Annotated in this window: 58 protein-coding genes and 1 pseudogene (2 of these 59 only partly in view); 27 read left to right on the top strand and 32 right to left on the bottom strand. The window is 35.1% G+C overall.

All coding sequences use genetic code 11. The features are described 5' to 3' along the window. A protein-coding gene (cyoE, locus tag SPD89_RS01410; RefSeq protein WP_336260158.1) for a heme o synthase crosses the window boundary here: on the bottom strand, positions 1-564 show its 5' portion. 366 nt of this gene lie to the left of the window's left edge; only the first 564 of its 930 coding nucleotides appear in the window; it begins with the start codon at positions 562-564; its stop codon lies beyond the left edge, outside the window. A 476-nt stretch (positions 565-1,040) separates the two neighbouring features. Here cyoE and SPD89_RS01415 point away from each other — a divergent pair, with 476 nt between their 5' ends. After that, positions 1,041-2,009, top strand: a complete 969-nt coding sequence (locus tag SPD89_RS01415) for a COX15/CtaA family protein (RefSeq protein WP_336260159.1) — start codon at positions 1,041-1,043, stop codon at positions 2,007-2,009. A 10-nt stretch (positions 2,010-2,019) separates the two neighbouring features. Here the strand turns inward: SPD89_RS01415 and SPD89_RS01420 are convergent, their stop codons facing one another. From SPD89_RS01420 to SPD89_RS01440, 5 genes and pseudogenes are all read right to left on the bottom strand, one after another. Continuing rightward, positions 2,020-2,715 carry an RluA family pseudouridine synthase gene (locus SPD89_RS01420; protein WP_336260160.1) on the bottom strand — a complete coding sequence of 232 codons (696 nt, stop codon included), beginning with the start codon at positions 2,713-2,715 and terminating at the stop codon, positions 2,020-2,022. 142 nt (positions 2,716-2,857) lie between these two features. Further along, a pseudogene (locus SPD89_RS01425) lies at positions 2,858-3,065 on the bottom strand (zinc ribbon domain-containing protein); the annotation flags it as partial. Positions 3,066-3,894: 829 nt separating this feature from the next. After that, a complete protein-coding gene (gene pyc, locus SPD89_RS01430) occupies positions 3,895-7,338 on the bottom strand; it encodes a pyruvate carboxylase (protein ID WP_336260161.1) in 3,444 nt (1,147 codons plus the stop codon). Further along, the gene (ftsW, locus tag SPD89_RS01435; protein ID WP_336260162.1) at positions 7,326-8,504 is read right to left on the bottom strand and encodes a putative lipid II flippase FtsW; all 1,179 of its coding nucleotides are present in this window, start codon (positions 8,502-8,504) and stop codon (positions 7,326-7,328) included. Before ftsW ends, pyc begins: the two co-directional genes overlap by 13 nt. Positions 8,505-8,926: 422 nt before the next feature. Continuing rightward, positions 8,927-9,220 carry a YlaN family protein gene (locus SPD89_RS01440; protein ID WP_336260163.1) on the bottom strand — a complete coding sequence of 98 codons (294 nt, stop codon included), beginning with the start codon at positions 9,218-9,220 and terminating at the stop codon, positions 8,927-8,929. Between the two features lie 254 nt (positions 9,221-9,474). Here SPD89_RS01440 and SPD89_RS01445 point away from each other — a divergent pair, with 254 nt between their 5' ends. From SPD89_RS01445 to SPD89_RS01455, 3 genes are all read left to right on the top strand, one after another. Beyond that, positions 9,475-9,963: a hypothetical protein gene (locus SPD89_RS01445; RefSeq protein WP_336260164.1), complete on the top strand. Its 489-nt coding sequence runs from the start codon at positions 9,475-9,477 to the stop codon at positions 9,961-9,963. 220 nt (positions 9,964-10,183) lie between these two features. Next, positions 10,184-11,062: a hypothetical protein gene (locus SPD89_RS01450; RefSeq protein WP_336260165.1), complete on the top strand. Its 879-nt coding sequence runs from the start codon at positions 10,184-10,186 to the stop codon at positions 11,060-11,062. Positions 11,063-11,111: 49 nt separating this feature from the next. Then, positions 11,112-11,693 carry a YhcN/YlaJ family sporulation lipoprotein gene (locus SPD89_RS01455; RefSeq protein ID WP_336260166.1) on the top strand — a complete coding sequence of 194 codons (582 nt, stop codon included), beginning with the start codon at positions 11,112-11,114 and terminating at the stop codon, positions 11,691-11,693. A 31-nt stretch (positions 11,694-11,724) separates the two neighbouring features. Here SPD89_RS01455 and SPD89_RS01460 read toward each other — a convergent pair whose 3' ends face one another. After that, a complete protein-coding gene (locus tag SPD89_RS01460; protein WP_336260167.1) occupies positions 11,725-11,994 on the bottom strand; it encodes a hypothetical protein in 270 nt (89 codons plus the stop codon). A 113-nt stretch (positions 11,995-12,107) separates the two neighbouring features. Here SPD89_RS01460 and SPD89_RS01465 point away from each other — a divergent pair, with 113 nt between their 5' ends. Next, positions 12,108-12,311 (top strand): YlaI family protein, encoded by a 204-nt coding sequence (locus SPD89_RS01465; RefSeq protein ID WP_336260168.1) that lies wholly within the window; start codon positions 12,108-12,110, stop codon positions 12,309-12,311. 35 nt (positions 12,312-12,346) lie between these two features. Here SPD89_RS01465 and SPD89_RS01470 read toward each other — a convergent pair whose 3' ends face one another. Further along, positions 12,347-12,640 (bottom strand): YlaH-like family protein, encoded by a 294-nt coding sequence (locus tag SPD89_RS01470; protein WP_336260169.1) that lies wholly within the window; start codon positions 12,638-12,640, stop codon positions 12,347-12,349. Positions 12,641-12,824: 184 nt separating this feature from the next. On the opposite strand from SPD89_RS01470, the gene SPD89_RS01475 reads away from it, so the two are divergent. After that, on the top strand, positions 12,825-12,998 hold the full coding sequence (locus tag SPD89_RS01475; RefSeq protein WP_336260170.1) for a DUF5325 family protein: 174 nt from the start codon (positions 12,825-12,827) through the stop codon (positions 12,996-12,998). Between the two features lies 1 nt (position 12,999). Here the strand turns inward: SPD89_RS01475 and SPD89_RS01480 are convergent, their stop codons facing one another. The 9 genes from SPD89_RS01480 to SPD89_RS01520 all read right to left on the bottom strand — a co-directional run bounded on the left by SPD89_RS01480 (position 13,000) and on the right by SPD89_RS01520 (position 22,000). Next, the gene (locus tag SPD89_RS01480) at positions 13,000-13,806 is read right to left on the bottom strand and encodes an inositol monophosphatase family protein (RefSeq protein ID WP_336260171.1); all 807 of its coding nucleotides are present in this window, start codon (positions 13,804-13,806) and stop codon (positions 13,000-13,002) included. Positions 13,807-13,993: 187 nt separating this feature from the next. Then, positions 13,994-14,188 carry a hypothetical protein gene (locus SPD89_RS01485; protein WP_336260172.1) on the bottom strand — a complete coding sequence of 65 codons (195 nt, stop codon included), beginning with the start codon at positions 14,186-14,188 and terminating at the stop codon, positions 13,994-13,996. A gap of 327 nt (positions 14,189-14,515) precedes the next feature. Beyond that, positions 14,516-15,475, bottom strand: a complete 960-nt coding sequence (locus tag SPD89_RS01490) for an NAD(P)H-dependent flavin oxidoreductase (RefSeq protein ID WP_336260173.1) — start codon at positions 15,473-15,475, stop codon at positions 14,516-14,518. Between the two features lie 130 nt (positions 15,476-15,605). Next, positions 15,606-15,734: a GapA-binding peptide SR1P gene (locus tag SPD89_RS01495; protein WP_442961018.1), complete on the bottom strand. Its 129-nt coding sequence runs from the start codon at positions 15,732-15,734 to the stop codon at positions 15,606-15,608. Between the two features lie 276 nt (positions 15,735-16,010). Continuing rightward, positions 16,011-17,417 carry a dihydrolipoyl dehydrogenase gene (lpdA, locus tag SPD89_RS01500; protein WP_336260175.1) on the bottom strand — a complete coding sequence of 469 codons (1,407 nt, stop codon included), beginning with the start codon at positions 17,415-17,417 and terminating at the stop codon, positions 16,011-16,013. A 3-nt stretch (positions 17,418-17,420) separates the two neighbouring features. Next, the gene (locus SPD89_RS01505; protein WP_336260176.1) at positions 17,421-18,713 is read right to left on the bottom strand and encodes a dihydrolipoamide acetyltransferase family protein; all 1,293 of its coding nucleotides are present in this window, start codon (positions 18,711-18,713) and stop codon (positions 17,421-17,423) included. A gap of 22 nt (positions 18,714-18,735) precedes the next feature. Beyond that, positions 18,736-19,713, bottom strand: a complete 978-nt coding sequence (locus tag SPD89_RS01510) for an alpha-ketoacid dehydrogenase subunit beta (RefSeq protein ID WP_336260177.1) — start codon at positions 19,711-19,713, stop codon at positions 18,736-18,738. A gap of 1 nt (position 19,714) precedes the next feature. Further along, positions 19,715-20,758 carry a pyruvate dehydrogenase (acetyl-transferring) E1 component subunit alpha gene (pdhA, locus tag SPD89_RS01515; RefSeq protein ID WP_336260231.1) on the bottom strand — a complete coding sequence of 348 codons (1,044 nt, stop codon included), beginning with the start codon at positions 20,756-20,758 and terminating at the stop codon, positions 19,715-19,717. Positions 20,759-21,355: 597 nt separating this feature from the next. Continuing rightward, positions 21,356-22,000 carry a YkyA family protein gene (locus SPD89_RS01520; protein WP_336260178.1) on the bottom strand — a complete coding sequence of 215 codons (645 nt, stop codon included), beginning with the start codon at positions 21,998-22,000 and terminating at the stop codon, positions 21,356-21,358. 223 nt (positions 22,001-22,223) lie between these two features. Between SPD89_RS01520 and def the strand changes: the two genes are divergently transcribed. The 3 genes from def to rnjA all read left to right on the top strand — a co-directional run bounded on the left by def (position 22,224) and on the right by rnjA (position 25,080). Continuing rightward, positions 22,224-22,772, top strand: coding sequence for a peptide deformylase (gene def / locus SPD89_RS01525; protein ID WP_336260179.1), 549 nt, complete (start codon positions 22,224-22,226; stop codon positions 22,770-22,772). Positions 22,773-23,202: 430 nt separating this feature from the next. Next, entirely contained in the window at positions 23,203-23,412 is a 210-nt protein-coding gene (locus tag SPD89_RS01530; protein WP_336260180.1) for a DNA-dependent RNA polymerase subunit epsilon, read from the top strand. Continuing rightward, a complete protein-coding gene (gene rnjA, locus SPD89_RS01535) occupies positions 23,413-25,080 on the top strand; it encodes a ribonuclease J1 (RefSeq protein ID WP_336260181.1) in 1,668 nt (555 codons plus the stop codon). A 978-nt stretch (positions 25,081-26,058) separates the two neighbouring features. Here the strand turns inward: rnjA and SPD89_RS01540 are convergent. Genes SPD89_RS01540 through cbpB form a run of 3 tightly spaced genes read right to left on the bottom strand, consistent with a single transcriptional unit; the run spans position 26,059 to position 28,723 of the window. Further along, on the bottom strand, positions 26,059-26,724 hold the full coding sequence (locus tag SPD89_RS01540; RefSeq protein ID WP_336260182.1) for a potassium channel family protein: 666 nt from the start codon (positions 26,722-26,724) through the stop codon (positions 26,059-26,061). A gap of 30 nt (positions 26,725-26,754) precedes the next feature. Further along, positions 26,755-28,254, bottom strand: a complete 1,500-nt coding sequence (locus tag SPD89_RS01545) for an MDR family MFS transporter (protein WP_336260183.1) — start codon at positions 28,252-28,254, stop codon at positions 26,755-26,757. Positions 28,255-28,282: 28 nt separating this feature from the next. Further along, positions 28,283-28,723, bottom strand: coding sequence for a cyclic-di-AMP-binding protein CbpB (gene cbpB, locus SPD89_RS01550; RefSeq protein ID WP_336260184.1), 441 nt, complete (start codon positions 28,721-28,723; stop codon positions 28,283-28,285). A gap of 237 nt (positions 28,724-28,960) precedes the next feature. Here cbpB and trhA point away from each other — a divergent pair, with 237 nt between their 5' ends. Then, positions 28,961-29,596 (top strand): PAQR family membrane homeostasis protein TrhA, encoded by a 636-nt coding sequence (gene trhA, locus SPD89_RS01555; protein ID WP_336260185.1) that lies wholly within the window; start codon positions 28,961-28,963, stop codon positions 29,594-29,596. A 40-nt stretch (positions 29,597-29,636) separates the two neighbouring features. Then, positions 29,637-30,092, top strand: a complete 456-nt coding sequence (locus tag SPD89_RS01560) for a YkyB family protein (RefSeq protein WP_336260186.1) — start codon at positions 29,637-29,639, stop codon at positions 30,090-30,092. 425 nt (positions 30,093-30,517) lie between these two features. Here SPD89_RS01560 and SPD89_RS01565 read toward each other — a convergent pair whose 3' ends face one another. Both SPD89_RS01565 and SPD89_RS01570 read right to left on the bottom strand, forming a co-directional pair. Next, positions 30,518-30,832: a hypothetical protein gene (locus SPD89_RS01565; RefSeq protein ID WP_336260187.1), complete on the bottom strand. Its 315-nt coding sequence runs from the start codon at positions 30,830-30,832 to the stop codon at positions 30,518-30,520. 729 nt (positions 30,833-31,561) lie between these two features. Further along, positions 31,562-31,726, bottom strand: coding sequence for an aspartyl-phosphate phosphatase Spo0E family protein (locus tag SPD89_RS01570; protein WP_336260188.1), 165 nt, complete (start codon positions 31,724-31,726; stop codon positions 31,562-31,564). Positions 31,727-31,936: 210 nt separating this feature from the next. On the opposite strand from SPD89_RS01570, the gene lepB reads away from it, so the two are divergent. Then, the gene (gene lepB / locus SPD89_RS01575; protein ID WP_336260189.1) at positions 31,937-32,461 is read left to right on the top strand and encodes a signal peptidase I; all 525 of its coding nucleotides are present in this window, start codon (positions 31,937-31,939) and stop codon (positions 32,459-32,461) included. A 1,548-nt stretch (positions 32,462-34,009) separates the two neighbouring features. Here lepB and SPD89_RS01580 read toward each other — a convergent pair. From SPD89_RS01580 to SPD89_RS01590, 3 genes are all read right to left on the bottom strand, one after another. After that, positions 34,010-35,374: a TrkH family potassium uptake protein gene (locus SPD89_RS01580; protein ID WP_336260190.1), complete on the bottom strand. Its 1,365-nt coding sequence runs from the start codon at positions 35,372-35,374 to the stop codon at positions 34,010-34,012. A 118-nt stretch (positions 35,375-35,492) separates the two neighbouring features. Further along, positions 35,493-36,194, bottom strand: a complete 702-nt coding sequence (locus SPD89_RS01585) for an MgtC/SapB family protein (protein WP_336260191.1) — start codon at positions 36,192-36,194, stop codon at positions 35,493-35,495. A gap of 369 nt (positions 36,195-36,563) precedes the next feature. After that, positions 36,564-36,971, bottom strand: a complete 408-nt coding sequence (locus tag SPD89_RS01590) for a YwpF family protein (protein ID WP_336260192.1) — start codon at positions 36,969-36,971, stop codon at positions 36,564-36,566. 174 nt (positions 36,972-37,145) lie between these two features. Between SPD89_RS01590 and SPD89_RS01595 the strand changes: the two genes are divergently transcribed. The 10 genes from SPD89_RS01595 to SPD89_RS01640 all read left to right on the top strand — a co-directional run bounded on the left by SPD89_RS01595 (position 37,146) and on the right by SPD89_RS01640 (position 44,754). After that, positions 37,146-37,349 (top strand): DUF1657 domain-containing protein, encoded by a 204-nt coding sequence (locus tag SPD89_RS01595; RefSeq protein ID WP_336260193.1) that lies wholly within the window; start codon positions 37,146-37,148, stop codon positions 37,347-37,349. Positions 37,350-37,380: 31 nt separating this feature from the next. Further along, positions 37,381-37,857 carry a YhcN/YlaJ family sporulation lipoprotein gene (locus tag SPD89_RS01600; protein WP_336260194.1) on the top strand — a complete coding sequence of 159 codons (477 nt, stop codon included), beginning with the start codon at positions 37,381-37,383 and terminating at the stop codon, positions 37,855-37,857. 18 nt (positions 37,858-37,875) lie between these two features. Beyond that, complete coding sequence (gene spoVAC / locus SPD89_RS01605; protein WP_336260195.1) at positions 37,876-38,349, top strand: stage V sporulation protein AC; 474 nt, start codon at positions 37,876-37,878, stop codon at positions 38,347-38,349. 24 nt (positions 38,350-38,373) lie between these two features. Continuing rightward, positions 38,374-39,390: a stage V sporulation protein AD gene (spoVAD, locus tag SPD89_RS01610; protein WP_336260196.1), complete on the top strand. Its 1,017-nt coding sequence runs from the start codon at positions 38,374-38,376 to the stop codon at positions 39,388-39,390. Then, a complete protein-coding gene (gene spoVAE, locus SPD89_RS01615) occupies positions 39,387-39,737 on the top strand; it encodes a stage V sporulation protein AE (protein ID WP_336260197.1) in 351 nt (116 codons plus the stop codon). Before spoVAD ends, spoVAE begins: the two co-directional genes overlap by 4 nt. 17 nt (positions 39,738-39,754) lie before the next feature. Next, positions 39,755-39,955, top strand: a complete 201-nt coding sequence (locus SPD89_RS01620; protein WP_336260198.1) for a DUF1657 domain-containing protein — start codon at positions 39,755-39,757, stop codon at positions 39,953-39,955. Between the two features lie 13 nt (positions 39,956-39,968). Further along, the gene (locus SPD89_RS01625) at positions 39,969-40,826 is read left to right on the top strand and encodes a DUF421 domain-containing protein (protein WP_336260199.1); all 858 of its coding nucleotides are present in this window, start codon (positions 39,969-39,971) and stop codon (positions 40,824-40,826) included. A gap of 188 nt (positions 40,827-41,014) precedes the next feature. Continuing rightward, on the top strand, positions 41,015-42,112 hold the full coding sequence (locus SPD89_RS01630; protein ID WP_336260200.1) for a GerAB/ArcD/ProY family transporter: 1,098 nt from the start codon (positions 41,015-41,017) through the stop codon (positions 42,110-42,112). Beyond that, positions 42,105-43,601, top strand: coding sequence for a spore germination protein (locus SPD89_RS01635; protein WP_336260201.1), 1,497 nt, complete (start codon positions 42,105-42,107; stop codon positions 43,599-43,601). The genes SPD89_RS01630 and SPD89_RS01635 overlap by 8 nt, the downstream gene beginning before the upstream one ends. 10 nt (positions 43,602-43,611) lie before the next feature. Next, positions 43,612-44,754 carry a Ger(x)C family spore germination protein gene (locus SPD89_RS01640; protein WP_336260232.1) on the top strand — a complete coding sequence of 381 codons (1,143 nt, stop codon included), beginning with the start codon at positions 43,612-43,614 and terminating at the stop codon, positions 44,752-44,754. 321 nt (positions 44,755-45,075) lie between these two features. Here the strand turns inward: SPD89_RS01640 and SPD89_RS01645 are convergent, their stop codons facing one another. Both SPD89_RS01645 and SPD89_RS01650 read right to left on the bottom strand, forming a co-directional pair. Next, the gene (locus SPD89_RS01645; protein ID WP_336260202.1) at positions 45,076-45,561 is read right to left on the bottom strand and encodes a hypothetical protein; all 486 of its coding nucleotides are present in this window, start codon (positions 45,559-45,561) and stop codon (positions 45,076-45,078) included. A gap of 10 nt (positions 45,562-45,571) precedes the next feature. Further along, positions 45,572-46,576, bottom strand: coding sequence for a DUF3231 family protein (locus SPD89_RS01650; RefSeq protein WP_336260203.1), 1,005 nt, complete (start codon positions 46,574-46,576; stop codon positions 45,572-45,574). A gap of 161 nt (positions 46,577-46,737) precedes the next feature. On the opposite strand from SPD89_RS01650, the gene SPD89_RS01655 reads away from it, so the two are divergent. The 4 genes from SPD89_RS01655 to SPD89_RS01670 are packed head-to-tail and all read left to right on the top strand — an operon-like array spanning position 46,738 to position 50,742. Next, the gene (locus SPD89_RS01655) at positions 46,738-48,306 is read left to right on the top strand and encodes a spore germination protein (RefSeq protein ID WP_442961019.1); all 1,569 of its coding nucleotides are present in this window, start codon (positions 46,738-46,740) and stop codon (positions 48,304-48,306) included. Further along, positions 48,306-49,418 carry a GerAB/ArcD/ProY family transporter gene (locus SPD89_RS01660; RefSeq protein ID WP_336260205.1) on the top strand — a complete coding sequence of 371 codons (1,113 nt, stop codon included), beginning with the start codon at positions 48,306-48,308 and terminating at the stop codon, positions 49,416-49,418. The genes SPD89_RS01655 and SPD89_RS01660 overlap by 1 nt, the downstream gene beginning before the upstream one ends. Beyond that, entirely contained in the window at positions 49,405-50,571 is a 1,167-nt protein-coding gene (locus tag SPD89_RS01665; protein ID WP_336260206.1) for a Ger(x)C family spore germination protein, read from the top strand. The genes SPD89_RS01660 and SPD89_RS01665 overlap by 14 nt, the downstream gene beginning before the upstream one ends. Before the next feature lie 15 nt (positions 50,572-50,586). Then, positions 50,587-50,742 (top strand): hypothetical protein, encoded by a 156-nt coding sequence (locus tag SPD89_RS01670; RefSeq protein WP_336260233.1) that lies wholly within the window; start codon positions 50,587-50,589, stop codon positions 50,740-50,742. A gap of 257 nt (positions 50,743-50,999) precedes the next feature. On the opposite strand, the gene SPD89_RS01675 is transcribed toward SPD89_RS01670, so the two are convergent. From SPD89_RS01675 to spxA, 5 genes are all read right to left on the bottom strand, one after another. After that, a complete protein-coding gene (locus tag SPD89_RS01675; RefSeq protein ID WP_336260207.1) occupies positions 51,000-51,980 on the bottom strand; it encodes a zinc-binding dehydrogenase in 981 nt (326 codons plus the stop codon). Positions 51,981-52,297: 317 nt separating this feature from the next. Beyond that, positions 52,298-54,112: an oligoendopeptidase F gene (pepF, locus tag SPD89_RS01680; protein WP_336260208.1), complete on the bottom strand. Its 1,815-nt coding sequence runs from the start codon at positions 54,110-54,112 to the stop codon at positions 52,298-52,300. A 58-nt stretch (positions 54,113-54,170) separates the two neighbouring features. After that, on the bottom strand, positions 54,171-55,325 hold the full coding sequence (locus SPD89_RS01685) for a competence protein CoiA (protein WP_336260209.1): 1,155 nt from the start codon (positions 55,323-55,325) through the stop codon (positions 54,171-54,173). A gap of 137 nt (positions 55,326-55,462) precedes the next feature. Beyond that, complete coding sequence (mecA, locus tag SPD89_RS01690) at positions 55,463-56,149, bottom strand: adaptor protein MecA (protein WP_336260210.1); 687 nt, start codon at positions 56,147-56,149, stop codon at positions 55,463-55,465. A gap of 362 nt (positions 56,150-56,511) precedes the next feature. After that, on the bottom strand, positions 56,512-56,907 hold the full coding sequence (gene spxA, locus SPD89_RS01695) for a transcriptional regulator SpxA (protein WP_336260211.1): 396 nt from the start codon (positions 56,905-56,907) through the stop codon (positions 56,512-56,514). 658 nt (positions 56,908-57,565) lie between these two features. Here spxA and trpS point away from each other — a divergent pair. Beyond that, positions 57,566-57,671, top strand: partial view of a tryptophan--tRNA ligase gene (trpS, locus tag SPD89_RS01700; RefSeq protein ID WP_336260212.1) — the 5' portion only. The gene runs 875 nt beyond the window's last position; 106 of the gene's 981 nt are visible here — the first part of the coding sequence; it begins with the start codon at positions 57,566-57,568; the stop codon falls past the right edge of the window.

Genomic DNA, 57,671 nt, shown 5'->3' on the forward strand with positions numbered 1-57,671 from the left:
GATATGAAATAATTCTGGGTTAACTGCAGACCAACCAATTAATGGTGGTACTGCTCCGGATACGCATCCAATTTCGGTGTTAAGGGTATATTTTCTTTTTGACCATATCGTATATAACACTACATATGTAAACCACCCAATAAATGCAACTATTGCTGCTGTAATGGTTGTAAAGTATAAAAGAATTAGTCCCAATAGTGTAGAAACAATTCCTAAAAACAATACACTATTTAATGATATTTTCCCTGTCACCGTTGGCCGATTTTTTGTACGGCTCATCACTGGATCTATATCAACGTCATACCAGTTATTCAATACACTCGCACCTATTAACACAAATATACTGCCAAACATCGTTAATAGGAATAATTTGATGTTTTCCATAAACGACGCATCCGCAAAATAAAGGGCAAGCCAATAACCTGCAAAAACTGTAAATAAATTGGAATTTACTATCCCTATTTTAATAACTGATTTAATATCTTTAAGGTTTAGTTTTCCTTTATTTAATACAGCGGTCTCGTTAATTGTTATAGAAGAAGGCGTAACTTCTCCATCAGTCATTTCTTGATAGCCTCCCTTCCCAATTGAAAATGAAAGAATATAAAAAGATAGTTATCTCCATATACTTTTCACTATACTTGCTTCCCCTATTTGACATATAATGAATTCATTGCAGAGTATCTCATTGTACACTTTCATCATTATAGATATAAAGAAAATTATATCAAGAAAAAAATCACGTACAAATCGATACTACATAATAACTTCTATCATTAGTTTTAGCAAATTTCATTTCATATTGCAAGGAATTCTAATGATCTGGTGCTAAAAACCACATTTTTAAATGAAAGTTTTACAAATTTGTGACAAGTATGTGTCATTCTAAAAAACACTGTTTAAATTAATTGATTTATTTATTGCACTACAGCTATGATTGATAACGTAGAGTTATTTATATTATTTATTATTTGGTATTGACTATAAAATAATTCGTTACATAACTATACCATTATACACAACAAAGTGAGGCTTATTTTATGATTAGATTAATTAAATGGCTATCGGTAGTATCTACGATCGGTATGATATTTATTTTATTAGGTGGTGCCTTAGTTACAAAAACAGAATCAGGAATGGGATGTGGTAGTAGTTGGCCACTATGTAATGGACAACTTTTTCCTTCTGAACTTACTCCTGAATTAATCATTGAATATAGCCACCGGTTAGTTTCTACAATTATAGGAGTGACAGTTCTTTTACTGGCAGTTTTATCTTGGTTAGTAATTGGACATATAAGGGAAGTTAAGTTTTTAGCATTTTTATCTCTATTCTTTCTTGTTTTGCAAGGACTTATTGGAGCGGCAGCAGTTATGTGGGGGCAATCTGATTTTGTTCTCGCTATTCATTTTGGCATATCGTTAATATCGTTTGCATCTGTTTTCTTATTAATGCTGTTAGTATTTGAAATTGATAAAAAGCTTGATGCGAATACACTCTTTATCAAAAAAAATCACCGAATTGAAATTTATTTATTGTCCATTTTTACTATCATTGTTGTCTATACAGGTGCCTTAGTAAGACATGTGAATGCAAATCTTGTTTGTGGTAGTTGGCCATTCTGTAATAACAGTCATCCGTTTGCCTTCTGGGATTACAACTTTCACCAATGGGTTCAAATGGGGCATCGTCTTTTAGCAGGTATTTTGTTCATCTGGACGATTCGTTTCTTCATTAAAGTATATAAAAATTATCGGACTAACCGCATTATGTATTGGGGATGGAGCATCACGCTTGCTCTTATTACTTTACAAGTCATATTAGGAGCACTTATCATATTTACTCAGTTAAATTTATGGGTAGCATTACTACACGCTTTATTTATTACTTGTTACTTTGGAAACTTGAGTTATTTCCTTCTACTCTCTTATCGAAGTGTACAGCAAGAAAGTAATATTCCAGTAAAAAATAAAGTTTCTTATAGTATAGAAGCTAAAAATGAGATTTAGTGAATCACTCCTAAATCTCATTTTTTATTATATGCTTATTCCAAATATTCCAAGGAAATTTCTTAGGCGGATTTGACTGTACCGTTATTCTCTCCTTTTTTACAGGATGTATAAAAGATAATTCATATGCCCATAATGCAATCTGCTGACCTACGTTATTGATTCGCTTACCATATAGTTGATCCCCAAACAACGGATTTCCTATCGCACTTAATTGAACTCTTATTTGATGAGATCTTCCGGTCACTAATCTAACTTCAATTAAGGACAGTTTATCTTTTTGTCCTAATACTCGATAATGTAAAAGTGCTTTTTTTGCATTTTCAGCGTTGGGATGTACTACTAATACTTCATTTTTCCTCCTATCTTTTTGTAAGTAATGTTCTAAAGTACCATTCCTGCTAGCTACTTTTCCACGAACAATCGCTAAATATTTCCTTTCCAGTTCTCGCTTTCTTAAAATGTCGGCCATTCTAGAAGCTGCTTTAGATGTTTTAGCTAATATAATTGCACCACCAACAGGTCTGTCTAACCGATGCACGAGACTTAAATAGACATTGCCAGGCTTATTATATCTCATTTTTAAATCTTGTTTTAAAATCGTTAATAAATCTTGATCCTTTGATCGATCTTCTTGTACAGGTACATTTATCGGCTTTTCCACGATTAATAAATGATTATCTTCATATAAAATAGGTATTTCCATAAATAAAACTCCTTTTGAACCTCTCGCAACTAAAGTCACGAGTTTCTTGGGAAAAGAGCATACTTGATTGATAGTGGCTTCACACTTCAAACAGCGGTTTCTCTTATTTACCTAGCTATCCCGTAGTCCCTACAGTTCTTTTTTAAGTGTAAGCTGATGCATGTAATCTTAGACCTTCGGTTAGAATGTTTTTACTTGCATTCATGTCACGGTCATGATGAGTACGACAAACAGGACACGTCCACTCCCTGATCTCGAGTGATTTTTTTTCTATCTTTATGCCCGCATTCAGAACAAATCTAACTCGAAGGAAATCCCCTATCTACCTCGATGATTTTACGACTATACCAAAGGTCAATGCCAATCACAGAATTCATTTTTGGCAGTTCATAGATTACCTCTTCGTATAAAATCGATACAAAGAATTTACCGCTCGCATTTTTTCAGCCATGCTTCAATCGAATCTCGATTCACCCTACGATTGAAATCACGGGTATTCTCGGCTACTTGGTAATACATTTCATGGATAAAGAGAATTATGGTCGGACATAACAAACAGTACAATTTAAAGACGAATGATTACAAGATCGACTGTACAAATAATGTTATTCTAACAATAGGATGCAAGATACGTAGGAAGGAAATTGTTGAGTAGTGAAAATTTGTAAATTAGTAACAGCTTCGTTGATTTCCGCCTCCGGGCAGTTCGCGCATCCTTAGGCACGGCTTCAGCCCTCCTCGGAAGAAAACCGCTTCCTGCGGGGTCTTTAGACACGTGCTTTTCCCGCAGGAGTCGACTGCCCTCCGGCTCCAATCAACCATTATAATAGTAGTATCAAACGGTGCAGAGTTGTTACTATGCACATCACAGCGAAGGAAATACACGGAGACTCCTACGGGAGGAAAGGCCTCGGTGAGACTACGCAGGAGCGAAGCGACGAGTAGGCTCATCAGCCGCCCGTGGAAAGCGGAGTGTATTTCCGTAGCGGTATTTACATCGCAACTTTGTTTGATATTTACAAAGAAAATACTCAAGTTACTGCACAGTTTATGGATAAAGTTTACAAATGCAGTTAAAAGATAAATCCGAACTAATACAAATTTCACTTGGAAAATTTTGTATTAAAGCTCGGATTTCACAATGTTTAAAAATTTTGTTAAAGTCTCATTTTAACTATTTTATTCAAACTCAATTAGTAAATCATTTACTGAAATTGCTGCACCATCATTTACGTTAATTCGTTTTATTACTCCTTTAAACGGAGCCTGAATAGTCGTTTCCATTTTCATCGCTTCTGTAATTAGTAAATAATCACCTTTTTCTACTTTATCTCCTTCAGTGCAGAGAATTTTTACAACAGTACCTGGCATTGTTGCACCAATTTCTTTCGGATTCTCCTTATTCGCTTTTGGTAATTCAACTACTTGCGAGGTAATACTTTTATCCTTAATTATAATTTCACGAGATTGACCATTTAACTCAAAATACATCACACGAGTACCATCAGAACGGGGTTCCGAGATCGAAACAAGTTTGATGAATAAAGTTTTCCCTTGTTCTATTTCTACTTCGATTTGTTCACCAAGACGCATGCCGTAAAAATATGTTGGCGTATCTAATACAGACACATCTGCATATGTGGTCGTAAAGTTATGGTAGCTCATAAATACGTCTGGATAAAGTGCATAAGCAACCACATCGAAACTTGTTACCTCTCTGCCAAGTTTATTATATAGTTCTTTTCGTAGTTTATCAAAATCTACTGGCTCCAGTAGCTGCCCTGGTCTGACTTCAATTTTTTCTCTTCCTTTTAAAATAATTTGTTGTAATTTGTCAGGGAAGCCACCATACGGTTGTCCAATATCCCCTTGGAAAAATTCGATAACGGATGCAGGGAAGTCCATAAATTCTCCACGCTCATATATATCTTCCACCGTTAAATTGTTTTGCACCATAAATAGCGCCATATCTCCAACAATTTTAGATGATGGAGTTACCTTTACGATATCACCGAATATATCGTTTACCGTTCGGAACATTTTCTTTACTTCATCCCAGCGCTCCTCTAAGCCAACAGCTTTTGCTTGTTGCTGTAAATTACTGTACTGACCGCCAGGCATTTCGTGAAAATACACTTCTGTATGAGGATATTTCATTCCACTTTCAAAATCTTGATAGTATTCACGAATTCCCTCCCAATACGTTGAGAGCTCTTCATAATGATCAATATTTACTTCTGGCTGGAGTTTTGTTCCTTCAAGCGCATGATATAAAGACTGAGCGCTAGGCTGTGAAGTAGAACCAGACATAGATCCGGCTGCTACATCAACTACATCGACTCCTGCTTCAATAGCACGTGAATACATATAAATACCATTTCCACTTGTATCATGTGTGTGTAAATGAATCGGAATATCTAAAGAATTTTTCAGTTCAGTTACTAATTGATATGCTGCTTCTGGTTTTAGTAAACCGGCCATATCCTTTATTCCTAAGATATGCGCTCCAGAAGCTTCCAAATCTTTTGCTAGGTTAGTATAATAAGTTAAATCATACTTACCGCGACCTTTATCGAGTATATTTCCTGTATAACAAATAGATGCTTCTGCAATTTTTCCACTATTTCTAACCGCTTCGATTGCCGGTTTAATTCCTTCTAGCCAGTTTAGACTATCGAAAATTCGGAAAACATCGATTCCCGCCTTTGCGCTTTCCTCCACAAATGAAAATATTACATTATCCGGATAGTTTTTATATCCAACTGCATTACTTGCTCGTAATAACATTTGGAATAAAATACTTGGCATTTTTTCTCTTAAATTTAATAGTCTTGTCCATGGATCTTCTCTTAAGAAACGATAGGCAACATCAAATGTCGCTCCACCCCACATTTCAACAGAGAATAATTCAGGTAATAGTCGGGCAGTTGGCTCGGCGATATTCTCCAAATCTTTTGTTCTTACTCTAGTCGCTAAAATTGATTGATGTGCATCTCTAAAAGTTGTATCCGTTAGCAATACTTTTTCTTGATCTTTTAACCAGTTTGCAATATATTCTGGACCATGTTCATCTAATAATTGTTTTGTTCCTGTTGGTATTTCTTCTAGATGGTTAACATGTGGAATATGTACGGAAGAAAAAATCGGCTTTTGTTTTTTGGGAACACCATCAACACCATTGATCGTCATTTCACCGATGTACGTTAATAATTTCGTTCCGCGGTCTTTTCGCTTTGGAAACACGAAAAGTTCTGGCGTGTCATCAATAAAGTTAGTATCATTTTTTCCTGTAACAAATTTTTCATGCAAAATAACATTTTTTAAAAATGGTATATTCGTTTTAATACCTCGAATACGAAATTCTTTTAAGTTTCTCACCATTTTTTGAGCAGCCTGTTCAAATGTTAATGCCCAAGTAGAAACTTTTACTAACAAGGAATCATAGTAAGGAGAAATTTCGGCTCCTTGATATCCATTACCTGCATCTAATCTAACTCCAAACCCACCACCTGATCGATAGACCATTATTCGACCTGTATCAGGCATAAAGTCATTTAATGGATCTTCTGTTGTTACACGGGATTGAATCGCATATCCGATTGTCTGAATATCCTGCTGTTTTGGTATTCCCACCACTTGATCATGAAGTGTACGTCCTTCTGCGATCTTTATTTGCGATTGGACAATATCAACACCAGTTATCATCTCTGTTATCGTATGTTCCACTTGGACACGTGGATTTACTTCGATAAAGTAAAATTCATCACCAGTAACTAAAAACTCAACCGTTCCAGCATTGATATAGCCAACATTTCTAGCTAATTGTACGGCAGCATCACAAATCCGGTCTCTTAATTCTGCGGACAATGATATACTTGGGGCAACCTCGACAACTTTTTGATGTCTTCTTTGTACGGAACAGTCTCTTTCGTATAAATGAACAATATTACCTTGTTCATCTCCTAGAACTTGTACTTCAATATGTTTTGGTTTTTCAATAAATTTTTCAACGTAAATTTCATCATTCCCAAACGCAGATTTTGCTTCAGAACGTGCACGGTCATAAGCTTCTGTTAACTCGCCTTTATGATGAACAATTCGCATTCCACGTCCTCCCCCACCAAGAGAGGCTTTAATTATAATAGGATAACCGGCTTCTTCTGCAAACTTTTCTACTTCAGAAATCGATGATACCGGACCTTCTGAACCCGGGATGATCGGAAGTCCAGCATTTATAGCTTGTGTTTTCGCTTTCACTTTATCCCCGAACATATCTAAATGTTCGCTTGTAGGACCAATAAAAATAATTCCTTCTTCTTCACATCGTCTTGCAAAATGAATATTCTCCGCTAAAAACCCATAACCCGGATGGATAGCGTCCACCCCAACATTTTTCGCTAGTTCAATAATCCCTTCAATATCTAAATAAGCTTCAATCGGACTTTTATCTTCACCGATTAAATATGATTCATCTGCTTTATAGCGATGTAGTGCACTTGAATCTTCTTTGGAATAAATAGCAACTGTACGTATATTAAGCTCAGTACAAGCTCTAAAAATTCGAATTGCAATTTCTCCCCTATTTGCTGCTAAAACTTTGTTAATTTTTCTTAAATTGGCCATGTACTTCCTCTCCTATGTTTATACGTATTTATTTCCTCTGTTTCAATTACTTTTGGTTCCTGTTCTTTTAAATGAACAGATCTTGCTATATTATTTAAGATCCCCATTGAGATCATTAAAACGAGTAACGAAGAGCCACCATAACTAATAAACGGTAACGTAACACCTGTAATAGGTAATATTCCACTGATTGCACCTAGATTGACGATCGCTTGAATACCAACCATAGATGAAATACCAATTGCCATTAAAGAACCAAAGCTATCGGTACATTTTTTAGCAATAAATAGCCCTCTTAGTGTAAGTACGGTGAATAATCCAATGACAATGACAATTCCAAAAACACCTAATTCTTCTGCGATTACTGCCATAATAAAGTCTGTATGTGCTCCCCATAGATATCCTAGTTTTTGAATACTTTGTCCTAACCCTTCACCGCTAAGACCTCCATTGCCTATAGCTAGATAAGACTGAATTAGGTGATACCCTTCAGTTTCGGGATTTAAAAAAGGTTGATACGCTCCAGTTATCCGAGATATTCTTGTTTCAGTAATCATTTTCGGTAAAGCTATAATAATACCGACTATGCTAATCGCTAGTAATAACGCAATATGCTTCAATCGTATACCTGCACTAATGATAACAATACTAGCAATTAGTAATATTATAGAAGCAGTTCCAATATCCGGTTGTATCACAATTAAACCAATCATTAAAAAAGTAAGTAACAACGGTGGAAAAACACCTTGCATAAAATCTTTTATATACATTTGTTTTTTCGAATAAACAGATGCTAAATAAACAATTAATGCCAATTTAACAAATTCAGATGGTTGAATATTAAACCCTAATATTTCAATAGATCTTGTCGCATTATTAATTGTTTCCCCAAATAAAAGTACACAAATTAATAAGATCCCACTAAAAATAATTATTAACTTTGTAAGCTTCTGATAATATTTGTAAGGAAAAAAACAACAAATAACAAATCCGATTAATGCAATGATGAACCATTGAATTTGCTTATAAAAATAATATGTACTTTCTAATCCTTCAACAACTGCCGAGACCATACTTGCACTGTAAATCATCATAATACCGAAACCGGCTAGAAGTAGTGGAACTATGATTAACGTAAAGTCATAGCCTTTTAGTTTCTCTTTCACTCATAACACCTCATGCATTTAAGACTGCTTGTACATCTTGTACATATTAAATTATATGGTAAGTTCTTAATAATTGCTAGAGCATTATATATTTTAAGTAATAACGTTACATGAAAATTAGATTAATTCAAAGGGTTTTTGGTTTTTTTCACAATTTGTTCACATTTTAATGGGAAATAGATTATTTATAGTGCGTGTTCAAAAGGAGGATGAAAAGGACCGAGCAGTTCGAGGTGGCGTAGCTCTCGGCAACGGAACGTATGTTAGTTAAATGCGTGAGTAGCGGAAAAGCAAGCCAACAAAGAAATGCGATGTGTCATTTTCACCGAACTTTTTGAACATCCTCTTATAGAGTAAAAAAAGGGGATTTTACATAAAAAAACTTTGCCAATTAAAAAGAGCAAAGTTTTAATAAGTAATTATTATTTATTAAACTCGATTGTATTTTTCGCAGATTCGTGGAGTATATTTAATTTCCGTTCCAAGTTATCAAGCAGTTGACGACCCTCATCTTCCGTAATTAAGGCTAAACGTACGGCAAAGTCTATTTCTCGTGACAGACCAAACATTTGTGTATCGAGAACTTCTTCATATAACGGACATTGTGGGGTCATTAAGTTATCTATTTGAACTTCGATAAGTCTTAGAATTTTATCGGCATCAGCTTTTAAAAGCGCATACGCCTTTTCACGCTGATCCATCGTTATTTGAGGCATTTATGTCTTCCCTCCGTATCACATTTTGACATGTAAATCTATAAATGTGGACATTACTCTCTAAAATAATAGTATCGTTATATGCGGCAAAATGCAAATAGTAAAACAAGTTTTTTATCCTTAATATATTATGGTTTAGTCTGAAAGATTATTTCAAGTATTTTTTGAATATCATTTTTTAATAGCTCCTTATTAGTGAAAAACCATGTTTATTTTGTTATTCTAAAGAAAGACATTACAAAAGAGGTGTAATTATGATAGTACAAATTAAGGGAAATGTTCAGTTTCCAATTACATTAGACCCAACTGTTTGGATTTTTGATGATCGAAAAATTATTTTAGAAGAAGCTTTCCAGGAACGAACTGAAACAGAGGAAGAAGATAAACTAAAAAAAGCTTCTGAATTATTTAATCAAGAAATATATTCGCAAACAAAAATCAAACCACCAGTAAATAAAAGTATTAATCGATACGAGAAAGAAAAAGCTTTAACAAATTCGTACGTAATGCCGATTAAAGATTTTATAAAAACAACCGAAATCAATGATGGAGCTGAGCGAGTAATTTTAAACACGAATGAAGATGATGTCATAATAGACGTTGAACAGCTTAAATCAGCATATTTCGTTTTCGCAATCGAAGGGAAACCTTTAAAAGAAGATGGACCTGTACACTTAATCTTTGCTGATGGCTCTAACAAAGATAACCCTATTAAAGGGATCCATCAAATTATTGTCGAATAACTTTATTTTATAAAGACTGAGACAAAAGTGTTTTAGTTAATTTGAAATCCGAACTAGATTAAAATTAAGTTCGGATTTTTTTTGGCTGTTTTTGTAAGCTTAATTGCCAATTTCCATAATTAGACCCACGATGTACTAAAAACCAACCGTTGGAATCGTACACTCTTCTTTCTACCCCGTTTTTTTGTCTTTACAATGGAACACTACGATTTCGCCAAAGATGTGCCGATCCCGACAAAGATGTGCCGATTTCAACCAAGGATGTGCCGATCCCGACAAAGATGTGCCGATTTCAACCAAGGATGTGCCGATTTCGCCAAAGATGTGCCGATTTCAACCAAGGATGTGCCGTTTCCACAAAAGATGTGCCGATTTCGCCAAAGATGTGCCGTTTCCACAAAAGATGTGCCGATCCCGACAAAGATGTGCCATTTCAACCAAAGATGTGCCGATTTCAACCAAGGATGTGCCGATTTCGCCAAAGATGTGCCGATTTCAACCAAGGATGTGCCGATTTCGCCAAAGATGTGCCGATTTCAACCAAGGATGTGCCGTTTCAACAAAAGATGTGCCGATTTCAACCAAGGATGTGCCGTTTCCGCCAAAGATGTGCCGTTTCAACCAAGGATGTGCCGATTTCGCCAAAGATGTGCCGATTTCAACCAAGGATGTGCCGTTTCCGCCAAAGATGTGCCGATTTCGCCAAAGATGTGCCGTTTCCGCCAAAGATGTGCCGATTTCAACCAAGGATGTGCCGTTTCAACAAAAGATGTGCCGATTCCGACAAAGATGTGCCGTTTTAACCAAAGATGTGCCGATTTCGCCAAAGATGTGCCGTTTCCACAAAAGATGTGCCGTTTCCACAAAAGATGTGCCGTTTCCACAAAAGATGTGCCGTTTCCGCCAAAGATGTGCCGATTTCAACCAAAGATGTGCCGATTTCAACCAAGGATGTGCCGTTTTAACCAAAGATGTTGCAGGAACGTTTGCTCATGTAGCTAAATGCATAATTCCGCTGCTCGAAACTACGCCGCTTCGAACCCTTTCTATCCTCATTAAATTAAGTAAAGAATTTTTTTGTATAAAAGGGGTTTTTTGACTAACAATATTATTAAAGATGTGCACTTTTAGGCAAAGGAGACTAAAAAATGAATCGTTATTTGTTTCCCATATTAATACTTACAGGGATTATCTTAGCAAGTTGTAATCAAAATAACGCTGTCCCTCCTAGAGAGCAAACAAATAATAAGATACAAGTGGAACAATCTAGTTACGAGGAAAATCTAAATCTTGACAATCAAGAGATCGCTTCCCGCTTAGCAACCATTGCAACGGAAGTACCTGATGTAAGAGATGCTGCAGCAATAATTGCAGGACCATATGCCGTTGTCGGAATCGATATTGATGAATCTGTAGAAAGGCAACGAGTAGGTTCAATTAAGTACTCTGTAAATGAAGCTTTGCAAAAGGATCCTTACGGGAAAACAGCAGTAGTTGTAGCAGATGCCGATATGACCGAGCGAATTCGTGAAATGGGTGATAAAATCCAACAAGGCTATCCAGTAAGAGGCGTTGTAGATGAAGTAGCCGAAATTGTTAGTCGCTATATGCCAAGTTTCCCTGTACCCGAAAATCGCCCTCAAGATGAAGATGAAAATAAACAAAAAGTCCCTGAAGATGAACGACAAAAAATTGAAGACATTCAAAGAGATCAATCTACTCCAGAATAAAAATAAGGTGCTAATAGTAAAGCACCTTATTTTAATCTGATATTTTTTTCGATAATTCTTCCATTTCATCCTCTGCTAGTTCATTAAAATACTGAACCCCGTATTGGGACCCTTCTGAAACCATTTTTGCATTCTCCAACTGTGTCCGATCTCTACTGTCTAATTGATCTGGCATCCCCGCTTGAATATAAGAATTCATAGTCGTTGTTTTAGCTAAATCTTCATTTTTATTTTTTATTAAATACCTTACACCAACTGTTGCTGCTGCACCAATTAGTGGAAGGATATACCTTTTTTTCATAATTAATCAGTCCTCTCAGTAAAAAATGGTTTTATGTAGTTATAGAATACCCTATCCCATTTTTTATAAACATTATGTTATAGTGGATTTATATAATAATTTAGAGGGTGAATATGGTGCATGTGCAATGCGCAATATGCGATAAAATTGAAAGTATTGAAGACAATTCATTGCTCGCAAAACGCTTAATCAATCGGAAAGCTCATTCCTATTTATGCAACACTTGCAATGAAAGAATTGCTCACAAAACAAAAAAACGCCATGGAACAGGGAAATTTAATCTGTACAATTCAAAAAAGAAAAATGGAAAAAAATAATTCAAAAAACATCTTACAAAATATGTAAGATGTTTTTATTGTCTCGCTTTGCGCTCTTTATGTAATCTATACCGATAAATTCCAAGTACAACCGATATTATAATAAGCGTTTCAGTCATCGGAAATTTTACTAAACTAAAAAATGTAATAATAATAACTCCAATTGCAAGTAAAGTATAAACAATTGCTGATTTTAATAAAGGTAATTCTCGTGCAAAGCCTAATTTATAAGCAATTACACTTAGAATAAGATTTAAAATATAGAAAAACCAAATAATATTATTCGTACCAAAATTATCGACGTAAAAATTAAAAATAACTGAGCCCATGTTTTCCCCCGCTAAAATTATCATTGTCAACTACTTACTATACTAAATCTTTAGCTTACATACCATCAATTATGTTTAGTTTTTAGATAAAATATTATATACTTGTCATTGAGTTTAGTTTGAGCGGACTTTTTCTAAATTCAAACTATAGTTGGATTTGTTACTAATCAAGAGGTGTTAAAAATTGAAAAAAATTAATTTTCCAATGCTATTACTTGCCATGCTAGTGGTACTAATGTTTTGTTTAGTTGGAGTTGCAATGGCCTATCAGAATTATCTTTTAATCATTCTATTTGTACTGCTTGGATTTGGTTTCATGGGATTCGGCATATACAAAAAAAGAAAAAGTGACTATTAGGTCACTTTTTTGCTTTCATTAAATAACTGATGAGAGTTTTTTGAATACTTGGGTTACAAGTTACAATAGAGGTTCTATCTAACATCCCTACCTCATCCCCCATAATATTCGTAGTCACACCACCAACCTCTTGTACAATTAATTTACCTGCAGCATAATCCCATGGTTCTAACCCCATTGTTATGTAAGCTTCTGCAGCTCCTTCAGCAACATAAGCAAATTCCAAAGCTGCTGATCCATATGTTCTTGTCCCACGGACATCTTTAATTAATTGCTGCATCACTTTTTCATCAACTAACTGATTTTCAGTTAACCAATAATGATTTAGACAGATAATGGAATCATGGATTGATTTGTTATTATCTAAATGGGGTAGTCGCTCATCATTCTTGTATGCCCCATTGTTTCGCATCGCACTAAACAAATTATTTCGCATCACATCATAAATAAAACCGATTTCTCCAACACCTTGTTCATAAATTCCGATAGAAATTGCAAAGTTCTGCTTTTGATGTATAAAATTCATCGTACCATCAATTGGATCGATTATCCAAACTGTACCAGAAGTATCCGCTAACTTATCACCATATCCTTCTTCACTTAATAATAAATGTTCCGGATAGTGTCGTTTTATTTTACTAGCAAAAAAAAATTCCACTTTACGATCCATTTCCGTAACTAAATCTTTGGGATTGGATTTTGTATTAATAATAAGTGGATCATTAATTTTGTGTCGAATAAAAGAACCAGCTTCAAGCATCCAAGATCTAACTCGATTAAACAAAATTTCTCGTGTAATAACATCCATGCATTAGGCCTCCGTTTATCGACATTAACAGGTTTGTATCTTTTCTTTAATCATTATGCTGTTAATGTACGATTCCGCAAGCTCAGTGTCACACTGATTTAGTATGTTAGAGCTTTTAATAGTAATTACAGACTATTATAACAAATTTTAAAGTAATAATCATTGTTTTCGCTAGAAGGAGGTTCTTTTATTTATTATTCAATAAAGTCTTCATTTTTTTTACTAAGTTTCCTAACTTCACTTTTGATTTCTTTATCTCTTCTTGGTTCTTCGCTTGTATGGCATCAAACAGTGTTACAAGTTCATAATCAATCTCCATACGAACTACAGACATCATTTGACGGTTCTCTTTTCTTCTAACCTGCTCGATTACATACTTCATAACACTCACATCCTTTGTAGATAGTATTATCTATATGATGTTTTTTACATTTTGTGTGTACTTCAAATAGCTATATATCGTATTTTTATTAATTTTATTCCCTTTCTTCTTATAATATTCATTCCCATAAAGAAGGAGTTATAAACTTGAAAAATACATTGGGTATGGTACAAATGTTAGTACGATTCCAGGACTGCCCGTCTTTAGCCGAGTCGAGTCTACGTTTATTCCCTACGCCAGACTGGTGTAGTTCGTTTTAAAATTACTTGTTTTTAGTTTTATCCCAAACTCATTTTATAAAAAAAACAATACTACTTGAGCGTTGCTTTACATTCCCCATTTTTTACGGATTGTCTCTGCCTCATTTATAATCGATTGAATGAGTTCTTCAACAGTAAGTATATCATTTATTCTCGCAGCACCTTGCCCTGCCCAACCAAAACCTTCCTCCTTTACTCCGTCATGGATATAACGTTTATTTGCTTTACCACTAATATAATCTTTTAATCCGTAATAACCAACTTGCTGCCTCTCTAATTCCAATATTTTATCTGGCCAGCTTCCTTTTAAAGCTCGAGCAGGAGCACCAAGTGTTCGCTTAATAACAACTGTTGCCTCTTCATCCGCATCCAAGATTTCTTGTTTATACGCTTCATGCGCATGGACACACTCTTTTGTTGCAATAAATCTTGTTCCCATTTCAATTCCATCTGCACCAAGAGCGAATGCAGCCATGAGACCTCTTCCGTCAACGATCCCACCAGAAGCTAATACGGGGATCGATACATGATCTACAACTTGAGGCGTTAATACTAGTGTCCCTGTGTCACTTCGACCGATATGGCCTCCACCTTCCTGTCCGACAACCATGACTGCATCCGCCCCTAGTTCTTCCGCTTTTTCTGCTTGCCTTCTTGCCGCTACAAGCACTAACGTTTTAATGTTGTTATCGCTTACTAAATCGAGTACACCTTTTGGATTTCCACCAGTTACAGAAATAGCTGGAACTTTTTCTTCCACTGCAACTTGAACCATTTCTTTATAAGGTCGTCTTCCTCCCCCTATAGCAAAGTTTACTCCAAAGGGTTGATCCGTCATCGTTCGAACACGCTTGATTTCTTTCCTTAGCTCATCGGGATCTGGTAAACTCATTGCCGTAATTTGACCAAGTCCACCAGCATTTGAAACAGCTGCCGCAAGATCTGCATAGGCTAAATGAGCCAAACCACCTTGAACAATTGGATATTTCACATTAAAAACTTGCGTAAAACTCGTCTCCCAATTCATATTATGTACTCCTCCAAAATGATTAATTTAATCTTTATCGTATAATAATCAAATCAATTTGGCTAACAATTCATTCTATATACAAAAAGAGCTATACGTTAATTCGTATAACTCTTTTTCATGAATAATTTTATTTAGATTTTTTCTTTTTATTATTACAATTTGGACATGTACTATATAATTTCGTCACTTTTTCTTCTTCATAATAATTAATAACTTCCTGACATTGTTGACAAATAATGATCCCCAAAGTAGCCAACTCCTCTTAAATATTTAATTTAGATGTTGAAGTTAATTATATTATAGTATGACATATTCGGGAAATCAAGCCTTAATTAGTATAACACATTATATAATTATGTTATTTAATCGAATCGTAACTTTTATGTAATAATAATGAAACAATTTTTCAGTGACGTATGGAACTGATAAAGAGATGTTGAATAACGATAAATATAGATGAAATATTATCAAGTATAAGTTCTTGAACAAAATAAAAAGAGCTGCCCTATAAAAAAAGCAACTCTTATATTTTTTATAGCATATGAATCGGTGTTCCTAATGCAACTTCAGCTGCTTCCATCGTAATTTCACCTAATGTAGGGTGTGCATGAACTGTTAGCGCAATGTCTTCAGCAGTCATTCCAGCCTCAATTGCTAAACCAATTTCAGCGATCATATCCGATGCATTAGCCCCTACTATTTGTCCACCGATTACAAGACCATCTTCTTCACGAGTAATTAATTTTAAGAAACCATCACTATCATTTAATGATAACGCACGACCATTAGCCGCAAATGGGAATTTAGATGCTTTTATTTTAATTCCCTCATCTTTTGCTTCTTGTTCCGTATATCCTACTGATGCCATTTCAGGATCTGAGAAAACTACTGCTGGCATGCTGATATAGTCAATTTCAGATTTTTTACCACTTATTGCCTCGGCAGCAACTTTTCCTTCATAAGATGCTTTATGTGCAAGTGGTAGACCTGCAACAATATCTCCAATTGCATAAATATTATCTACATTAGTACGACATTGTTTATCTATCTTAATAAGTCCACGATCATCAACTTCAATGCCTACTTGCTCTAGTCCAATTTCTTTTGTGTTCGGTTTGCGACCAACTGTAACAAGTACATAATCCGCTTCAACTGTCTTTTCTTTTCCGTCAGCTTCATATGTAACTTTTACACCGCTGTCAGATTCTTCAACACCTTTTGCCATCGCACTTGTTACAATTTCAACATCTTTTTTCTTAAGACGTTTTTTAACAACTGCTGTCATTTGTTTCTCAAATCCACCTAGGATCTCTTTTTCACCTTCAATAATCGTTACTTTAGTACCGAAATTAGCGTAGGCAGAACCTAATTCAGTTCCAATATATCCCCCACCAATGACAACTAAACTTTCTGGGATTTCTGTTAAATTTAAACCACCGGTCGAGTCAAGTACTCGATCTGAAAATGGAAAACTTGGGATTTCAATTGGTGTAGAACCAGTTGCAATAATACAGTTATTAAATGTATACGTTTGTGACTGCTTTTCATCCATTACTTTAACGTGATTGTTGTCAACAAAATATACTTCACCTTTTACGATATCGACTTTATTTCCTTTTAATAATGCTTCAACCCCAGATGTTAAACGATTTACGATGTTTCCTTTCCATTCTTGAACTTTAGAAAAGTCAACAGAAACATTTTCAGTTTTGATTCCGATGTCTTCGCTTCCTTTTGCAACCTCTGTTAGATGTCCAGCCTGAATTAGTGCTTTTGAAGGGATACATCCAACATTTAAACATGTACCACCTAAATCAGCTTTATCTACAATTGTTACTTTTTGGCCAAGTTGAGCAGCTCGAATTGCAGCAACATACCCTCCAGGTCCTGCTCCAACTACTAGCGTATCTACTTCAATTGGAAAATCTCCTACTACCATTCCTCACGCCTCCATCATGATTAATTGTGGATCATTTAAAAGTCTTTTGATTTGATTTAGTGCAAGCTGTCCAGTAGCACCATCGACAATCCGATGGTCAAAACTGAGAGATAATGCAAGCACCGGTGCTACAACCACTTCACCATTACGCACAACAGGTTTTTCAGCAATTCGACCGATTCCTAAAATGACCGCTTCTGGATAATTTAAAACTGGCGTAAACCACTGACCACCTGCTGATCCAATATTTGTAATCGTATTGGAAGCACCTTTCATCTCCTCAGCTGTTAGTTTACCACTCCGAGCCTTCTCTGCCAACTCATTTATTTCTTTAGAGATTTCAAATAAAGATTTTCTATCCGCATCTTTTACAACAGGCACAAGTAAACCCCTATCTGTGTCAGCGGCAATTCCAATATTATAATAATGTTTATAAACAATCTCTTCCGTTTCATCATCAACAGCTGCATTTAAGATTGGATATTTTTTCGACGCAGATATTAGTGCTTTCACTACATACGGTAAAAATGTCAGCTTAATATCTTGTTCAGCCGCCACCTCTTTAAATCGATTGCGATGTGCTACTAATTCTGTTACATCCACTTCATCCATTAATGTAACATGAGGAGCTTTCGTTTTTGAATTTACCATTGCTTTGGCAATTGCTTTTCTTATTCCACTCATTTTTTCCCGAGTTTCATAATAGTCACCTTGTCGTGTTGCAACTGGTTTTGAAGTTTCTGCACGTGTTTCTGTGCTTATTTCATCGGCTACTTCTTTTGAATCAACATCCATGTCGCCGGCTAAATATTTATCAATATCTTCTCTAAGGATCCGACCGTTCTTGCCACTTCCTGTTACTTCCTGAATGATTACATTATTTTCACGAGCATATTTTCGAACAGACGGCATCGCAATTACGCGCTTATTAGAAACCGTTTCTTCTGATTTTGCTACTTCTTGTTCTAGCTCGACGCTATCAGCCTTTTCTTGTTTTACTTCTTGATTTTCTACCGTTTGCTGCTCTTCAGTGGAATCTTGATCTTCTGACTCATAGCCTTCTGCTTCGATGCTGATCAGTGGATCGCCGACAACTGCGACTTCACCTTCTGCAACTTTTATTTTTAAAACTGTCCCCTCAACTGGAGACGGTATTTCAACTACCGCTTTATCGTTTTGAACTTCACATAAAGGGTCATCTTCCTTTATTTCGTCCCCTTCTTTTACAAACCATTTTAAAATTTCACCTTCATGAATACCCTCGCCAATATCTGGTAATTTAAATTCATATGCCATCCGATTTAACCTCCTATCTCGATTAAAAGTTCATTACTGCCTCAACTTTTTCCATAATATCTTTATGGTCTGGTAACCAAATTTCTTCCGCAGCCGCAAAAGAATAAACAGTGTCTGGGGCTGTGACTCGTAAAACAGGAGCTTCTAAATGTAAAATAGCACGCTCCTGAATTTCAGCAACAATATTAGCCGCTACTCCTGCTTGACGTTGTGCTTCCTGAACAACGACTGCACGGTTCGTTTTTTCAACTGACGCAATAATTGTTGGAATATCAATTGGGGAAACAGTACGTAAATCGATTACCTCAGCATTAATTCCTTTTTCCTCTAGTTCTGTTGCTGCTTTAAGGCAAGCGTGAACCATAGCACCATAGGCTATTAATGTGACATCTTTTCCTTCTCGTTTTACATTTGCTTTACCAATCTCAATAGTATATTCTTCCTCAGGTACTTCTTCTCTAAACGAACGATATAACTTCATATGCTCTAAGAAAATAACTGGATCATTATCACGGATTGCAGAAATCAATAATCCTTTTGCATCATAAGGAGTGGACGGTATTACTACCTTTAATCCAGGTTGCTGTGCAACTAGACCTTCTAATGAATCCGCATGTAGTTCAGGTGTTTGAACTCCACCACCAAATGGAGAACGAACTGTGATTGGAGAGGAAAAGGTATTTCCTGTACGATACCGCATACGAGCCATTTGTCCATTAATGGAGTCCATTACTTCATATAAAAATCCAAAAAACTGGATCTCTGGAACAGGTCGATATCCTTCTAATGCTAGTCCAATTGAAAGTCCACCAATTGCTGATTCGGCTAATGGCGTATCAAATACACGGTCTTTACCAAATTCTTTTTGCAGACCTTCTGTCGCTCGGAATACACCACCATTTTTTCCTACGTCTTCGCCGAAAATAAGCACATTCTCATCTTTTTTAAGTTCATTACGCATTGCATCTGTTATTGCTTGAATCATTGTCATTTGTGCCATTTTACTTCGACTCCTTTTCTCTATATTCCTTTAACTGTTCTTCAAGATTGTATGGTAACTCCTCATACATATTCTCGATCAACTCTGTCACTTTTTGTTTTGGATAAGCATCCGCCTGCTTTATCGCTTCTCTAATCTCTTCTTTTGCCCGTTCAATTACTCCATTTTCATCCTCTTCGGACCATAGACCTTTATTTTCTAAATACGTTCTGAAGCGGACAAGCGGGTCCCTCTTCTCCCACTCCGTATCCAAGTCTTTCGTACGATATCTAGTAGGATCATCCCCTGCCATTGTATGTGGTCCATAGCGATATGTTATCGTTTCAATTAAAGTTGGTCCATCACCATTAGTCGCTTTTTTTCGTGCATACTCTGTAGCTGCGTATACTGCTAACGGATCCATTCCATCTACTTGGTATCCTTCAATACCTGCAGCAACAGCTTTTTGTGCAAGTGTTTTTGCATTTGTTTGCAATTCTACAGGAACCGAAATCGCAAAGAAGTTATTTTGTACAAAGAAAATGGCTGGAGCCTGATATGCCCCTGCAAAGTTAATTCCTTCGTAAAAATCTCCTTGTGATGTTCCACCATCGCCAGTATACGTAACTGCAACGGATTTTTTACCTCTTAGCTTCATCCCTAAAGCGACACCGGTAGCTTGCACATATTGAGCCCCGATAATTATTTGTGGGCTTAATGCATTTACTCCCTCAGGCATTTGATTTCCATGATAATGGCCTTTGGAGAATAAGAACGCTTGATATAAAGGCAAACCATGCCATATTAATTGTGGTACATCCCGGTATCCCGGTAAAATAAAGTCTTCCTTCTCTAATGCAAACTGGCTAGCAATTTGTGACGCCTCTTGTCCAGCTGTAGGTGCATAAAACCCAAGTCTTCCTTGACGGTTTAAAGCGATTGAACGCTGATCCAACACTCTCGTATAGACCATTCTTGTCATTAACTCTTTTAATTCATCATCTGAAAGGTCTGGTACGTATTCTTCGTTAACAATCTCCCCGTGTTCGTCTAGTACTTGAAACATGTCAAATTTACTTTCTATCTCTTGTAAGTTATGTTTCAATATTCTCACCTCTTCCTTTCCTACATATATAATATTTTTTTCTTTACCATTTAAAGTAAAACTTTCATTTGTTTGAGCATTATTATGAAAGCCTTTTAATGATCTGTTATAATAAAACACCAAAACATAATAGTACAATTACAAGGTAATTATAGTGTAGCTCATTCACATGGAGAGGTCAATGTTTTTAATTGATTTAATTGGTTCTTTATTCTTTTTCTCTATTTTTATATTGAGTTATCTTAATTAAAAAACAATCTGTTATACTAAAAAGAGTAAACTGTACTAGTATAATAGAATGATTGTTTTTCTGTATTAGCACACAATTGTCACATTATATATATACCCATAAAAAAAGGAGTTAAATCAACATTTTAATTTAACTCCCTTGCTTCTTCTAGAGGATGTTCAAAAGGTCCGGTAAAAATGACACTGCGAATTTCGCACGAATGCTTGTTTCTCCGCTACTCATGTATCTAAATGCATACATTCCGCTGACGGGAACTGCGCCGAATCGAACTTCTTGGATCTTTTTATCCTCCTTTTGAACACGCACTTCTATTCTTTTTTTTGAAAGATATCATAATACTCTTGCTTTAATTCATTATAAAGAACTGTTTCCTTATTGAATGATTCATTTGCGTCTAAAACATCTTCATAACTATCATTCACATTTTCAATAATAGAATATACTCGATTTTGATTAAATTCTTCTTCTTTAAATAAAGTGTATAACTCTTTCGTTAATCGAATTGAATCTGTATAATTTTTGTACACTTCTTCATACGAATCATAGCGATTTATCATCGTGTCATACATTTTTCTAGTCAATTCTTGTTGCTCTTCATCCGTAATTTTTTCGATTAAAGGTTCTATATTTTCAAAAGTTGCCCTCGAATCTTCTAAACTTGCCTTTTCCATTTCTAAGTATTCCAATCGTTTATCTAAAAGGTCAATCGCTTGATCCGCAAGTGTTTGAACCTTTTCATGGTCATCAGAGCCCAATCCAATGATTTCTTTATAAAGCTCTTCATCTTCTTTTTCTAATTCAAAAACTTTTTCTTGACTAGCTTCAAATTCTTTTTCAATGTTAATTGTCTCTTCTAAATATGCATTAATTTCTTCAGTTACATCTTCTTCACCACAAGCACTGATAAATAAAAGCATTGTAAATATAAACATTGATTTTAATCGCTTGTCCAATTCTAGATCCCCCTTCTATCTAAAAATAACATTATGCAATAGTTATATCATACACTAAAGAAATATATTTACAGTAGCAATTGTATGAATGTAAAGGCCTAATTATGTTAAAATAGAAGCAAACTATGTTTTTTATTCATTTTTTCTTAACAAACTGCAATTGCGCAGATTAAAGTATTATTTTTAAAATAAACATTATTCGTATGGAATAGGAGTATTAAGTATGCTGTTAATGAAAGATATTGTTAGAGATGGGCATCCAGCGCTTCGAAAAAAATCAGAAGAAGTAAAATTACCACCAAGTGAAGAAGATATTAAAACATTAAATAAAATGATGGAGTTTATAAAAAATAGTCAAAACGATGAAATTGCCGAAAAATATAAATTACGTTCTGGAGTAGGTCTTGCTGCACCTCAAATTGGTGTTAACAAACAATTAATCGTCATTCATTTTACTTACAAAGAAAAACTATACAGTTATCAGCTTGTTAATCCAAAAGTTATTAGCCACTCCGTTGAAAAAGCATATTTAAATGGAGGGGAAGGTTGCTTATCGGTAGATGAAGCAATTGAGGGGTATGTCGTACGTCATGCACGAGTAACAGTGCGTGCCTTTGATAAGGAAGGAAAACAATTAAAATTAAGATTTAAAGGTTATCCTGCAATTGTCATTCAACATGAAATAGATCATTTGAATGGAATTATGTTCTATGACTATATAAATAAAAGAAATCCTTTTTATATCCCAGATAATGCCGTTGAAATTGATTAGTATAATATAATACCAACTTAACTCTTTTTCGGGTTCATCATTTCATTCTACTCTTTTTACGTATATTATGATTCCTTTCGTGAAAAAATAAGAAAAGAAAAAAACACAAATAAATATTTGCTAAAAATAATTGATATTTATTCCAATAAAAATGAAATCATATTATAATAAGATTAACAGGGATTGGATCGGCCTAAATTTTATCTTGCTTTTCTTCTTATGAAGGGAGATGTGTAGGTGATGTTGAAACGCCTAAAAGAAAAGCTAAAGAGAAAATGGAAAGAGTTTTTGAAACAAGGACGTGTACCGACAACTGATAATAATACTACTATTCAAGGACATCGTGAGAAATAAACATGAAGCGAAACTTTTTAAATTGAAGTAATTTTACGGAAAAATTAGATCGAATTAACGTTATAGGAGAGATAGAATGATTTTTAAGGTTTTATATCAAGAACACCCTGATACTGCGCCTGTACGTGAACGCACAAAAAGCCTTTACGTAGAAGCAAAATCAGAGCGTGAAGTACGTCAAAAATTATCCAATCGCAATATTAATATCGAGTTTATCCAAGAATTAGATGAAACACATTTACAATATGAAAAAAAATCCGAAGTTTTTGAAATTGAGAGTGTCTAAATGAAATTTGTAAAGAATGACCAAACTGCCGTTTTTGCACTCGGCGGACTAGGTGAAATCGGAAAAAATACGTATTGTGTACAATTCCAGGACGAGATTATTATAATTGATGCCGGCATCAAGTTCCCAGAAGATGAACTACTTGGCATTGATTATGTTATTCCTGATTATACGTACTTAGTGCAAAATCAAGACAAGATTAAAGGACTAATCATCACGCATGGGCATGAAGATCACATCGGTGGCATCCCCTATTTGTTGCGTGAAATAAATGTACCAATCTATGCTGGAAAACTTGCGATCGGACTTATAAGAAATAAGTTAGAAGAACATGGATTACTCAGAAATGCCAAATTAAATACAATTCAAGAAGAAGATATAATAAAATTCCGTAAAACTTCCGTTAGTTTCTTTCACGTTACACACAGTATTCCCGATTCTTTTGGTGTCGTTGTAAAAACACCATCTGGAAATATTGTTCAAACAGGTGACTTTAAATTCGACTTTACTCCTGTTGGAGAACCCGCTAATTTATCTAAAATGGCACAAATTGGTGAAGAAGGTGTACTATGTTTACTTTCAGATAGTACAAACAGTGAAGTCCCTGGATTTACGATGTCAGAACAAGTAGTACAAGAAAATATAAACGATATTTTTAGTAGAATTGATGAACGTCTCATTTTTGCGACTTTTGCTTCAAACATATACCGTTTGCAACAAGTTGTAGACGCTGCTGTAAAGCACAATAGAAAAGTCGCCGTTTTTGGTCGCAGCATGGAATCTGCAATTGAGATTGGTCGTGAATTAGGCTATATTGTTGCACCAAAAGATACTTTTATTGAGACAAATCAAATAAATCGTTTTCCTTCGAATGAAATTGCTATCCTTTGTACCGGTTCACAAGGAGAACCAATGGCAGCACTTTCTCGAATTGCAAATGGTACACATAGACAAATTTCAATTACACCTGGAGATACTGTCGTCTTTTCTTCCTCACCAATCCCTGGAAATAATGTGAGTGTAAGCAGAATCATTAACCAATTGATGCGAGCCGGTGCAGAAGTAATTCACGGTCCATTAAGTAATATTCATACTTCAGGACATGGCAGTCAAGATGAACAAAAATTAATGATCCGTCTAATGAAACCGAAGTTTTTCATGCCAATTCACGGTGAATACCGCATGCTCAAAGAACACTCAAAGCTTGCTATCGCTTGTGGAGTAGATGAAAAAAATACGTTTATTTTAGATAACGGAGACGTGTTAGCACTAAATAAAGATAACGCAAATATCGCTGGGAAAATTCCATCAGGTTCTGTTTATGTTGATGGTAGCGGAATTGGTGATATTGGAAACATCGTTCTTCGTGATCGCCGAATCCTATCTGAAGAAGGTTTGGTTATTGTTGTAGTAAGTATTAATATGAAAGAATTTGAAATAGCCGCAGGACCAGACATAATTTCTCGAGGTTTTGTCTATATGCGGGAATCAGAAGACTTGATAAACGAAGCACAAAAACTGGTATCAGATCATTTAAATAAAATCATGCGTCGAAAAACAAGCAAATGGTCTGAAATAAAAAATGAAATCATCGATACAATTGCACCACTTCTTTATGAAAAAACAAAACGTAGACCGATGATTTTACCAATTATTATGGAAGTGTAAAACAACAAAAACAGGTAAGGAAAGTGTTTATTTTCCTCACCTGTTTTCTTTTATATAAAACCTCGCTTTCATCCTTCCCGCCACAAAAGACCTACTGACACAACTTCCATAAACTGTGACGTTTGGCTCTGCTTATTAATAAATCGATACGGATCGACTCGACATCTTGGAAAAAGACTCGCCGTTTTCCATGACCCCCACCCAAAACGGTTACAATTAATATCGGAACATGCCTGTTTTTTATAACTCTTACCCAAAACGGGCACGATTCATACCGAAACATGACCGTTTCCCATGACCCCTACCCAAAACGGGCACGATTAAGATCGAAACATGACCGTTTCCCATGACTCTTACCCAAAACGGGCACGATTATTAACAAAACATGACCGTTTCCCACGACCCCTACCCAAAACGGGCACGATTCATACCGAAACATGACCGTTTTCCATGATCCCTACCCAAAACGGGCACGATTCATACCGAAACATGACCGTTTTCCACGACTCTTACCCAAAACGGGCACGATTCATACCGAAACATGACCGTTTTCCATGATCCCTACCCAAAACGGGCACGATTCATACCGAAACATGACCGTTTTCCATGACCCCTACCCAAAACGGGCACGATTCATACCGAAACATGACCGTTTTCCATGACCCCTACCCAAAACGGGCACGATTAAGATCGAAACTACCCATCTTGCAGATCGACTCGACATGTTGGAAAAAGACTCGACGTCTTGCGGATCGACTCGACATCTTAGATCTGGACTCTGCATGTTGTTCATCGACTCACATTCCGAAACGGAGGCAGAGTCACTTTTCCCCAACGGTAATAAATCGTTACGCCACAGTTTCCTTCAACTGCGATGCAAATAAGCAACAAATTTCTTGGTGAAATCCTTAATATTAATTTATTTTTTAACTGTTTTGACGATATAAGCATGATGTAGTTCACAAATATTATTCCGCTTTATTCATCCATAATAAGTTGTCTTTCAAATTTCGTTATATCTTTATCTGCTCCAATAACGATTAATATGTCATCTTCTTGAACGGTATAATCAGCACTTGGAGAAACATTCATTTGTTTTCCACGTCTGATCGCTACAACGTTACAGCCATATTTAGCACGAATATCCATTTCCTTTAACGTTTTGCCGATCATTTTTCTTCCAGCCATTACTTCTACCATACTATAATCTTCCGACAGTTCTAAATAATCTAAAATATTACTAGAGATTAAACTATGTGCCAATCTTCTCCCCATATCTCTTTCTGGATGAACCACTTGATGTGCACCTATTTTATTTAATATTTTTTCATGGTAATCATTTTGGGCCTTAACTGTAATCTTATTAATCCCTAAGTCCGCTAAAATGACAGTTGTTAAAATACTTGCTTGTATATTATCCCCTATGGCTACAATTACATGATCAATGTTTTTTATTCCGATCTCTTTTAATGCTTGTTCATCTGTTGAATCAGCGATAACTGCATGAGATGCAATATTTTTATATTCATTTATTTTATGCTCATTTATATCTATTGCGAGGACTTTCATTCCCTCAACACTTAATTCTTCACATATGCTACCACCAAATCTACCTAAACCAATTACAGCAAACTCTCGCTTCATGACTTACTCCTCCATTACAATGTAAGACTATTAACCGTTAGTTTGTCCATCATCTTCTTTTCTAGGAATTAAAAATATCAATAAACAAGTTAATATAGAGATAACGCCAATTCCAATATAGACAAATTGTAACCCAGATAAAAGGCCTTCTTGTAGTACTTGAACCACCTCATTAGATAACCGGCTCAGCTCTGATTTATCCAATAATTTATCTACTTCGTCTATCGTAATCGTTGAATCAAGGCCTGCCTCTTCTATTTTTCGATTAATTTGATTGTTTAATATTCCGCCAAGCAATGCTACTCCAAGTGCACTGCCAATGGAACGCATGAACATATTCATTGCGGTTGCAATCCCACGAATTTCCCAATTAACAGTAGATTGTATCGTTACAATAAATGCTGTACTCGTCATTCCCATACCTACACCTATTAAAAAGGATCCTATTCCAGCCCATACATAATGTTGAACAGCAGGCAATAAAATAAAAAATATTGTTCCAACTATGAGTGATGTCCCACCTATTAAAGAGGTGTTTCGATATCCTATTATTAATAATAAACGACCAGCTATCGTTGATGCAATCGGCCAACCTATTGACATTACCGTAAGTGCAAAGCCTGCAATAATAGCGGATTTTCCCATAACCCCCTGAATAAATGTCGGTAAGTAACTAGAGACACTAATCATTATCATGCCGGTTAATAATGAGGCCATATTAGCCAATTTAATGATACGATATGACCAGATAGAAGAAGGCATAATCGGATCCGAAATTCGTTTTTCATACATAATAAATAAAATAAGGCTGCCCGCTGTCACAACGAGGAGAACGAACATTTGAAGTGACATCCAGCTGATCGATATTCCTCCCTCAACCAATATGTACATTAGTGAGCTAATTCCAATGATCATTAATATGGATCCAATATAATCAATTGAATGTTTCTTTTTATTTATGTTTTCTTTTAAAAATAAAACAATCCCTATCATGGATAACAAACCTAGTGGAATATTCATCCAGAATACATAGCGCCAGTTTAAAAAGTCAACAAAAAAAGCACCTATTAAAGGGCCAAGTATCGCTGAAACTCCCCAAACTGCAGATAAATACCCTTGTATTTTTGCACGTTCTTTTTTCGTGTATATATCCCCTACAATTGTAGTCGCTATCGGCATTAATGCACCTGCCCCAACACCTTGTATAAAACGGCAAAAAATCAACATCGGCATGGAAGTACTAAAACCGGCGAGTGTTGAGCCGGTTAAAAAAACACATATACCAATCACATAAATTGGGCGCCTTCCAAATATATCTGCAAGTTTCCCAAAAAGTAAAACTGTAGCACTTGATGTTAATAAATAACTGGAGAATACCCAACTATACAAAGAAAAGTTACGTAAATCTGCTACGATACTTGGCATCGCTGTCGCTACGATCGTTGCTTCTATTGCTGATAAAAACATTCCTAACATGACAGAAATTAATATAAAGGGACGTTTTAAATTTTTATTAATCTGATTATCCAATTTTTCACCTTAATCAGCCATCCGGTTTTTAACGCCTGTAATAGTCTTTTTTTATTTCTTTTAAGATGGCTCTTCTCGTTAAAATTCCATCAAAGTATCCTTCTTCATCAACTACACAAACAAACGGAGCATCTATTACCGCTTTTAATCCATCTATGAAGCTGGCATTTTTTTGAATACTGATTAAATCGTCTTTCATTACCTCATGTACTTTAAGTTCAGATAACTTTTCAACTTCAAAACGATCGATTCCTAAAATTTGATCTAAAATAACAGTTTTACTGATTGAGCCAGCCAGTTTATAGGAAACATCTAAAACAGGTACTGCGAAGTAACCAGACTTTACTAATACAAGTAAAGCATGTTCTAGTGGATTATTTAATTGAACATGGGCAACCTTTTCAGATGGAATCATTAACTCTTTTACTGTTAAATTTTTCAATTGATTATCTTCTTGTGTCATACTCATAAAAAAGCAACTCCTCTTATTTTTAATTCATAAATTCATGTAAGCCTTACATGTGATGGAGTTAAAAAAATGAACAATATGATACTCACAATTAATGCTTCTATTATATTTTACCATATAAATTGAAGAAGTAACATGATGTATGAGCTCTATTGGAAAGAATAATGAAATTCTTTTCATCTGACTATTTTTTCTGTACAATACATATATATGCTTTTATCAGAAAGAAGGTTTTATATGGATACGCATCTTTTTACAAAGAAAGAAGAGATTGCACATGCAATAACCCATGGAATCGGTGCAGTGTTAAGTATAGCTGCCTTAGTTTTATTAATTATTTTCGCTTCGTTTAATGGAGATCCTGCCCTTATTGTATCTGTAACTATTTTTGGAGCATCGATGTTAGTTATGTATACATCCTCAACATTAGTGCATAGTCTCCCTATTGGAAAATGGAAGGATATTTTTCTAATTATTGATCATGCATCCATTTATGTTTTTATTGCTGGAACATACACACCATTTTTATTAGTAGTACTCAGCGGAAAAGTCGGATGGATTTTATTTGGGATTATATGGGGGATAGCTCTTACCGGGATAGTATTAAAAGTGTTCTTTGTGAAAAAATTCGTTATCTTATCAACGTTAGCTTATATTTTAATGGGATGGCTAATCACGACTGTTTGGAATCCACTAGTAGAAGGAATTCATGAGAACGGACTTATGCTTCTTGTAGCTGGAGGGATCGTTTACACAGTTGGTGCCGTATTTTACGTTTGGAAACGAGTTCCTTATCATCATGTCATTTGGCATTTATTTGTTCTTGCCGGATCTATCTGTCATTTTTTTACAGTTTTATTTTACGTCATCTAAATGTCTTCGATAAATATTAAATAGAAATGAGGGATTAAGGTTGAAAGAAAAACATAATATTACGGAAATTGCAAAAGCAATTTATACAATAAATCGCCATGCAAAAGCTGCACCCGAACCCCAGCATCTGTATATGATTAAAAAACAGGCGATAGAACAATTATTAAAAGAGAAAAAGGCTGAAAAACTTGGTCTTCACTTTTCCAACAATCCGAAGTATAGTAATCAACATTCAACACTGCTTGTGAAAGTTGCCAACTATTACTTTCATGTACCTCCAACAAAAGAAGACTTCAAGAATTTAACCCATCTCGGTTCATTAGATAATGACTTTCGTAATCCACGCACAAAAATGTCTTTATCTTATGCAAAAAAAGTAATTTATCAATATATAAACTGGCAACCGCCTAAAAACGTGAAGCGAAAGAAATTCTCCTCTTATTATACACCTTCATCACTTGGAAAAATGGAGTGGCCACCTACGAAGAAGTTTTAAATTACTTTAAATGCGTGTTCAAAAAGGAGGATAAAAAGGATCAAGAAGTTCGAGGCGGCGCAGTTTCGAGCAGCGAAATGTATGCATTTAGATTTAGATACGTGAGTAGCGGAGAAACAAGCATTCATGCGAAATTCGCAGTGTCATTTTTTAAACATCCTCTTTAAGTTACTTCAATAATCCGCATAAAAACATGCGGATTTTGTTTGTATTCAGCCGAGTCTTCCTTTGAAATACAAGTTATAAAGGATAATCAAAATCGAGAGTGATAAAGAACGCAATGTACAAGTACTGCACACTATTTCTCAATGAAAAATATCACTCTTTCAAAGGACAGGGAAACAAGCGAACGAGGCTCCTTTAGATATAGTGTCTTTGAGTTAGACATAGGACGTATTATTCCTAACGAGTATCGGACAACAATTTTACACGTTACTATTAAAAAACTGATAGATCATAAAAATGCTTAGAAACATACCAATAAAAATGACTGCGAGGAATGCTACATATAGAACATCTTGTGCAAAGATGGCAGTGAATGCCAAAAATAATAAACTACTGAGTACATACGTCAACAGAAAAAAATACTGTTTCCTACTAAAAAAGCTTATAATTGGCTTAATAACGAAACATAACACTGCTAATATTAAGGCTAAAGTGATAAAATAAAAATGTTCTTTTTTAAATCCTAATACTTCTAACTGGGCTAGATTTACTAATCCAAATAAGAGGTCATTCATCGTATAAAACCCTTTCTCCTATAATACTATTAGTTTATACGAATAAAAGAATATTATACATGATTGAAAGGGTTGAAGCTTAACATAAATCGTTTTCTTTATTTACATTATTACTGACTGCAATATTATGGGAACAATTAAGATCTTTGTTTAAAAATTATATACCAATATCGGTGGCTTTGCTCTATAAAAGCACCTGCTTTTGTTCTCGTTCTCTCTTATTATCTTTTTCATACATCCATTACAAGGTGTAAACTAATAGCGCTTTGTCATGACATTAATTGGGACTGCACTTGTTGTCGGATTACTCCCTTTTAATTTAGGAACATTGAAATTCACTTCACTCATAATCGGATTAGACACTGCGCTTGGATATGCGTTATATAGTATTTTTAGTAAATTTCCATTAGTTAAGTATCGTAGTTTCCAAATAACTGCATATACTTTTATTATTGCAATTGCACTGGTTCTTTTTTCCCGTATCGGGAGAAATTCACTAAATTGCAAACCACTTCTGATATGCGGGCTGAATCGTTTTCTTTTATACAATTGATTAGTATGGGAGCAATTATTTTTACAGTAATATTTGTGAATACCGCTACACAGAGAGGCTTGGAGTATCCAAATAAATTAGATAGGTCTTAAGACTGGTTTTATAGATATAAAAAAAGCTGATCCTTTAGGAATCAACTTTCATAAAATTTCTCGTCATGTATGTATTTCTATATTTTATCTGCGATGTTGTTTAATGTTGCAGTAAATGTTAAGCATGCTGTCAAGTCTCTGGCTGATTGCAACTGTCTCTGAATTGGTAAAACCTTTGTCATACGCAGTTTCTGCTAATCTATCGCGCATGTTTTCTATTTCTTTTAAAGCAACTTTCTCGCAACTCATAACAATATTTTTTCTCCCCTCGCAATATAAATTCCCCCCCAGAGTTAACTGTATACTAAAAGTATAATCAATCTTTAAAAAAATGCAAATAATTTAGTAAGATTCACTATTTGTTTGAAAAAGTCTTTTTCAATAGTTTAAACTCGAAACAAAATCTCTGCTATGCTACTATAATAGAGGATTGTTTTAAAAAGAAAGGATGTCTTCAGTGTGGCTGAATCAAAAAAACAAAATGAATGGTTAGAATGGGGAAAAGCGATTATCATCGCCGTTATACTGGCATTCCTTTTACGAACATTTGTCTTTGCTACGTCAATTGTCGAAGGAGAAAGTATGCACCCAGCCCTTGAAGATGGCGAACGGATTGTTTTTAATAAGCTTATTTATATAATCTCTGAACCTGCACGAGGTGATATTATTATCATTCAACATCCACAAAAAAATTATGTAAAACGAATAATTGGTTTACCGAATGAGACGATTGAAATGAGAGATCACACCCTTTTTATTGACGGAGTTAAGCAAGATTCTACATTTGTTAATGAATATGATGAATTATTGACAGGTAATTTTGGTCCTATCGAAATTCCCGAAGACAGCTATTTTGTTATGGGGGATAATCGAGCAATTAGTAAAGACAGCAGGAATGGATTAGGCTTCATTGATCGCTCTGATATAATTGGAAGATCCGAATTTGTCATATATCCATTCAGCGAATGGCAAAAAACAAGGTAAAAAATAAGTTGTAATAAAAATCAATTAGAAAACTTTGTCATTCGTTAAAGAAAACATGCCCTCATCACTAGGGGTATGCCGACGTTAGGCGTAAAGCCTGTTCTTAGTCGGCCTTCCTTGGAGCCGTAATGGCGAAAGACAGAGGTAATATTGCACTGATGCTCTTGAGTGCAAGCCTTTAATGGCGAGTACCTTAGTTGCACTTATGCAGTAAGAAAGGTTTATACTTTCCTATCTGCCAAAAAAGGTCAAAACTTTTTAAAAGTATTTGACCTTTTTACTTTAGTCTAAGAAAGTCTAAACCCTCTAACAACTTTGTAAATAAATTATAATTTATTTACATTAATCCGCTTCACCCGAAAACGATTATATCTTTTATAATGTTTTACTCATGATCAAAAAGACAATAGCCTATGTTTAAAAAGGCAATAACTAAGCAAATAATTCCTAATGTTGTAATCCACATATCTATACGCATCCTTTCAAAGTTTGTCCAGTTAATATGTAGGTATAATCTTTATTCATCATACCAACTTTTTATTAAATTTGAAAGTAATTATATTATATTATACTTACCGATAAACTTCTATCAAAAATGACACAATTTTATCTACAATTTTATCTACTGATAAAGGTTTACTAATAGAGGATGTTCAAAAAGTCCAGTAAAAATGACACTACGAATTTCGCACGAATGCTCGTTTCTCCGCTACTCATGTATCTAAATACCTACATTCCGCTGCTCGAAACTGCACCGCCCCGAACTTCTGGATCCTTTTTATCCTCCTTTTTATACGAAAATGGACATCTGCTCTAATTTTGGCGCAATAAGCCCCCCTCCAAAAAAGATTTTACTTTTTTTGGAAATTAATCTTCTTAAAACAAATTCTTTTTTACTGTCCCTTTCGTATTTGTTAGGACTTGTTTCCGTCCTCGAGATTACTTGTGTCTATCGTAAGTTAAATTAACATATCATACCTGTTTTCACTAAGGTACTCGCCATGCATCCTCCTAAAACGTGGAGAGGTTGTATGTAATCGTCCTTCGCGATAGAAGTGATCTTTATGCCCCCATTTTCATACATTGTGGTGTCTAGCAAGACATAGGAGTTTTGAACACGCACTTATATAATATCCCTGAATTTGATCACAGTTAAAAAAACTAGTTGTTCCATCGTTTCTACCTTCTGCGGTTACCGAAACGTTTAATGAGTGCGATAAATAAATAATTGATGTTACAATTATTTTATTATGTCCATATCCTTCCATAACCATTCTTTCTATTTTTTATTTATTTAATTGGAAATAAACTTAAATATTTTAATGAGGAGTAACCACAGCAAGCAATTGAAACTCCAAGATCCCTAATTTTATCAACAGTGGAATTTCAAAAATAATATTTAATCCAGTTAAAGCTTCTAAAAAAAGGTGCAGCTTCATTCGCTTTTAAAATAGTTCCCTTTTTATTTATCATCATGATTGTGTCTGATAAAGATGTGAAAATCTTATCCAATAATGTTAAGGAAACTTCCATTATACCTTCTCTCTATTATCCAATAATGATTCTTTCTTTTGGATAACGAATATAATCATTTTGATTTTCTTTTCTAAATGTAAATAAGAATGTGACTAACCCAATTCTCCCGAGAAACATTAAGATCATTAACAATATTTTACTTACAGTCGTTAGCTCACTAGTAATCCCAAGTGATAGTCCTACAGTACCAAAAGCAGATGTTACTTCAAATAGTAGTTCATTTATTGAAAAAGGTTCAATAATGGAAATAATTAATAATGTTGAAAAGACAATTGCTATTGCTAGAATTGTAACTGTTACAGCTTTCATCAGATCTTGATCATAAATTTCCCTGTTAAAAACTTTGATCTTCTTCCCACCCCGAGCAAACGTGATAATAAAAATAACGACCAGTGCAAAGGTGGTTGTTCTTATTCCTCCGCCGGCACTGCTAGGAGAAGCTCCGATAAACATTAAAACTGACATAAAAAGATGATTTGATTCTGTTAAAAGACTCACATCCATCGTAGATAATCCCGCACTTCTCGTTGTAACAGATTGAAATAAAGCAAAAAAGATACTTTCATGCCAGCTTTTATCTTTAAAAAATTGATTTACATCTATTAAGTAAATAAAAGCAGCACCTAAAACGATAAGTACAAAAAATGTTGTCGTAGTTACTTTTGTAAACAAAGTAAAACGAAACCGTTGCTTCATTTTTCGTCTAGTTAATAAATATTGTTTCACCTCTATTAAAACTGGAAATCCGATTGCTCCAAATACGATCAATAACATAATAATAAATTGAACAAAATAATCATTTTTATAAGGAGCCAAGGAATTATTGGTTAAACTGAACCCACCATTAGATATCGCGCTAATCGTAGAAAAGAAACCATTATAATACGCTTCTGCAGGAGTTGGGAAATAACGCAAAAAATAAGTACCTAAAATAAGAAATCCTAATAACTCGATTGCCAAAACGACCAATAAAATTTGCTTAATTAATTCTACAATTCCACCAAATGTCGTTTGGTTTTGGTCTTGCATAATTAACCTTCGCTCAGAAAGCCCAATTTTCTTCCCTAAAAGTAACCATATAAACGTACTTACAGACATGACGCCAACAGCACCCAGCTGTAAAATAATTGCCAGAAATATTACTCCTGTTGTACTTAATGTATCTCCAACTGAGATTGTGCTAAGTCCAGTAACACTGAGCGCACTTACGGCTGTAAAAAGTACATCGATAAAAGGAACGTGTACACCTTCCTGGTAAGCTACTGGTAGAGACAAAACAATCGTTGATAAAATAATTGCAAAAAAATAAAAACATAATAAAAGTTGCGCAGGTGTTAATCGTTTAATCCACTGAAAAAAACTATTCTTACCTAACATAATTAAGAAACTCCTCTACCTATATATCGACAAAACATTTTTTAAATCAGTATAGCAAAAAGATAATTCCAATTCGACTTTTTAAACAAAATTAATATATAAAAACATCCTCTCTAAGTCATGAATTTAATTCGATTAAATCAATATTCTTTATTTTAGCTAACTTTTGGTAAAGTTCAGTAGGTTTTAAATCTTGATAGACTTTTACTTCTACCTCTACTACATAGTTGTTTACTTGCTTATCTTGTATATTAACCTTACCTAGTCTAACTACTTCTCTTTCAATTTGCTCAACAACTTCCTCAATATTTTCCCGACTGTTTAAAGTAACTGCGATTTGAAATTCTTTTAACTTAAGTTGTTCAAAGCCTAATCTGAAGATAATATATGGAATAATTTCGACACTAATTAATAAAAGTCCGACCCCAACAATTGCTTCGATGTAAAATCCTGCTCCAATTGCAACACCTATGCCCGCAGCACCCCAAACGATTGCAGCTGTCGTAAGACCAGAAATTGTATCATCTTCTCTTCTTAAAATCACTCCAGCACCTAAAAAGCCAACTCCTGTAACAATTTGTGCAGCCAATCTTAAAGGATCCATTCGAATTTCAGCCAAAGCTGAACCAGGTAATAAGTATGCTGACTGAATAGACACAATCGTTAATAAACAACTAACGATGGAAATAACTAAAATTGTTTTTAAACCTAAAGATTTTCTTTTTAATTCACGTTCTAGACCGATTAATAATCCGAGAATTGCCGAAATTAATAGCCGCAGTAACATCTCAAGGTGTACGTTAGTGATAATCTCTAACATCTTTTGTTCCTCCCTGAAGTTCAGACTGTCTTAAACTATACTTTACAAACGCACTAAACGCTCAATTTTTACGAAAAATCGATGAATGAAAGACTTGTGTTTCCGCTGAATAATTACTGAATAACGCTGGACAGATGACCAAAATCACATAATAGAGGATGTTCAAAGTCCGGTAAAAATGACACTGCGAATTTCGCACGAATGCTTGCTTCTCCGCTACTCATGTATCTAAATGCATACATTCCGCTGCCGGGAGCTTCGCCGCCTCGAACTTCTTGGTTCTTTTTATCCTCTTTTTTGAACACACATTAATTGATAATTCGTTTTCCTACAAATACGTGCCCGCTACAAAAGAAAACAGAGCTAATATTATATTAGCTCCTTAAATTTCTTCAAGAGTGACTCCCCTTGATATCCTTCTTCAATGATCATTTGTAGCATTTCTTCAATTCGACTCTTACGATGGTCAACGACTTCACCTTGAAAAAGCACATTGATTCTTTCTTCGTTTATTTCATTAATACCAATAATTTTTGTAATAAAAAAAGCAGGATCATTTTCTTCTCTAGTAATTTTCACTTGGATCATTAGCTCTTCTGCATTTTTTATCTGATTAAAATAAGATAAAAATTGATTATCTATATATGCCTCAATTAACCAGCCATATTTATCTTCTCGATTAATTACTAATCCATCACGAAGCGGAATCGTTTTTCGTTCAACGCCATCCTCTTCATTAGCCATAATTTTTAAGCCTTTTAATTTAAAGGTTTTCATACGAAACTCCCCTTCGCTTATTCGAATTCATATGTTTAAAATAGTTTATTTTATTAATAAAGTCAATAGCCTTATAAGTACCCTTGGAAAAAAGAGGATTAAACCACAATGCATAAATCATCTTATTTTTCCCATTATATACTTACTAACTTGTTTTTTAGAGGAGGAATAATCATGACAGTTGCTACCCAAGTTAGGCAAGCAATTGCTGGATTAAAAAGTGTACAAGCAAGCTTTGAACAATTTGCTCTTCAAACAGAAAATAAACAGGCAAAACAGATGTATCAAAATGCTGCTCGGCAAACAATGCAAGTACTTCAATCTGTAGAACCTCGTTTACAAGAAATTGAGCAAGAAGAACCGCAATATCGCCAATAAAAAATTTTATGATAAAAGTGAGGTGAAAAAATTGTACCTCAAGAAATTTTTTCTCCTATTTGTAGGTGTGTTTGTTTTAACCGCATGTTCTAATAATAATGCCAATCCAGATCAAATCCTTGAACCAACAGGTAACCGTGATCTTGAGCTAGTCAAACTGAAATCAAATGACAATATAGATCAAAATCCATCAAACCGAGCAAAAGAGTTAATAAGTGAAAAATACGATGAGGTATCCGCAGTGCGAGCAGTGAACCATAAAGATGACATACTTATTGCTATTGATGTCGATCATCACGAACGTTTTAATCTAGATGATATTGAAAAGAAAATAGAAAAACAAGTCCGAGATCAATATTCTGATTTAAAAGTGACCTTGTCAACAGATCAAAAAATATTAATCGAATTAGAAAAAATAGAATCAGACATTATGAATAATAAAATTTCTAGTGACCAACTAAAAAAGAAAATAGCAGAATTAAAAAGTTTATCGAAAGAACAAACGTAAGAAAGAGTGAGGAACTAAATGGCAGATCAAAAAAAGAAGCAGCTGCCTCCTGAAGCACAACAATATCAAACATTACAGAAGAATCGCGAAATAAAGCGACCAGTCTTTAAAAACTGCATAAAAGCTTTTTTAGTAGGAGGATTAATTTGTTTGATTGGGCAACTGATAACAACTTTTTATATTTATTATTTTGAGTTTACAGAACAAACTGCTGGAAACCCTACTGTTGCTACTCTCATCATAATTACGATGTTTTTAACTGGTTTAGGGATATATGATCATCTCGGTCAGTTTGCCGGTGCAGGTACAGCTGTTCCTGTTACCGGTTTTGCTAACGCAGTTATATCTTCGGCCATCGAGCATCGCACAGAAGGTTATATTCTTGGTGTTGGTGGGAATATGTTTAAACTTGCTGGACCAGTTATTGTATATGGGGTTTTTTCAGCTTTTGTTATTGCGCTTATAAAGACAATAATATTAAAGTTAATTTAAAAATTAATGTGGGGGTGTAATGAAATGTTAATGGGTCATAGCAGTTGGCAATTTAATAACCAGCCAGTTATTCTTTCCACTGGTGTTGTCGGCGGACCATTTGAAGCACAAGGAAAAATTGCTCACGATTTCGACATATTACATGAAGATATGTGGTTAAAACAAGATTCATTTGAAAAAGCCCAACAAATCTTGATGGAAGAAGCCAGTCAAATTGCTGTTAAAAAAGCTAATATCCAAAAAGGACAAGTAGATTATTTTATTAGTGGTGATCTCATTAACCAAATTACACCTTCTACTTTTGCTGCAAAGTCAGTTGATGCACCTTATTTAGGAATTTTTAGTGCATGTGCAACCTCTGCGGAGAGTTTAGCACTCGCTGCCTTAATTATTAATGCTGGTGGAGCGAATTATATTTTAAGTGGGACAGCTAGTCATAATGCGTCCGCAGAAAGACAGTTCCGTTATCCAACAGAATATGGTGGTCAAAAACCACCGACCGCCCAGTGGACAGTGACTGGAGCTGGTTGTGCACTCGTTGCTCCATCTGGAGACGGACCTGTCATCACTACTGCAACGATTGGAAAAGTTGTCGATATGGGAATGACTGACCCTTTTAATATGGGAGGAGCAATGGCACCCGCTGCAGTGGACACGATTGTTCGCCACTTAACAGATAGAAATATAGATGCCGATTATTATGATCTTATCATTACCGGTGATCTTGGAAAAGTCGGACGAGAAGCTTCATATGATTTACTTAAAGAAAAAGGAATTGAACTTGATGCAAAAAAATATGTTGACAGTGGTTTAACGGTCTATAAGGAAAACCAACCAGTCAACGCTGGTGGTAGTGGAACAGCTTGTTCGGCAATCGCAACATATGGCCATTTTCTAAATCGTATGAAAGAAGGAAAATTGAACCGCATTTTATTGGTTGCAACCGGTGCCCTACACTCTCCGATGAGTGTGCAACAAAATAATTCAATACCTTGTATTGCTCATGCTGTATCAATTGAATCTCGAGGTGATGGGTCATGATTTTTTTCTGGGCATTTGTCGTTGGCGGACTAATATGTGTTATCGGGCAAATTATGTTTGACGTATTTAAATTAACCCCTGCACATACGCTTACAACACTCGTAGTATTAGGCGCTATCCTCGACGGGTTGGGATTATATGAACCATTAATTAATTTTGCCGGCGCAGGAGCAACAGTTCCGATTACAAGCTTTGGAAATTCACTCGTACACGGTGCAATGGCCGAAGCGGAAAAACACGGTCTAATCGGCGTGATTACCGGGATTTTCGAAGTAACAAGTGCTGGTATTTCATCTGCAATTATTTTTGGTGTCATTGCTTCACTAATCTTTAAACCAAAAGGATAGGATGTGACATTTAGGAGATGACAGTTGGATCAAATGTAAAAGGAAGTTATTTTTCCGTAAAAAGTGCTGAAGCAGGTCTAGAGCAATTAGCAATTAAAACGAATAATGAAGAAGCAAAAAAAGCTTTTTATGATGCACAATATCTTCTCTCTCAAGTTAGAGAAGACCTAAAAAAACAAGTGCAATTTTTAGCACGCGAAGAAGCTCAGTATAAGTAAAGGAGAGACTGCGATGCCTGATTGGTTAAATATTTTTTTTCGATCCATATTTCTCGTTTTCACTTTATTTTTATTAACGAAATTTCTTGGCAAAAAACATATTTCCCAATTAAGTATTTTTGATTACATTAATGGCTTTGTTTTGGGTGGGATCGGCGCTATTATTACTGTTCATAGAGATGTGCCTGTTTTACATGGACTTATCGCAATACTCGTATGGTTTATCATCCCATTTAGTATTGATTACTTGGCTCTAAAAAGTAAAAGAATTAGAGATTTTGTTCAAGGGAAAAGTACCGTTATCATACAAGACGGTAAAATAATGGAAGAAAATTTAAAAAAGGAATTTTTCTCAACGGATGATTTATTAGTGCATTTAAGAGAGAAAGATATTTTTCATGTTGCCGATGTTGAATTTGCTTTACTGGAACCAACTGGAAAGTTTAGTGTATTACCAAAAACGGAAAAGCAACCATTAACTGCAAAATCCTTAAACATAAAGCTTGCTCCTAAAAAAGAACCACAAACCGTCATAATGGACGGAAAAATGTTATTGGAACCTCTGGCAAATTTAAATTTGAACCCGGCTTGGCTAGAAACTGAACTGGCAAAATTGAATGTGACAATAGAAAATGTTTTTTTAGCTCAAGCAGATAGTGACAGTCAATTAACCGTTGATTTATATGATGACAAACTTGCTGTACCGAATCCGACTGAAAAGCCGCTTCTTTTAGCGACTCTCAAAAAAACACAAGCAGACTTAGAATTATATGCGTTAGAAACAGAAAATGAACAGTCAAAAAAATTATATCAGGATAATGCCAAAAGGTTAGAAGAAGCAATTACCCTTGTCGAACCGTATTTACAATAAAGATACACTTCACCTTGAAGAACGCAATGATCCGCAAAGACTGCTATTTATCCGAAAAAAATCACGGTTTATACGGAAAGACCGCAGTTTATCATAAAATCTATAAAAACTAATCTAAAAGTTTCGTATAACTACTACCAACAATATCCATACTAAGCGTTAGAACTAACAAATGGATTTTGGTGGATATGAAAAATAATGAGACGGTTTCTATATTACAAATTATATTATTACTGATGATGGCTATCGGATTAAAAAACCATGTGATCGTAATCCCTCCTTTACTGAAAGAAGGAGGTCGAGACGCTTGGATCGCTGTCATTGTCATGTCCTTCCTCTTCCTTATTTGGGGGATATTACTTATTTACATTTACAAAGCGATGAAGGGCAAACATATTCAAATATGGCTTGAAGATAGCGTTGGCAAACTCTTCACTAACCTATTGCTTTACATAATTAGTATTTATTTACTTATCGTGGCTGCAGCAACATTAAAAGAAACTGTTTTATGGACGAACGTATCTTATTTAAATGAAACCCCTCCCCTTGTTTTAACGATTGCTTTTATTGTCCCTTGCATGTTGGCTGCCCTGACTAATATACAAACAATTACGATTACCAACTTTTTCTTTTTAGTACTTGTCGTTGTCTTTGGTCATTTTGTTTCTATTTCTAACATCGAGCATAAGGATCATTCCTTATTATTACCAATTTTGGAGCATGGGTATATGCCAGTTCTAAAAGCAATGATTTACCAAGGAACTGGCATGATTGAATTAATTATCCTGCTTTTCTTACAACATCAATTTAAATCAAAATTTCGATATCGACATTATTTGGTCCTTGTCGTTATCCTAACGTGGTTGACTTTAGGCCCGTTAATTGGGGCAATCGTTGAATTTGGACCAAAACAAGCTGCAATGCAACGCTATCCTGCTTATGAAGAATGGGGACTGGCGAGGGTAGGTACGTATATTGAACATGTAGATTACTTGTCCATATACCAATGGCTATCTGGCGCATTCATCCGAATTACACTGCTCTTATTTGCAATTAGAACCCTTCTTAATAAAAAAAACAAAACAACCAATGTATGGATCGTCTTAGTTTCATCGTTTATTTTAGGAGCAATTGTCATGTATCCAATCGATGAAAGAAAATTTTTCGATGTGCTAATCGATTTATTATTACCTTTCACATTTTGGTTCTTTCTCGTATTTTCTTTCATTTTAGGTATTATTGCATACCTTTATCGCAAAAAACAAGGAGATGAAAAAAATGTCTAAAGAAAATAAACCGCAAATTTCGATATCTGAAAAAATAGATACATTCACAGAACAAACAATTCGCAGTCTTTTTTCAAGCAATCCGGACGTGACATTGCAAACATTTTCTTTTGAAGATAATGTAGTGACATTTGTAACTTGTGAAGGCATGGTTGATGAAAATGTCATCAATAATGTTGTCTATGAACGGATTGTGTATTTTTTTAAAAATAGACAACATAAAAAAATAACTTTAGATGAAATTAATCATTCACTCTATTTACCAGGGATAGCTCGAGTGAAAAAGAAAGAAAAACTCATTGCAGATGTTTTCACTGGAAAACTGATGATATTTTTTCATAACGAACAATTTCTTTTTTCAGTTGATGTTTCTAAACGGCCTCAACGGAAACCCGAAGAAACGAGTACTGAAGTGTCCATCAAAGGACCAAGAGATGATTTTATTGAAGATATTGTCACAAATATTGCATTGATTCGAAAACGGCTACGTACTAATTCTCTTGCCATTAAAAAATATGAACTCGGTTCCCGCACACAAACCCAAGTTGCAGTCCTTTATATAGACGACATTGTAAACCAAGATATTTTGACGACAATTGATAAGAAAATACAACGAATCGATATAGATGGAATTTATAGCGGAACACAATTAAAAGAACTACTATCTGATCGAATATTAACATTTTATCCTCTATTCCATTATAGCGGACGCCCTGATTTTGCTGTCCATAGTCTTTTGACTGGACGAATTATCATTCTTGTTGACGGTGTGCAATATGCCATCATCGCGCCGGTTAATTTATCATTTTTATTAAAGAGCGCTGAAGATAGTGAAAATATTTATCTGTTTAATTCTTTTGAACGGTTAATCCGCATTGTAGGTATCATAATCGCAATATTCCTTCCAGGTTTTTGGGTTGCATTAAGTAGCTTCCACCAAGATCAAATTCCCATTTCTTTTTTAGGAACAATTATTGAATCAAGAAAAGGGGTACCAATACCAGCACCGCTTGAAGCAATACTTATGGTGTTGCTATTTGAATTTTTCCGAGAAGCCGGTGTTAGACTACCCGTTGCCATTGGTTCCACATTAAGTGTTGTAGGCGGATTGATCATTGGAGATGCGGCAATTCGAGCTGGGATCGCAAGCCCTTTAATGATTGTACTCATTGCTACCTCCGCTGTGGCTACGTACACCCTTGTTAGTTTATCGTTACATGGGATCGTTTCGATTTTACGGTTTTTCGTCATTATTTGTGCTTCTTTTCTCGGACTGTTCGGCTTCTTTATTTCTCTATTTCTTATTGTCTTTTATGCAGCGAATATACAAACATTCGGCGTTCCATATCTAACTGTTCCAAATCAATTTAACTTGCAACAATTTAATGAAATGATGAAAACATTTTTCCGTCTACCAGTAAGTAAATATTCGAAACGGCCAAGGATGCTAAACACGATGGATGATACGGCAAAACCGGACGAGGAGTGAGGTTTTGACTATGAATTACAAAGTGCTAATCATTGTTGTCATGCTTTTTTTGTTAGTCGGATGCTGGAATATCGAAGAAGCTGATCGCTTGGATTACGTTCATGGAATTGGCATTGATTACGAGGACGGAAAAATTAAAATATACTTGCAAATAGTGAACCTAGGCAATCTTGGGACACCAGATGTTGCCGCAACCGGAGAAAGTCAAGTTACGATTGCACATGCGAGTGCTGAAGATATGGAAAGTGCTATTTTTGAAATTTATAAATCGGCACAAAAAAAATTATATTGGGGACATACCACATTTATTATGCTTTCAGAAGCGGCACTTGAACATAATAAATTGAAAGAAGTTCTCGATTTAATTAATCGATTTCCCGAGACTAGATATCGAATTCGGATATTTGCTACGAAAAGTAAAATAACAGAATTGATGGAGGTTTCTCCTATTTTTCAAGGGTCACCAATCTTTTCAAGGTTGACCGATTTGAATAATGAATATGAACAAAGTTCTTGGATGAAACCATTGACAAACCGGGAACTTATCATTTCTTTGGACGAGCCGGGTCATAATGGCATCATTCCGACTGTCCGTCTTGCTGAAAACACATGGCAATCAGAAAAAGAACCGGAACCAATGGTTGAAGCATTAGGTATAGCGAGCGTGTCCGCAGATGAATTTCATGGCTTTATTTTAGGAAAAGATGTAAATGGTCTCAGGTGGATACAAGAAAAATCAAAACGGGGAAATGTTACTATCTTCAATAAAGGAAAACCCGCTGCAGGGGTTGTCATTGTTAAACCTGAAACAAAATTTGACATAAATACAGAAGGAGATAAAGTAACATTTCACGCTAAATTTAAAGCAAAAGGTATGATTAATGAAATGTTGCAAAATGTTGATCAAAAGTTTATTATCGAGGAACTTAAAAAACGAATTAAAAAAGAAATAATGCAAACATATCGAAGCGGCCTTGAGATTGATAGTGATGTTTATCGTTTGTCGGAAACGTTATACCGTAAAGATGTAAAAACGTGGAAAAAATTGGAGAAAGATGGGAAAATACCTTTAGACGAAAAGTCGTTACAAATAGAAGTCAATCTTGATCTCGTTAATTCAAAATTAAATAAGACGGAACCAATTATTGAATAACGTTTAGAATCACCATCTATCATGAAAAAGGTTTGTTTTCATACAAATAAAACTTTTCTTGACTCGCTCACTTGCTAAAAACGCACGTCCCGGGGACTGGGACTGCGATTACTGGTCCCTTCGAAGAGCATTTACAGTTTCGTTCGTCCCGCCGAAAAGCGTTTGTCTCAGGCGCCAGTACCTGCACGTCCTGGGACTGCGCATTCGCTCTTCCCATCGTAAAAATTTGTGCTCGTAAATGCAACTCATACTCTCGCCATAAAAAAGGCTTGGCGATAAGCCAAGTTTTCTAATGAGCTATAAAATCCGAAAAAAATGCTATCATTCTCCCTTTTCTAATAGTATCCGCTTAATTATGTACCTGATCCCCAACCCTACTAAAAAGCCTATAATCATACCAATAATCGGTAAAAAAATTGGTCCAATCAAATAGCTAAACAATGTAAATCGAGCCGAATAAATGACTCCTAACGTTCCAAAATAAGCGGAAAATACAAATGGTACATATACAAACGGATGCTCTCCACCCCCAGCATCCCGATACGCATCCCAGATGGCAAAGAGATACAGACATGGATAAAACATGAGCCACAAAAAATCTGCCTTGTCAATTGCTTCTTGCATTTCACCTAAAAAACTGTGCAAAATAACAACATTGATTTTCCCTTTCACATTAACGATAAATTCAAGAACGATTAATATAAAAGCTTTAAAATATTTCCGATTCAATAATTGCCCAAATCCTGGTAAAGCAATGCTCCAAAGTATAACTTCACCTATTTCAGCAACCTTATTTGTGTTCTTCATCCACCTAACCCTATTTCGCTAATTCTTTTCGATCTGCAGCCATCGGAGGTTGTTCCATCCAACCATTTTTAATTAAAATTTCTGCACCATCATCAGAATATTGAGCAATTTCAGCGATTAAACGAGTATAGTGAACACCTAAATCCCGTCTTGGACTAATGGACATAGAGACACCATAACCACCTATACTAGAAGCGATAAGGTTTGTAATAAATGTCATCATTAGTTTATCGGAAAAAGGGGCTTCTGTTGAATCTGTTACTTCAGATGTTAAAACGTTGGCAGAGTTCGGTAAGTATTCATCATTTAATATAGTAGAAAAAATATCCAAATGCTTTCCGGAAATCTCACGTCCTCGTTCAAAAAAGCGTCTAACCTCTTTGGATTTTGCTACTTGACTAAATGCCGTAATAACTGCCTGACCTAATGCATTACGCTTTGAATGAAAGACAAGTTGGGAAATTTCTATCCCGAGGAGTGGTCTTTTTCCTCCAAGCCAACCTGCTAAAAAACTCTCTTTTGTAACATATTCTACCTGTTTTGGTGTAGGAATTTTTGGAGCTCGATTATATATTCCTTTTGCTTTTGCCAATTCTTTCGCACGCATTTCCAACTTTTGTATATCTTGCATCACCTCAAAATAAAATTCTTGTACATCGACCTTTACTGCATCTAACATTGGGTAACTGAAATGCGTTAATTCCATTTTTAGTTTTTCTAAGCAGTATTCCAAATAAAGAATATCCGAAAACAAGCGTGGCGCTTTCAAATTAACGTCGTCATCTGTAAAGCCTTCTGGTACTGGATAGTCCTCTTTCATAAATATATCCTTCACTCGGTCGATTCTTTTAATGGTTAGTCTCAACATTTCTTCCAATATTTCTTGTATCTGTTTATCGTCTACATGTTGAAGGAAAAATCTAATTCCGCACTTTTGTAATGTTTCACTTTGATAAGTCATCCATAAGCTAGAAATCTCTCCACTCGTTAATTCTGTTATTTCTTCTTTGTTCACTTTTAACAGTCCTCTCCTTACTATTTCCTTCCCTATGTTGCCACAAACCCCTTGTTTTATTCATAAGAATGGTACACGGAGTATTTTATAATCTAAATGTATAGATATTAACAAAATTGGGAAAAAGAAGACGACACAATTAATTTGATTAGGGGGATAATATGGTGTTTCGTTCATTTTTTAACAGAAGAAGGGAAACAATAACTATTCGAGGGAATGAAAAGGAAACAAAAAAAGAAAACCTTTCACTTAAGGTTAATAAAACATTACAGATAAATATTGAAAATTTAAGAAATATGCTAGATAACCCAGATAACTTAAAAATTCGTGAACTAAAGCTCGGTGATGCTGAGGTAAAATGTGCGGTTGTCTATATTGATGGGTTAGTTGATGAACAATCGATTCAACATAATGTTCTAGGAAGTTTGCAAGTCACAAAAGATGATAAGTACCCAACAGAAGCAAGGAGTATACTGGACTTTATATATTGGAAACTTATTGGAGACACAAATATACAAAAAGGAGAATCCTTCGATGATCTATCTTTTAATTTATTATCAGGCTTTACAATACTTTTTATTGATGGAATTGCTACAATTTTAATGATCGATACGGCTGGTGGTGAATTTCGTTCGATCGAGGAGCCTGTTACCGAAACATTAATCCGTGGCCCTCGAGAAGGGTTTATCGAAAGTGTCCAACGAAATGTAGCGATGATTCGTCGCCGAATAAAAGATCCTAATCTACGCTTCAAAACGTATCAAACGGGACGAAGAGCTAAAAAAAGTATTGTTGTTACGTATGTGGATGGAATTATCGATCCTAAATTATTAAAAGAGGTAGATCGCCGTTTAAAAACAATTGATATAGACATTGTCCCAGAAACTGGCTATATCGAAGAATGGATTGAGGATAGTTTTTTATCGCCATTTCCACAATTTTCAAATACGGAGCGACCAGATAAAGTTATCGCTGCAATAATGCAAGGGAAAGTTGCTATTATGCTCGATGGTACACCGTTTGCTTTAATTGCACCAGTTAATTTTTCCAATGTGCTTCAATCACCGGAAGATTACTATGAACGTTGGACGATTGGAAGTTTACTAAGAGTTTTACGTTATTTGGGAGCATTTATTTCTGTCTTTTTACCTTCGTTGTATATTGCCTTAATTTCTTTACAACCCGGGATGATTCCGTCAAGCCTCGTCTTTTCCATCGCTGCAACACGTGAAGGAGTTCCCTTCCCTCCTATTGCAGAAGCACTTATGATGGTAATTACGATGGAATTATTACAGGAAGCGGGGGCAAGACTGCCACAGACCATTGGACAAACGATTGGCATTGTCGGTGGGCTTGTCATTGGAGAGGCGGCGGTGCAAGCTGGTATAGTAAGTCCAATCATGGTCATCGTCGTTGCCCTTACCGCGATTGCAAACTTTTCTATTCCGTCATATAGTGTTGCTATTTCATTTCGTATCGTCCGTTTCGGATTTATGTTTGCGGCAGCTGTATTTGGGATGTTCGGTATCATTTTAGTCTATATAATGATCAATATCCATTTTGTCAATCTCAAAAGTTTTGGTGTACCATATTCCGCCCCATTTGCACCATTTTTCTCAAACGATTGGCATGATGTCGTCATTCGTAGTCCTATTCAAACGATAAAAAAGCGACCGGACTATTTGTCCTCAGAAGATAAAATTTCTTTGGATAATCAAGGTGAGAAATAATGAATCCGTTTAAATATAGTGATGTACAACTAAGTGAAAGCGAGTATGTGATTGCCCTTCCTTCTGCCTTAATCGGAGTTGCCGTCCTTTCTTTGCCTAGGGAAGTCGCTAAGGTCACCTCATTTAGCGATGGTTGGGTCTCCATTTTGCTAGCCGGAATTATCTTTACTTTTATTGCTATAATGGGAGTGAAATTAGCCGCCCTTTTTCCCGAAAAATCGTTTTTGTCATACACATCTTTTTTAGTTAGCCGACCAGTGGCAATTGGAATTGCTTTTATCAATATCCTTATTGCATTATTTATAGTTGCCTTTTCTACACGAGCCCTCGCTTCCATTTCACAGCAATACTTGTTTGAACATACACCAATGGAAGTGTTGGCACTTTCATTTTTGCTCGTAGTTATTTACGCTGTCTCGGGGTCAAGAGTCGGTATTTTTCGATTAAATGTGCTTTTTCTTCCAATCATTTTATTTGCATTTTTATTCGTATTACTTTTTAACATAAAATGGTTTAATGCAGCAAACGTTTTTCCGATGTTCCAATCGGATTTAACTGATTATCTCAACGGAATAACGAAAACATTTGAAGCATATGTTGGATTTGGGATCGTACTTTTTTATTTCGTTTTTATTAAAAATCCTGCAAATGTTACAAAAAAAGTTACCATTGGAATGAGTGTGACTATTGCTTTCTATATGATTATTTTTTTAGGTTGCATCAGCGTCTTTGGAAATGCCGTTACAGGAAACATGCATTATCCGACCATTGAACTGGCAAAACGAGTAGACATTCCGGGTGCCATCCTTGAACGAATTGATGCAGTCGTTTTCACCATTTGGATCATGGCGATATTTAATTCAACAGCTATTTCATTGGATTTAGGTGTTTTGCTGTTATCTTCGATTTTTAAAAAGATGAAAAAAAGAATACTTACTTTTATTTTGTCGCCAATTGTTTATTTCCTAGCTTTGTTTCCGCAACAGTTTGACCAGGCTAGAAAAATAGCAAGTCTATTAAGTCAATTTAATATATACTTTACATGTACGATGATTTTAGGCTTATTTTTAATCGCAAAAATTCGAGGTGTTAAAAGCCGTGATAAAATATAAATCATTCTATTTTCTATGCTTATGTTTCATCCTTCTTACTGGCTGCTGGGATGTCATCAATATCGAGGAGCGGGGATTTATAATTGGAACTGCAATTGATATAGAAGAAGACGGTGATGAAAAACAACCTGAATATATAGTTACAAACCAGATGGTGATACCTGCTGGAATCGCTAATCAAAACCAAGGAGGCGTAGGTGGAGAGGAGAAAGCTTTTTTAAATTTCACTTCAAAAGGGAAAAGTATTTATGAAGTCAATGAAGAATTATCGGCTATTTCTAGTAAAACTCCATTTTATGAACATTTAGCCATCCTTGTTATTTCAGAAGATGTTGCTAGAAAAGAACATTTATTTTCAGACTTGATTGACATATATATTCGTGATGTCGATATGCGCCGAGGAATCAAGGTTATCGTTTCTGAAGCAGATGCAAAACAGCTTCTTGATTTTACAACTCCGGAGGACAAACTACCAGCAAGGCATATCGACGAATTACTGGATCATAGCACTAAAGAGATTGGAGTTCTAAGGTCAAAAAGAGTCGGAGATATTGAAGAATATCATATACGAGAAAAGAGTTTTGTATTACCTCTACTTCATGTAAATGAATATGTGGACTATAAAGCCGGAGCAGTTTTTCATGGACCAAAAGATAAAATGGTCGGAATTTTTCATGCAGAAGAAATGCAAGGACTCGAAATGATGAAAACGAAAGCAATCGAGAAAGTAATTGAATTTACTTATAAAGACTATGTGTTTGCACTAGAAGTAAATGATTTAAATAATAAATTGGCAGTAGACCCAAGCAATATTGATGAGATCAAGGTAACCATCGATATTGAAATAGAAGGAATTATTAAAGAATCCTTCGGCAAAATAGACTTGACCAAACCCTCCGAACTAAAAGCAATTCAAAAAGCTGTTTCCGAACAAGTAAAGGATTCGGTTGAAAAAGCAATCAAGAAAGGACAGGAAGAGCTAGGAACAGATGTATTTAATATATGGCAAAATTTAGAGACAAAACATTATGATACATGGAAGAATATCAAGGACGATTGGGAAAAAGGCGAATATTATTTTAAAAAAGCAACATTCGAAGTGAATGTGGTTACGGATGTTTTCTCAATGGGTACGACCAACAAAACAGATTAAAGGAGGAGTAGCACGATGTTGTGGGATTTATTTATGGAAAGTATTACGGATAAGTTACGTGTGTTTTGTACGATTTTAGCATTTATAATTCCTTATGCGATATACAAAATTAATAATCGCTTACATGAATATGGAGATCCGCCTTGGAAAAAAGATCAGGTGGAGGAATGAATAAGGGGCAGCGTATGCCCCTTATTATTTTTCAGCCAGTAGATTTACAACTTCCGCCGCGGTCTGCGCAAAAGTTACGCAATTGTGCGAAAAGTTATGCAACCGAAATAATTCAGCGCCGAACGCCAAAATTCGGGTGTTTTGAACTTTCAAATCAGCGATTCGGGCAAAAATTCAGTGCATATACAATTCAGCGATTTTCAATAATTCAACGAATATCCTCGCAAAATTTACAATCTTTCTTCGCATTCATGCTCTTATGAAATTTTGATAGCAATTTTTCCAAACTGACTATTTACTTCAAGAAAATCGAAGGCATCTTGTATGTCTTCCAATTTAAATGTATGTCCAACAACGGGTTTGATTTTCTCTTTTTCCATCAATGCAATTAACTCCCTTAACTCTTCCCTGCTCCCCATGGTGGAGCCGAATAATTGATATTGACTATAGAAAAAATCTCGTAAATTAAAATCAACTGTATCTTCAGTTGTCGCTCCGAAAATGACAATACGTCCGCCTTGTTTTAACACTTGGAGCGATTTGTTAAATGTCGCCCTACCAATACTGTCAATAACTAGGTCAATCGTTTCGTCTGCGAGTTCTTTTTTCCAGTCGCTATTCGTATCGATAGCAAGATCGGCACCAATTTTTAAGGCTTGTTCTCTTTTTTCTGCACTACGTGACGTAACAATCACTCGAGCACCAAGAGCTTTAGCAAATTGAATAATGTAAGTTGCCACACCACTTCCCGCACCAGGGATAAATACAGTCTGTCCTTTTTGAACATTTCCTTTTGTAACGAGTGCACGGTAGCCTGTTAGTGCTGCAAGTGCCAGCACTCCTGCTTCTTCCCAAGAAAGGTAATCCGGCTTCTTTTCAACTTGCTTAGCGGAGATGGCGATTTTTTCTGCTAGGGTTCCGTCATCTGGCATTCCTAAAATATCGAAACCTTCTGGGGGAGCATCGCTATTTTTATCCCATCGTAACGCTGGATTAATAATTACTTCATCGCCAACCGATAGATGCTCTACTCCCTCTCCTACATCTTCCACCACACCTGCTCCATCTGAGCCAAGTACTAAAGCTTCTTCTTTATTCCCCCAACGGTTTTTTATGTATAAATCTCGTCTGTTAAGTCCTGCCACTTTTAGGGAAACAACAACTTCCCCTTTTCCCACTTTTGGTTCTGGCACATCTCTTAGTTTTAATTCACCTTGTTCGAGTACAAATGCTTTCATGAAAAATCAATCCCTTCTATTTTTCTATTAAATATTGAGAAAATTTTTCTAATTGTTGCATATTTATTATATCATGTGAGAAGAATGGGACGAAAATTAATTGTTTATCTGAAAAATCATCGGTAAATTTTTCTAGATACTAAGTGGTAAATAAAGATGCTAAGTCGCTCCTACAACACGCTAAGTGGATGAAAAAGATGGGCGTAGCTCCTACAACATGCTGAGTGGCAAATTCATCTTCTATTCTAGTTATTGGTATATTTCGATCATAAAGGAAAAACCGCACAATATTATTGCACTGTGCGGTTTTTGAAAATTTAGTTTTTCAAAATTAATTTTTCAAATTCATTTAATTTTTCCTCAAATACATCGAGTGCCTCTAAAATCGGTTGTTTTGATGTCATGTCTACGCCGGCTTTTTTCAATACTTCAATTGGAAAATCACTGCTTCCGGCCTTTAAATAATTAATATACCTTTCAACAGCTGCATCCTTTTCTGACATGATTTGACTGGCAAGAGATGTTGCTGCAGAGTAACCAGTTGCGTATTGATAGACATAATAATTGTAGTAGAAATGAGGGATTCTTGCCCACTCAAGTCCAATTTGTTCATCGACATTTACATGTTTACCGAAATATTTTTTGTTTAAATTGTAGTAAATTTCCGTAAAGCTATCTGCAGTTAATGGTTCTCCGTTTTGCGATCGTACGTGAATATCATGTTCAAATTCAGCAAACATCGTCTGACGGAAAACCGTTCCACGGAAACCTTCTAGAAAATGATTTAAAATATACAGTCGTTGTATTTCATCATCTAAAGACTTTAATAAATATTCATTTAATAATGCTTCGTTACATGTTGATGCTACTTCCGCTACAAAAATAGAGTAATTCCCGTAACGGTATGGTTGATTTTTTCTCGTATAATAACTATGCAATGAATGGCCTAATTCATGTGTCAATGTGTATAGATCATTTACTTTGTCTTGCCAATTTAACAAAATAAACGGATTCGTTCCATAAGAACCTGATGAGTACGCCCCACTTCTCTTCCCTTTATTTTCAACGACATCAATCCAACGACTCTCAAATCCTTCTTTTATAATATTCGTATATTCCTCACCAAGTGGGGCTAAACTTTTTAACACATAATCTTGTGCCTCATCATACGTAATTTTCATATCAACACCTTCAACGAGTGGCACATATAAATCATACATATGAAGATCATCTAGCCCGAGTACCTTTTTACGCAGTTCTGTATAGCGGTGAAGCAGCGGCAATTTTTCATTAACGGCTTCAACTAAATTATCATAAACAGTTTCTGGAATATTATTTGTGTCCAGTGCGGAATGTCTCGCTGAACGATAATTCCGTACTTTGGCATAAAAATTATCCTTTTTTACGTTTCCATTCAGTGTTGTTGCAAATGTATTTTTAAAACTTCCGAATGTATCATACATCGCTTCAAAAGCTGCTTTTCGTACATCCCGATCTTTTGACTCTAAAAACCGAAGATATCGTCCATGCGTTAGCTCAACTTCTTCCCCATTTTCATTTATAATGAGTGGGAATTTTAAGTCTGCATTATTTAGCATTCCAAATGTTTGGGAAGGTGTTTGCAGTGCCTCAGAAGCTTCAGATAAAAGCACTTCTTCTTTTTCACTTAAAATATGCTCTTTCTGCCTAATAATTTCATCTAATGTCTTTTTATAATCGTTTAATTCTTTTTTCTCGTTTAGAAAGTCTTTTATTTTCGTCTCATCAATTTTTAAAATTTCTGGAACGATATAACTCATATTACTAGATGCTAGTGTTAAAATACTTTCTGCTTTTTGATTCATCGCTTGATAAAATGCATTCGTTGTATCCTCATCATATTTCATATTTGAATATGTATAAAGTTTTCCAAGCCGTTCGGAAATTTCATCTTGGAATCGAAACATATTATAAAGATTGTCAGCAGATTCACTCAATGTACCTTGAAAATCCTTAATTTTAGGAATTTCTTTATTTAGGGTTTCGAATTCTGCTTCCCATTTCTCATCTGTTTCAAAAATAGTGGCTAAATCCCATGTTAATTCTACCGGGACTTCCTCACGCTTAGGAATTTCTTTCGTCATCTCAGTCATCTTAACATTCCTCCTTAATTTTTCGACCCATTCTTTATTATAGTAAATTATTTAAAATTCATTCCCATTCTCTCATCCCATTATACATGAAAGCCTTTAAAAGTTCATCGTCTCCTTTTAAAGCTTCTTCAATATGATGGTAAAAGAGTATCGATGAGGTTTTAACAAAATGATCTGTAGAAATTGGACGAACAATATTTACATGAGATAACTGCGCTAAATATTCTTGAATTGGGCTTTTTTGTTTGAACTGAAAATGTCGATCAAACTGCTGAGCTTGTCGTAAGGAAAATGTGTTCCCAACTTTAAGCGGGTGCAAAAAATCAATTATAAAGCGACTTTGCCAATTCCATGTAGGAAAGGTCATTTGATGTTGGGAGCGAATCGGTAAATGAACAATGGATGGAAGATGTTGAGGCGTGATGTTTTTTTCATAAAGCCACTTGCGCCAAGCTAATTCTTTCCCGTAAACCCGAGAAGTTGACAGTCGAAATTTTCTTTTTTCTTTTCGCCAAAGTTTACATAGTTGAGCTGAGGAAAAGTGGGACTTGGAAAAAAGCTCGGAAAAGGTAATTTGCCAAAGTGGCTTGAACCTAAACTGAGCTAGTGCTCGATTTCCGCTTGTCATAATTAAATCATTCAAAATTGATAATATTTTTCTCTGTGGGCAAAAATAAAACAATGTCGTTGGAAGTGTAGGAGAAAATTGTCGAATGAACGTTGAGGTAAAAACATTTATTTTCAGATGGTTTTTGGAAGTTCGGTGGAATTGATTTCCGCCTAAAATCCAGATCGGTACAATATTTGCTTTTTCATACCCTTTATTTCTTTTTTCTATGTGATTTATTGGGATCTCTGCACATTGATATTCGATGGCGATCCTTCGTTTTCTCGTGTAAATTAATAAATCTGGACGCTGATTTATTTCAGATATATACGTCTCTAGCTCTGCTCTAATTCCTTGATTTGTTAACCACTCATATAATAATAATTTTCCTTGCTGATGATATGCACCTTCCCCGCCGTTAACAGAACAGTTGGAAGCATTTTTATGGGCGAAATGCGGAATCACTTTTGATCCTGCTCTTACAATGACAGTCTCCTTACATTCTGGACAGTAAAACTGCTCTTTTTTTCGTAAAAATTCAATCTGTTCGTTTGTGTGAATTGCCAATGTTACAAATTTTCCTTTTTTCGTTACCGCTCGAAGCACGAGTATGATCACATCCCTTTGTATAATATTTTCATGAATTACCCATATAATATATATTTCGACAGATTTGCCTAAAATCCTGCAAAAAAATCAAAATAAAAAGACATTCTTTTTATCGAATGTCTTAATTTTTTTATTTAACCGATGTCTGCTGAAAAATACTCTTTCATTTGTGAGAATACATTTTCACTCATAATCATTTTTCCATATTCATCTAAAACATGATACGTAATATCTGATTCAGTACTATATTCTAACACTTGGCTTAAAATATCCTCTTGGTATTCGAAAAGATCAGGTGAAATTTCAATGTACAAATAGTAATTATCTTGATAATGGTAAAGTGCAGTGACTAAATCCTCTGTGAATTCACCTTGGAAATAGTGGCTTAACTGGATTACATCTTCTAATTCATTAAAGTGGGCTGTCATCCATAAGCTTGAATCATCATCAATTTCGTCTTCATCATCATCATCTTTTTTGCCTAATTTTTCTTCCAATAAACCTTTGGCCTTTTCATTAATTGTTATATCAAATGTATCATCAATTTCATCAATAGAATCAATCGGAGTTCCACCTTTAGAAATTTGTGCTTTTGTTACGATAATTTCAAGTCCTTTTTCTAATGCTTGCACTTGTATCCATAGGGGACCTTCTACTGAAAAGTCTTCTTTGTAGTTAACCTCATCCATCATTTGCCAAAATAGTTGTTCACTACGTTCACGATTATACCATATTTCTTCTCGTTCGAATCCACGATCCTCAATATCTACATAAGAGATATAGAATTTAACCGTATTTTCATTAATTCTTTCTATTTCCATTCAATACCTCTCCCTTCTATTAGAATAACTAAAGACTTGTTAAGCACCTTAAAAGAATGAGGTGGAAGAGATTACTCCAATAGTACATAATATTCCCTTAAAACCATTGTATGTTATTTTAATTATTTTGAAAATATTATTGCCTAATTTATTCATGAATCTTAATATACTATTTTATCTTATTTTAATCAATATTTCACTACTTTATTTCCGACAAATGTTTAAAAATACTAGCTATAAGATTAGTTTGAGTAAATTTTTCAAAAATGTTAGAGAGGTGTTATAGCTTTTGGTTCTAAATGCAAAAATCGCAAACCAATAATAATTTTTCTGGTTTGCGATTTTTAAAAATAATTCAGGGGTTAGTTGACCATTTTTTGTGCTTCTTTTAGTTGAAATGTACGTACTGTTCTTGGTAAGAAGCGACGTATCTCATCTTCATTATATCCAACTTGTAGTCTTTTTTCGTCAAGTATAATTGGTCTGCGTAATAGACCCGGATTGTTTTGAATCAAATCAAACAGATCTTTTAAAGGCAGTTGGTCAATATTGACATCCAATTTTTGAAACACTTTTGATCTAGTTGAAATAATTTCATCTGTTCCATCCTCTGTCATTCGCAAAATCTCTTTGATCTCGTCCAATGATAGCGGTTCGGAAAAGATGTTTCGTTCCTTATAACCGATATTGTGTTCTTCTAACCATGCCTTTGCTTTACGGCAAGATGTACAACTTGGCGAGGTATAGAGTGTTACCATGTAACTTCACTCCTCATTTCTACTAAATATATCTTTATTGAACTTCTCATAAGATTTCTCTTCTGAGATTCCCAGGGGGCTCACTCCGTAGTCCTTACGGTGATAAAAGTACCGGCTAATTCACTTATTTATTAGCCAATCGTATGTGACAAACATCACAATACATCGTACTTTTAAGATGTTATTATGCAACAGACGCCTTATCCGAACGCCAGTTACATACGTAATCCCTAAAATGTTAAGGATTATTTTATTAAATAAGAATCAATTTAATTAAACTTTCATTATAAATTATACTATATTTGTCAAGCAAAAGGTAGAGCTTTTTGGAAAAAAATTGTCATCTATTTTGAAATGTCATAATTCTGTTACAAACTGTAGCTACATACATATAGACTAACCATTTGGTAATTTAACTAAACATTGATTTTCCAAAAAATATTCAAACAATTTTCTGACAAATATGGTAGTAATAGTCTTTCCAATCTCATGAAAAATAAACCTAATTTTGTCAAAAGTTGCAGGACAACTTATACTTTCACTTGCTTTCACCAATACCTTAGTATATCATTAAATAAGGATTATAGGAAGTATGTAAGGTGATTTTTTTTGATAAATCTATAAATTTAAAGCAGATGAACAATGGAGTGAATGGATTTTGAAAACGATATTTTCCGGCATACAGCCGAGTGGAACGTTGACGCTTGGAAATTACTTAGGTGCGATTCGGCAGTTCGTTCAATTGCAAAACGACAACAACTGCT

The organism is Pseudogracilibacillus sp. SO30301A, assembly GCF_037072025.1.
Taxonomy (GTDB): Bacteria; Bacillota; Bacilli; order Bacillales; family Amphibacillaceae; genus Pseudogracilibacillus.

Excerpts from the sequence above, each read along its gene's own strand:
- SPD89_RS01415 (WP_336260159.1), top strand. The coding sequence starts at position 1,041 with ATGATTAGATTAATTAAATGGCTATCGGTAGTATCTACGATCGGTATG.
- SPD89_RS01420 (WP_336260160.1), bottom strand. The coding sequence starts at position 2,715 with ATGGAAATACCTATTTTATATGAAGATAATCATTTATTAATCGTGGAA.
- pyc (WP_336260161.1), bottom strand. The coding sequence starts at position 7,338 with ATGGCCAATTTAAGAAAAATTAACAAAGTTTTAGCAGCAAATAGGGGA.
- SPD89_RS01440 (WP_336260163.1), bottom strand. The coding sequence starts at position 9,220 with ATGCCTCAAATAACGATGGATCAGCGTGAAAAGGCGTATGCGCTTTTA.
- SPD89_RS01445 (WP_336260164.1), top strand. The coding sequence starts at position 9,475 with ATGATAGTACAAATTAAGGGAAATGTTCAGTTTCCAATTACATTAGAC.
- SPD89_RS01450 (WP_336260165.1), top strand. The coding sequence starts at position 10,184 with ATGTGCCGATCCCGACAAAGATGTGCCGATTTCAACCAAGGATGTGCC.
- SPD89_RS01455 (WP_336260166.1), top strand. The coding sequence starts at position 11,112 with ATGAATCGTTATTTGTTTCCCATATTAATACTTACAGGGATTATCTTA.
- SPD89_RS01460 (WP_336260167.1), bottom strand. The coding sequence starts at position 11,994 with ATGAAAAAAAGGTATATCCTTCCACTAATTGGTGCAGCAGCAACAGTT.
- SPD89_RS01465 (WP_336260168.1), top strand. The coding sequence starts at position 12,108 with ATGGTGCATGTGCAATGCGCAATATGCGATAAAATTGAAAGTATTGAA.
- SPD89_RS01470 (WP_336260169.1), bottom strand. The coding sequence starts at position 12,640 with ATGGGCTCAGTTATTTTTAATTTTTACGTCGATAATTTTGGTACGAAT.
- SPD89_RS01480 (WP_336260171.1), bottom strand. The coding sequence starts at position 13,806 with ATGGATGTTATTACACGAGAAATTTTGTTTAATCGAGTTAGATCTTGG.
- SPD89_RS01485 (WP_336260172.1), bottom strand. The coding sequence starts at position 14,188 with ATGAAGTATGTAATCGAGCAGGTTAGAAGAAAAGAGAACCGTCAAATG.
- SPD89_RS01490 (WP_336260173.1), bottom strand. The coding sequence starts at position 15,475 with ATGAATTGGGAGACGAGTTTTACGCAAGTTTTTAATGTGAAATATCCA.
- lpdA (WP_336260175.1), bottom strand. The coding sequence starts at position 17,417 with ATGGTAGTAGGAGATTTTCCAATTGAAGTAGATACGCTAGTAGTTGGA.
- SPD89_RS01505 (WP_336260176.1), bottom strand. The coding sequence starts at position 18,713 with ATGGCATATGAATTTAAATTACCAGATATTGGCGAGGGTATTCATGAA.
- SPD89_RS01510 (WP_336260177.1), bottom strand. The coding sequence starts at position 19,713 with ATGGCACAAATGACAATGATTCAAGCAATAACAGATGCAATGCGTAAT.
- pdhA (WP_336260231.1), bottom strand. The coding sequence starts at position 20,758 with ATGTTTCAAGTACTAGACGAACACGGGGAGATTGTTAACGAAGAATAC.
- def (WP_336260179.1), top strand. The coding sequence starts at position 22,224 with ATGCTGTTAATGAAAGATATTGTTAGAGATGGGCATCCAGCGCTTCGA.
- SPD89_RS01530 (WP_336260180.1), top strand. The coding sequence starts at position 23,203 with ATGATTTTTAAGGTTTTATATCAAGAACACCCTGATACTGCGCCTGTA.
- rnjA (WP_336260181.1), top strand. The coding sequence starts at position 23,413 with ATGAAATTTGTAAAGAATGACCAAACTGCCGTTTTTGCACTCGGCGGA.
- SPD89_RS01540 (WP_336260182.1), bottom strand. The coding sequence starts at position 26,724 with ATGAAGCGAGAGTTTGCTGTAATTGGTTTAGGTAGATTTGGTGGTAGC.
- cbpB (WP_336260184.1), bottom strand. The coding sequence starts at position 28,723 with ATGAGTATGACACAAGAAGATAATCAATTGAAAAATTTAACAGTAAAA.
- trhA (WP_336260185.1), top strand. The coding sequence starts at position 28,961 with ATGGATACGCATCTTTTTACAAAGAAAGAAGAGATTGCACATGCAATA.
- SPD89_RS01565 (WP_336260187.1), bottom strand. The coding sequence starts at position 30,832 with ATGAATGACCTCTTATTTGGATTAGTAAATCTAGCCCAGTTAGAAGTA.
- SPD89_RS01570 (WP_336260188.1), bottom strand. The coding sequence starts at position 31,726 with ATGAGTTGCGAGAAAGTTGCTTTAAAAGAAATAGAAAACATGCGCGAT.
- SPD89_RS01580 (WP_336260190.1), bottom strand. The coding sequence starts at position 35,374 with ATGTTAGGTAAGAATAGTTTTTTTCAGTGGATTAAACGATTAACACCT.
- SPD89_RS01585 (WP_336260191.1), bottom strand. The coding sequence starts at position 36,194 with ATGTTAGAGATTATCACTAACGTACACCTTGAGATGTTACTGCGGCTA.
- SPD89_RS01590 (WP_336260192.1), bottom strand. The coding sequence starts at position 36,971 with ATGAAAACCTTTAAATTAAAAGGCTTAAAAATTATGGCTAATGAAGAG.
- SPD89_RS01595 (WP_336260193.1), top strand. The coding sequence starts at position 37,146 with ATGACAGTTGCTACCCAAGTTAGGCAAGCAATTGCTGGATTAAAAAGT.
- spoVAC (WP_336260195.1), top strand. The coding sequence starts at position 37,876 with ATGGCAGATCAAAAAAAGAAGCAGCTGCCTCCTGAAGCACAACAATAT.
- spoVAD (WP_336260196.1), top strand. The coding sequence starts at position 38,374 with ATGTTAATGGGTCATAGCAGTTGGCAATTTAATAACCAGCCAGTTATT.
- spoVAE (WP_336260197.1), top strand. The coding sequence starts at position 39,387 with ATGATTTTTTTCTGGGCATTTGTCGTTGGCGGACTAATATGTGTTATC.
- SPD89_RS01620 (WP_336260198.1), top strand. The coding sequence starts at position 39,755 with ATGACAGTTGGATCAAATGTAAAAGGAAGTTATTTTTCCGTAAAAAGT.
- SPD89_RS01625 (WP_336260199.1), top strand. The coding sequence starts at position 39,969 with ATGCCTGATTGGTTAAATATTTTTTTTCGATCCATATTTCTCGTTTTC.
- SPD89_RS01630 (WP_336260200.1), top strand. The coding sequence starts at position 41,015 with ATGAAAAATAATGAGACGGTTTCTATATTACAAATTATATTATTACTG.
- SPD89_RS01635 (WP_336260201.1), top strand. The coding sequence starts at position 42,105 with ATGTCTAAAGAAAATAAACCGCAAATTTCGATATCTGAAAAAATAGAT.
- SPD89_RS01640 (WP_336260232.1), top strand. The coding sequence starts at position 43,612 with ATGAATTACAAAGTGCTAATCATTGTTGTCATGCTTTTTTTGTTAGTC.
- SPD89_RS01645 (WP_336260202.1), bottom strand. The coding sequence starts at position 45,561 with ATGAAGAACACAAATAAGGTTGCTGAAATAGGTGAAGTTATACTTTGG.
- SPD89_RS01655 (WP_442961019.1), top strand. The coding sequence starts at position 46,738 with ATGGTGTTTCGTTCATTTTTTAACAGAAGAAGGGAAACAATAACTATT.
- SPD89_RS01660 (WP_336260205.1), top strand. The coding sequence starts at position 48,306 with ATGAATCCGTTTAAATATAGTGATGTACAACTAAGTGAAAGCGAGTAT.
- SPD89_RS01670 (WP_336260233.1), top strand. The coding sequence starts at position 50,587 with ATGTTGTGGGATTTATTTATGGAAAGTATTACGGATAAGTTACGTGTG.
- SPD89_RS01675 (WP_336260207.1), bottom strand. The coding sequence starts at position 51,980 with ATGAAAGCATTTGTACTCGAACAAGGTGAATTAAAACTAAGAGATGTG.
- pepF (WP_336260208.1), bottom strand. The coding sequence starts at position 54,112 with ATGACTGAGATGACGAAAGAAATTCCTAAGCGTGAGGAAGTCCCGGTA.
- mecA (WP_336260210.1), bottom strand. The coding sequence starts at position 56,149 with ATGGAAATAGAAAGAATTAATGAAAATACGGTTAAATTCTATATCTCT.
- spxA (WP_336260211.1), bottom strand. The coding sequence starts at position 56,907 with ATGGTAACACTCTATACCTCGCCAAGTTGTACATCTTGCCGTAAAGCA.